This window comes from Agrobacterium sp. B1(2019) (assembly GCF_008274755.1).
Lineage (GTDB): Bacteria > Pseudomonadota > Alphaproteobacteria > Rhizobiales > Rhizobiaceae > Agrobacterium > Agrobacterium salinitolerans.
In genome coordinates, this window is sequence record NZ_VTPB01000007.1 from 1 (window position 1) to 57,390 (window position 57,390).

Annotated in this window: 54 protein-coding genes and 3 pseudogenes (1 of these 57 only partly in view); 24 read left to right on the plus strand and 33 right to left on the minus strand. The window is 60.4% G+C overall.

Annotation, left to right across the window (positions count from 1 at the left end; all coding sequences use genetic code 11):
- Positions 1–13: 13 nt before the first annotated feature.
- Entirely contained in the window at positions 14–397 is a 384-nt protein-coding gene (locus AGR1_RS28605; protein WP_246669774.1) for a hypothetical protein, read from the minus strand.
- A gap of 226 nt (positions 398–623) precedes the next feature.
- On the opposite strand from AGR1_RS28605, the gene AGR1_RS28610 reads away from it, so the two are divergent.
- Positions 624–884, plus strand: a complete 261-nt coding sequence (locus AGR1_RS28610) for a hypothetical protein (protein ID WP_149149118.1) — start codon at positions 624–626, stop codon at positions 882–884.
- A gap of 165 nt (positions 885–1,049) precedes the next feature.
- Here AGR1_RS28610 and AGR1_RS28615 read toward each other — a convergent pair whose 3' ends face one another.
- From AGR1_RS28615 to AGR1_RS29750, 7 genes are all read right to left on the minus strand, one after another.
- On the minus strand, positions 1,050–6,161 hold the full coding sequence (locus tag AGR1_RS28615) for a DEAD/DEAH box helicase family protein (protein WP_149149119.1): 5,112 nt from the start codon (positions 6,159–6,161) through the stop codon (positions 1,050–1,052).
- A gap of 100 nt (positions 6,162–6,261) precedes the next feature.
- Positions 6,262–6,663, minus strand: a complete 402-nt coding sequence (locus AGR1_RS28620; RefSeq protein ID WP_149149120.1) for a DUF3085 domain-containing protein — start codon at positions 6,661–6,663, stop codon at positions 6,262–6,264.
- Positions 6,644–7,285: a DUF1419 domain-containing protein gene (locus AGR1_RS28625; RefSeq protein ID WP_149149121.1), complete on the minus strand. Its 642-nt coding sequence runs from the start codon at positions 7,283–7,285 to the stop codon at positions 6,644–6,646. The genes AGR1_RS28620 and AGR1_RS28625 overlap by 20 nt, the downstream gene beginning before the upstream one ends.
- Positions 7,286–7,427: 142 nt before the next feature.
- Positions 7,428–7,763, minus strand: a complete 336-nt coding sequence (locus AGR1_RS30200; protein WP_348640602.1) for a toprim domain-containing protein — start codon at positions 7,761–7,763, stop codon at positions 7,428–7,430.
- A gap of 114 nt (positions 7,764–7,877) precedes the next feature.
- Positions 7,878–8,021 (minus strand): DUF3991 domain-containing protein, encoded by a 144-nt coding sequence (locus AGR1_RS30205; RefSeq protein WP_348640603.1) that lies wholly within the window; start codon positions 8,019–8,021, stop codon positions 7,878–7,880.
- An 81-nt stretch (positions 8,022–8,102) separates the two neighbouring features.
- Positions 8,103–8,393: a hypothetical protein gene (locus AGR1_RS30210; protein WP_348640604.1), complete on the minus strand. Its 291-nt coding sequence runs from the start codon at positions 8,391–8,393 to the stop codon at positions 8,103–8,105.
- 220 nt (positions 8,394–8,613) lie between these two features.
- Complete coding sequence (locus AGR1_RS29750) at positions 8,614–8,790, minus strand: hypothetical protein (protein ID WP_025419229.1); 177 nt, start codon at positions 8,788–8,790, stop codon at positions 8,614–8,616.
- Between the two features lie 528 nt (positions 8,791–9,318).
- Between AGR1_RS29750 and AGR1_RS28640 the strand changes: the two genes are divergently transcribed.
- Positions 9,319–10,128, plus strand: coding sequence for a DUF3800 domain-containing protein (locus tag AGR1_RS28640; RefSeq protein WP_149149122.1), 810 nt, complete (start codon positions 9,319–9,321; stop codon positions 10,126–10,128).
- Between the two features lie 626 nt (positions 10,129–10,754).
- On the opposite strand, the gene AGR1_RS29755 is transcribed toward AGR1_RS28640, so the two are convergent.
- A complete protein-coding gene (locus tag AGR1_RS29755; RefSeq protein ID WP_187772331.1) occupies positions 10,755–10,922 on the minus strand; it encodes a hypothetical protein in 168 nt (55 codons plus the stop codon).
- Between AGR1_RS29755 and AGR1_RS28645 the strand changes: the two are divergent.
- Positions 10,848–11,084 (plus strand): annotated as a pseudogene (locus AGR1_RS28645) (hypothetical protein); the annotation flags it as partial. The gene AGR1_RS29755 and the pseudogene AGR1_RS28645 overlap by 75 nt on opposite strands.
- A 144-nt stretch (positions 11,085–11,228) precedes the next feature.
- Here the strand turns inward: AGR1_RS28645 and AGR1_RS28650 are convergent.
- The 5 genes from AGR1_RS28650 to AGR1_RS28670 form a co-directional block, all read right to left on the minus strand.
- Positions 11,229–12,302: an ABC transporter ATP-binding protein gene (locus tag AGR1_RS28650; RefSeq protein ID WP_149149123.1), complete on the minus strand. Its 1,074-nt coding sequence runs from the start codon at positions 12,300–12,302 to the stop codon at positions 11,229–11,231.
- 13 nt (positions 12,303–12,315) lie between these two features.
- On the minus strand, positions 12,316–13,161 hold the full coding sequence (locus AGR1_RS28655; RefSeq protein ID WP_149149124.1) for a carbohydrate ABC transporter permease: 846 nt from the start codon (positions 13,159–13,161) through the stop codon (positions 12,316–12,318).
- 6 nt (positions 13,162–13,167) lie between these two features.
- Entirely contained in the window at positions 13,168–14,085 is a 918-nt protein-coding gene (locus tag AGR1_RS28660; protein ID WP_149149125.1) for a sugar ABC transporter permease, read from the minus strand.
- A 70-nt stretch (positions 14,086–14,155) separates the two neighbouring features.
- Positions 14,156–15,391: a sugar ABC transporter substrate-binding protein gene (locus tag AGR1_RS28665; RefSeq protein WP_149149126.1), complete on the minus strand. Its 1,236-nt coding sequence runs from the start codon at positions 15,389–15,391 to the stop codon at positions 14,156–14,158.
- A 113-nt stretch (positions 15,392–15,504) separates the two neighbouring features.
- Positions 15,505–16,149 (minus strand): GntR family transcriptional regulator, encoded by a 645-nt coding sequence (locus tag AGR1_RS28670; protein ID WP_149149127.1) that lies wholly within the window; start codon positions 16,147–16,149, stop codon positions 15,505–15,507.
- 117 nt (positions 16,150–16,266) lie between these two features.
- Here AGR1_RS28670 and AGR1_RS28675 point away from each other — a divergent pair, with 117 nt between their 5' ends.
- The 5 genes and pseudogenes from AGR1_RS28675 (at position 16,267) to AGR1_RS28695 (ending at position 21,057) form a co-directional block, all read left to right on the plus strand.
- Positions 16,267–17,409, plus strand: coding sequence for a mandelate racemase/muconate lactonizing enzyme family protein (locus tag AGR1_RS28675; protein WP_149149128.1), 1,143 nt, complete (start codon positions 16,267–16,269; stop codon positions 17,407–17,409).
- 89 nt (positions 17,410–17,498) lie between these two features.
- Positions 17,499–18,243 (plus strand): annotated as a pseudogene (locus tag AGR1_RS28680) (SDR family oxidoreductase).
- 50 nt (positions 18,244–18,293) lie between these two features.
- A pseudogene (locus tag AGR1_RS28685) lies at positions 18,294–18,941 on the plus strand (amino acid ABC transporter permease); the annotation flags it as partial.
- A gap of 90 nt (positions 18,942–19,031) precedes the next feature.
- Positions 19,032–20,162 (plus strand): sugar phosphate isomerase/epimerase family protein, encoded by a 1,131-nt coding sequence (locus AGR1_RS28690; protein ID WP_149149129.1) that lies wholly within the window; start codon positions 19,032–19,034, stop codon positions 20,160–20,162.
- Between the two features lie 145 nt (positions 20,163–20,307).
- On the plus strand, positions 20,308–21,057 hold the full coding sequence (locus tag AGR1_RS28695; RefSeq protein WP_149149130.1) for a GntR family transcriptional regulator: 750 nt from the start codon (positions 20,308–20,310) through the stop codon (positions 21,055–21,057).
- 454 nt (positions 21,058–21,511) lie between these two features.
- On the opposite strand, the gene AGR1_RS28700 is transcribed toward AGR1_RS28695, so the two are convergent.
- From AGR1_RS28700 to AGR1_RS28745, 10 genes are read right to left on the minus strand one after another with little or no spacing between them, the layout of a single operon-like run.
- Entirely contained in the window at positions 21,512–22,861 is a 1,350-nt protein-coding gene (locus tag AGR1_RS28700; RefSeq protein ID WP_246669777.1) for a mandelate racemase/muconate lactonizing enzyme family protein, read from the minus strand.
- 54 nt (positions 22,862–22,915) lie between these two features.
- A complete protein-coding gene (ugpC, locus tag AGR1_RS28705) occupies positions 22,916–23,992 on the minus strand; it encodes a sn-glycerol-3-phosphate ABC transporter ATP-binding protein UgpC (protein WP_149149132.1) in 1,077 nt (358 codons plus the stop codon).
- A 57-nt stretch (positions 23,993–24,049) separates the two neighbouring features.
- Positions 24,050–25,402: a sugar ABC transporter substrate-binding protein gene (locus AGR1_RS28710; RefSeq protein WP_149149133.1), complete on the minus strand. Its 1,353-nt coding sequence runs from the start codon at positions 25,400–25,402 to the stop codon at positions 24,050–24,052.
- 22 nt (positions 25,403–25,424) lie between these two features.
- Complete coding sequence (locus AGR1_RS28715; RefSeq protein WP_187772320.1) at positions 25,425–26,270, minus strand: carbohydrate ABC transporter permease; 846 nt, start codon at positions 26,268–26,270, stop codon at positions 25,425–25,427.
- Complete coding sequence (locus tag AGR1_RS28720; RefSeq protein ID WP_187772321.1) at positions 26,270–27,217, minus strand: sugar ABC transporter permease; 948 nt, start codon at positions 27,215–27,217, stop codon at positions 26,270–26,272. Before AGR1_RS28720 ends, AGR1_RS28715 begins: the two co-directional genes overlap by 1 nt.
- Before the next feature lie 17 nt (positions 27,218–27,234).
- Positions 27,235–27,843 carry a dihydroxyacetone kinase subunit L gene (locus AGR1_RS28725; RefSeq protein ID WP_149149136.1) on the minus strand — a complete coding sequence of 203 codons (609 nt, stop codon included), beginning with the start codon at positions 27,841–27,843 and terminating at the stop codon, positions 27,235–27,237.
- Entirely contained in the window at positions 27,843–28,838 is a 996-nt protein-coding gene (locus tag AGR1_RS28730; RefSeq protein ID WP_149149137.1) for a dihydroxyacetone kinase subunit DhaK, read from the minus strand. The genes AGR1_RS28725 and AGR1_RS28730 overlap by 1 nt, the downstream gene beginning before the upstream one ends.
- A complete protein-coding gene (locus AGR1_RS28735; RefSeq protein WP_149149138.1) occupies positions 28,835–29,962 on the minus strand; it encodes an amidohydrolase family protein in 1,128 nt (375 codons plus the stop codon). Before AGR1_RS28735 ends, AGR1_RS28730 begins: the two co-directional genes overlap by 4 nt.
- Positions 29,959–31,023 (minus strand): amidohydrolase family protein, encoded by a 1,065-nt coding sequence (locus tag AGR1_RS28740; protein ID WP_149149139.1) that lies wholly within the window; start codon positions 31,021–31,023, stop codon positions 29,959–29,961. The genes AGR1_RS28735 and AGR1_RS28740 overlap by 4 nt, the downstream gene beginning before the upstream one ends.
- Positions 31,024–31,057: 34 nt before the next feature.
- Positions 31,058–31,468: a Rieske (2Fe-2S) protein gene (locus AGR1_RS28745; protein ID WP_149149140.1), complete on the minus strand. Its 411-nt coding sequence runs from the start codon at positions 31,466–31,468 to the stop codon at positions 31,058–31,060.
- Between the two features lie 175 nt (positions 31,469–31,643).
- Here AGR1_RS28745 and AGR1_RS28750 point away from each other — a divergent pair, with 175 nt between their 5' ends.
- From AGR1_RS28750 to AGR1_RS28770, 5 genes are all read left to right on the plus strand, one after another.
- On the plus strand, positions 31,644–32,672 hold the full coding sequence (locus AGR1_RS28750; protein WP_149149141.1) for a LacI family DNA-binding transcriptional regulator: 1,029 nt from the start codon (positions 31,644–31,646) through the stop codon (positions 32,670–32,672).
- A 305-nt stretch (positions 32,673–32,977) separates the two neighbouring features.
- Positions 32,978–34,219, plus strand: coding sequence for an ABC transporter substrate-binding protein (locus AGR1_RS28755; RefSeq protein WP_246669778.1), 1,242 nt, complete (start codon positions 32,978–32,980; stop codon positions 34,217–34,219).
- 122 nt (positions 34,220–34,341) lie between these two features.
- Entirely contained in the window at positions 34,342–35,223 is an 882-nt protein-coding gene (locus tag AGR1_RS28760; RefSeq protein ID WP_149149142.1) for a sugar ABC transporter permease, read from the plus strand.
- Positions 35,224–35,227: 4 nt separating this feature from the next.
- The gene (locus tag AGR1_RS28765) at positions 35,228–36,124 is read left to right on the plus strand and encodes a carbohydrate ABC transporter permease (protein ID WP_149149143.1); all 897 of its coding nucleotides are present in this window, start codon (positions 35,228–35,230) and stop codon (positions 36,122–36,124) included.
- 6 nt (positions 36,125–36,130) lie between these two features.
- Complete coding sequence (locus AGR1_RS28770) at positions 36,131–37,216, plus strand: ATP-binding cassette domain-containing protein (RefSeq protein ID WP_149149144.1); 1,086 nt, start codon at positions 36,131–36,133, stop codon at positions 37,214–37,216.
- A gap of 23 nt (positions 37,217–37,239) precedes the next feature.
- On the opposite strand, the gene AGR1_RS28775 is transcribed toward AGR1_RS28770, so the two are convergent.
- Complete coding sequence (locus AGR1_RS28775; RefSeq protein ID WP_149149145.1) at positions 37,240–38,022, minus strand: SDR family NAD(P)-dependent oxidoreductase; 783 nt, start codon at positions 38,020–38,022, stop codon at positions 37,240–37,242.
- Between the two features lie 138 nt (positions 38,023–38,160).
- On the opposite strand from AGR1_RS28775, the gene gloA reads away from it, so the two are divergent.
- Positions 38,161–38,577, plus strand: a complete 417-nt coding sequence (gene gloA / locus AGR1_RS28780) for a lactoylglutathione lyase (protein ID WP_149149146.1) — start codon at positions 38,161–38,163, stop codon at positions 38,575–38,577.
- Between the two features lie 13 nt (positions 38,578–38,590).
- On the plus strand, positions 38,591–39,571 hold the full coding sequence (locus AGR1_RS28785; RefSeq protein WP_149149147.1) for an aldo/keto reductase: 981 nt from the start codon (positions 38,591–38,593) through the stop codon (positions 39,569–39,571).
- Positions 39,572–39,625: 54 nt separating this feature from the next.
- On the opposite strand, the gene AGR1_RS28790 is transcribed toward AGR1_RS28785, so the two are convergent.
- Positions 39,626–40,549, minus strand: a complete 924-nt coding sequence (locus AGR1_RS28790) for an SMP-30/gluconolactonase/LRE family protein (RefSeq protein WP_246669779.1) — start codon at positions 40,547–40,549, stop codon at positions 39,626–39,628.
- The gene (locus AGR1_RS28795) at positions 40,522–41,262 is read right to left on the minus strand and encodes a ribonuclease activity regulator RraA (RefSeq protein WP_149149148.1); all 741 of its coding nucleotides are present in this window, start codon (positions 41,260–41,262) and stop codon (positions 40,522–40,524) included. Before AGR1_RS28795 ends, AGR1_RS28790 begins: the two co-directional genes overlap by 28 nt.
- A gap of 340 nt (positions 41,263–41,602) precedes the next feature.
- Here AGR1_RS28795 and AGR1_RS28800 point away from each other — a divergent pair, with 340 nt between their 5' ends.
- The 9 genes from AGR1_RS28800 to AGR1_RS28840 all read left to right on the plus strand — a co-directional run bounded on the left by AGR1_RS28800 (position 41,603) and on the right by AGR1_RS28840 (position 51,705).
- Entirely contained in the window at positions 41,603–42,391 is a 789-nt protein-coding gene (locus AGR1_RS28800) for an IclR family transcriptional regulator (protein ID WP_187772322.1), read from the plus strand.
- Positions 42,392–42,426: 35 nt separating this feature from the next.
- Positions 42,427–43,623 (plus strand): mandelate racemase/muconate lactonizing enzyme family protein, encoded by a 1,197-nt coding sequence (locus tag AGR1_RS28805; protein WP_149149150.1) that lies wholly within the window; start codon positions 42,427–42,429, stop codon positions 43,621–43,623.
- A 200-nt stretch (positions 43,624–43,823) separates the two neighbouring features.
- The gene (locus AGR1_RS28810; protein ID WP_149149151.1) at positions 43,824–44,957 is read left to right on the plus strand and encodes a mannonate dehydratase; all 1,134 of its coding nucleotides are present in this window, start codon (positions 43,824–43,826) and stop codon (positions 44,955–44,957) included.
- Between the two features lie 38 nt (positions 44,958–44,995).
- Positions 44,996–46,246: a sugar ABC transporter substrate-binding protein gene (locus tag AGR1_RS28815; RefSeq protein WP_187772323.1), complete on the plus strand. Its 1,251-nt coding sequence runs from the start codon at positions 44,996–44,998 to the stop codon at positions 46,244–46,246.
- 65 nt (positions 46,247–46,311) lie between these two features.
- Positions 46,312–47,172 carry a sugar ABC transporter permease gene (locus tag AGR1_RS28820; protein ID WP_246669780.1) on the plus strand — a complete coding sequence of 287 codons (861 nt, stop codon included), beginning with the start codon at positions 46,312–46,314 and terminating at the stop codon, positions 47,170–47,172.
- A gap of 3 nt (positions 47,173–47,175) precedes the next feature.
- Positions 47,176–48,003 (plus strand): carbohydrate ABC transporter permease, encoded by an 828-nt coding sequence (locus AGR1_RS28825; protein WP_149149153.1) that lies wholly within the window; start codon positions 47,176–47,178, stop codon positions 48,001–48,003.
- Between the two features lie 31 nt (positions 48,004–48,034).
- Entirely contained in the window at positions 48,035–49,117 is a 1,083-nt protein-coding gene (ugpC, locus tag AGR1_RS28830) for a sn-glycerol-3-phosphate ABC transporter ATP-binding protein UgpC (RefSeq protein ID WP_149149154.1), read from the plus strand.
- A 130-nt stretch (positions 49,118–49,247) separates the two neighbouring features.
- Positions 49,248–50,513 (plus strand): glycerate kinase, encoded by a 1,266-nt coding sequence (locus AGR1_RS28835; RefSeq protein ID WP_149149155.1) that lies wholly within the window; start codon positions 49,248–49,250, stop codon positions 50,511–50,513.
- A 286-nt stretch (positions 50,514–50,799) separates the two neighbouring features.
- Entirely contained in the window at positions 50,800–51,705 is a 906-nt protein-coding gene (locus AGR1_RS28840; RefSeq protein WP_149149156.1) for a MurR/RpiR family transcriptional regulator, read from the plus strand.
- A gap of 10 nt (positions 51,706–51,715) precedes the next feature.
- Here AGR1_RS28840 and AGR1_RS28845 read toward each other — a convergent pair whose 3' ends face one another.
- The 6 genes from AGR1_RS28845 to AGR1_RS28870 form a co-directional block, all read right to left on the minus strand.
- Complete coding sequence (locus AGR1_RS28845; protein WP_149149230.1) at positions 51,716–52,429, minus strand: aspartate/glutamate racemase family protein; 714 nt, start codon at positions 52,427–52,429, stop codon at positions 51,716–51,718.
- Positions 52,430–52,445: 16 nt separating this feature from the next.
- The gene (locus AGR1_RS28850; RefSeq protein WP_246669781.1) at positions 52,446–52,691 is read right to left on the minus strand and encodes a hypothetical protein; all 246 of its coding nucleotides are present in this window, start codon (positions 52,689–52,691) and stop codon (positions 52,446–52,448) included.
- A gap of 113 nt (positions 52,692–52,804) precedes the next feature.
- Positions 52,805–53,617: an IS21-like element helper ATPase IstB gene (istB, locus tag AGR1_RS28855; protein ID WP_094513296.1), complete on the minus strand. Its 813-nt coding sequence runs from the start codon at positions 53,615–53,617 to the stop codon at positions 52,805–52,807.
- Entirely contained in the window at positions 53,607–55,133 is a 1,527-nt protein-coding gene (gene istA / locus AGR1_RS28860) for an IS21 family transposase (RefSeq protein ID WP_100649079.1), read from the minus strand. Before istA ends, istB begins: the two co-directional genes overlap by 11 nt.
- 141 nt (positions 55,134–55,274) lie before the next feature.
- Positions 55,275–56,165, minus strand: coding sequence for a DMT family transporter (locus AGR1_RS28865; RefSeq protein ID WP_149149157.1), 891 nt, complete (start codon positions 56,163–56,165; stop codon positions 55,275–55,277).
- A gap of 146 nt (positions 56,166–56,311) precedes the next feature.
- Positions 56,312–57,390: the 3' portion of an NAD-dependent succinate-semialdehyde dehydrogenase gene (locus tag AGR1_RS28870; protein ID WP_149149158.1), read on the minus strand. Its footprint extends 307 nt past the window's final position; 1,079 of the gene's 1,386 nt are visible here — the last part of the coding sequence; its start codon lies beyond the right edge, outside the window; its stop codon occupies positions 56,312–56,314.

Sequence of the window (57,390 nt, forward strand, 5' to 3'; positions counted from 1 at the left end):
CTTCGAGAATGGGCTAGGTTCGGCGCCCAAGAAGGGCCAGACCATCGGCGAGCATGCGCTTCAAGATCAGCTTCCTGCTCTCCGGTGTGGCAGTGGCAATTTCGGCGATAGCTATGGCAGCGGGTGATGGATCGGCGGCCTCGGATTGCGCGACGGGGAGAGACTCTTCGGCTACTGCGGCGACAACGACGTGCGTAATCGTCGTTTCATCCGATTTGACCGAAACGGTGACCTGTCCACCGGAACGGAGGCGGTCGACTCCCGTTTGAGCGGCATCTTGCTCATCTTGAGCTTCGACAAGGGAAGTCTGCGTCACGAGAAAAAATGGCATATGGTTCCACGAAGTATTTTTACCGCAGATCTCATTCGCAAAGGTGGCGCGGTCAAGGTGCAGCACCGCATTTGCGGTTGCCCCGAAACAAAAAAAGGCGCTCGACCCTTGAGGGGAGCGCCTTCTTCTGTATCCCGGGACAACATCAAACGCCGCGGCGATTGCAGCGAGCAGGACATCGTCTCGTCGGGAAGTGATGCTCAGATATTGTTGACCAAAGGCAATTTCAAGTCGCGGTCCAGAACATCAACTGTTAGATCTTTTCGCTCATCAGGAATGCCAGGCAAACATCATGACCACAGATACCGAGACGCGGAGAACCATCGCGCAACGAGTAATTGATCGGGCGGCAGCGCGCGGCACGCCGGTCGACGCTGATCCAGCGTTCCTCGCTGCGGTGGAGGAATGGGTCCGGGGAGATATCGACATGAAGGGCATGCGCGACCGGTACCTTGAAATAATCGCTCTTCAAGCTGCCGACCGGAGGGGCCCACGCACAACTGGCCTCGGCAAAAATCCCTTAGGTTCCTTAGCCGACGCGAACGAAGAATAAAAAAATGGGCCTGCGGAGAACCGCGGCCCATGAAGTGTGGAGATTGAAAACCTCCAGAGGGGAACAGCTGCTGCGACGGAACTGGGAGGTGACCGTCATGTGCATCAGCTGGAGGCGTTATGCCTGGATTTTGACCAACTGGAAAACATTTATTGTGCAATGCAGCTATGCGGCTGCCGCGACGGTCTCGTTGTCCAGGTCTGCCGCCAGCTGAGCCTCGATTGCCCGCAGCTTCAGCCGTTTTTCCTTTAGGTCGTCTGCGAACGCGAAAGCGCCTCCGTCTCGGGAACGGTAGGAAACCAATCGCCGCTCGGCGTCTCCAAGCCGCCGACGATACTGGTGCTGTTCCTCATCGAAGCTGCTGAGAGCGTGCTCAAGCCGTGAGATGGCGCCGAGCGGCGTGATCGTGATGGCCAGATCGATCTCGTAGTCTGCCCCGGTGCGCTGAAGCAGCGTCTCATAACGATGGCCATTACCCTTGCCGAACCGCTCGCCCTCATAGACGAGATCGAAGCCTCCGATGGTTGCCAGATGCACCTCGCCTTCCTGCTGCAACTGCAGAAGCGTGAGGATCTCCTTCATCAGGGCCCGCCCGGCCTCCTTGCGCTCGGTGTATTCCTGCCCAAGCACTACCATCGTGAAGGCATCGCCACCTGTCGGCTTAAGCCGTGCGATGTCCTGGCCGATCTCGCCGATGCGCCGGGCCGAGACCTCGATCTCGCTCTCGGCATCGCGCATCTGCCGGCGGACGGCATATTGGTCGTCCTCGTGGGCAGCGCGCAGGCGTTCGAGCCGGGCGATATCGGCCTCGAGTCCAGCTTTCTGCATCAAGCGCTCGTCGCCAGACGCGATGGCCTTGGCCATGGCGAATTGGTTCGCGGCCCCTTCGCCAACGTCCTCCAGCCGACGGATCGAGGTGTCGCCGGAGAGCGCGGCGGCGATGAAGCGGGCTTTGCGCTCATTGTTCTGCCACATGGAGGCGTCGAGCGAGCCTTCGGTGGCATAGGCGAAAATATCGACTTCGTGGTGCTGGTTGCCCTGGCGAACGATCCGGCCTTCCCGCTGTTCGATCTGCGACGGCAGCCATGGGACATCGAGATGGTGGAGGGCTTTGAGCCGTAGCTGAGCGTTGACGCCGGTCCCCATGGTCTCCGACGATCCGATCAGGAAGCGGACCTTGCCCGCCCTGACATCGCCAAACAACCGCTGCTTGGCCTCGGTCTTTTTATAGTCCTGCATAAACGCGATCTGCGCGGCGGGCACGCCAAGCTGGATCAGTTCGTCTCGGATGAAGCGATAGGCCGAGAAGCCGCGGGATTTCTCGACATTAATCGTGCCGAGATCCGAGAAGATCATCTGGGCGGCGCCTGGCAGATCAAACTCCTTGCCGTCAGGGCGACGATAGATGGCCTCGCCGGTCTCCGTCCATATCCGGTGGGCATTGCGCACGAGGAGATTGAGCTTGTTATCTGCCTCGTTCTCGGCCGCCGGCATCACGAAGCGCAGGTCGATCGCGGCATGGCGACCATCGGTGATGACCGAAAGCAGAATGTCGTCACCTGGCTTTGCCGGCCCTTCACGCTTCTCGATCGCCTTGATCCGGCCATCGAGCATCTGCTGATAAGTCTTGAACAACGCCGTCGGCTTGGCCGTTAGGATCTGTCGGCGCCCGGTCGAGATGTTGGGCACCTTCACATATTGCCGGAGATCGTCCGGCATGACGACATCGGCGAAGGAGCGGAACATGGCGATCAGTTCGGGGACGTTGACGAAGGAGGCAAAGCGGCTGACCGGCTTGTATTTGCCCGAGGGCTGGATCTCGAGTTCGGTCGTCGTATCGCCAAAGCAGGAGGCCCAGGCATCGAACTCATGTAGCCCGCGCTCGGTAAGTGCGGCATGACCGAGCAGGCGCTGGATCGAGAACATCTCGCCGAGCGTATTGGTGATGGGCGTGCCGGAAGCGAGAACCAGCGCGCGACCGGGATTGCGTGTCTCGATATAGCGGGATTTGACATAAAGATCCCAGGCGCGCTGCGAGCCGTTCGGGTCGATACCCTTCAGGGTCGACATATTGGTGGCGAAAGACAGTTTGCGGAATTCCTGCGCCTCGTCGACGATGATCTGGTCGACACCGATCTCGGAGATGGTCAGAAGATCGTCCTTGCGGGTAGCGAGACCTTCGAGCCGTTCCTGCAAACCTTCCTTGAGCCGCTCGAGGCGCTTGCGCGAGACACGGTCCTCGCTGTCGACCTTGGTCAGTAGATCCTCGTAGAGCTGCAGCTCGTCCTGGATCATCTGCTGTTCGAAGGCAGAGGGCACGGCAATGAAGCGAAACGCCGAATGCGTGATGATGATCGCATCCCAGGTGGCGGTCGCCGCCCGCGACATGAACCGGGCGCGCTTGTCCTTGGAGAAGTTCGTCTCGTCGGCGACAAGAATGCGCGCGTTCGGATAAAGCGCCAGGAATTCGCGTGCCGCCTGCGCCAGGCAATGGCCAGGCACGACCAGCATTGCCTTGGCGATCAGCCCGAGCCTGCGCTGTTCCATGATCGCGGCTGCCATGGTCATCGTCTTGCCGGCGCCAACGGCGTGGGCGAGATAGGTTGAGCCATCGGCGATAATCCGCCAGATGCCGCGTTTCTGGTGCCCATAAAGAACAAAGGCGCCTGAGGCGCCTGGAAGTTTGAGATGCGAGCCGTCGAATTTGCGCGGCGCGATGTTGTTGAAGCGGTCGTTGTAATCGCGGGCGAGCCGGTCGGTGCGATCCGGGTCGGTCCAGACCCAGTCCTGAAACGCCTGCTTGATCCGCTGCAGCTTGTCGCGCGCCGCCTCGGTATCGACGACATTGAGCACCCGGCGCTCGCCGTCGACATCCTTGAAGGTGTCGAAGATCTGCGGCACCCGGCTGTTCAGGGCGTCGGCGAGGAGTTCACCGGCATGGCGGCGGCTGGTGCCCCACTCCGACGTGCCGGCCGCGGAAAGCCCAAGCTGTCGCGCCTCCACCGTCCAGGAGCCGAGCTCCGGCATATGGTGAATGCGGATGTCGGCCTCCATCGTCTCCTTGACGAAGGCGACGACATCGGCCGCCGGGATCCAAGGCGCACCAAGACGGGCGGTGATGTCGGAGGGTCGAAGATCGGCCGGCTGCACATCCTGAAGCGCCCGCACGTTGCGCTCATAGGCCGGATCCAGCTCGTCTGCTGCTTGTGCTGCGTCGAGCTTGGTGCGCACCGCGCCGGACAGGTAGGCATCGGCCGTCTGCCAGGATCCATCGGCGGGGTCGCGAAATACTTCATCACCCAGCTCGTCGAGCACAGTCACGGGATCACTATGGAGCAGCTCGGCGATGTGATCGATGTCGACGCAGCCACGCTCATTCAGGACGACAGCGAGCGCGTCTGCAGGCGAAGCGATGGTCGGCGCCGCGGGCGGAGCAATCACACGTTCGGAAAAAATCGGACCTGGCTTGGCCGTGTCGGTCTCCAGATCATAGTCCTCGATCGATGCGACGAGCCAGCAATCGGGATCGTCGCGGAAGGGTGCGAGATTCGGCTGGCGATGAGTCTCCTTGACCTCGCCCGTCTCCACATCCTCCTGGATCGAGACGGTCGTGCGGTTGACCGGCCCGAAGTCGCGCACAAAGCTTGACCAGGCAATGCGTAGGCGGACCTGAAGATCGCGCCATGGCCGGTCGGTTTCCTGGGCCTTCAGCACCTCGCGCACGGCGTCACGGATCGGGATCAGCTTGGTGATGATCCGGATATGCTTCTCAGAAATCCCATCGCCCGAGCGACCCTTGCGCATGGTGACAGGTACGGCCGCCCCATCGAGCATCTGCATCAGCCCCTTCGACCGGTCGAGGAAGAAGCTGCCTTCGCGCATAGCGCTGTCCCTCGGCCGCAGATCGACGATCTCGCCGAGTTCGTCCTCCAGATCGATATCGATCGGCGTTGGCTCGCCGTCGTAGAGATCGACCGGCAGGAGATCGACCGCGGCGGCGAGGGCGGTTTCGAGACCCTCTCCAGCGCGCGGCAAGCAGGTGTAGGTCTCGCCGAACGGTCCAGACGTCAGCGCATGGGTGCCAAGCACAAAGCCGGGGTGCCGGGCAAACCACGTGTTGACGCGGATCGCACTTTCGTCCTCCGTTTCGGGGTGAACCTCGTCAACGTCGAGCCAGGTCTGATCCCCCTGCGGCTCACCGGGCTTGCGCTTGCGGAAGAAGAGGATGTCGACGACGACATCCGTGCCGGCGTCCCGGCGAAAGCTGCCCTCGGGCAGGCGGATCGCCGCGATCAGGTCGGCGGACTTGGCGATATGCCCCCGCGCCGTCGTATCGGCCTTGTCCATCATGCCATGGGAAGTAACGAACGCGGCCAGCGCGCCTGGCTTCAGCAGATCGATCGACCGGGCGATGAAGTAGTCGTGCAGGCGCAGGCCGAGCGACCGATAGTTTCGGTCTGAGCGGACGGTGCGATCGGAGAAGGGCGGATTGCCGACGGCGAGATCGTAGATCGGAGCAAGGTCGGTGCGGGAAAAGTCGCCCTCGATGATCCGGGCCTTCGGCTGCAGCAGCTTGACGATCCGCGCGGTGACGGGATCGAGCTCGACGCCGGTGACGTAGCTGCTGTTTCGATACGCTTCTGGCATCAGCGCGGGGAAGAGGCCCGTGCCGATGCCTGGTTCTAGAACACGGCCGCCACGCCAGCCAAGCCTCCGGATGCCGGCCCAGATCGCCCTGACGATAAACTCCGGCGTGAAATGGGCATACTGGGTGCAGCGGGCGAGCGATGCATAGTCGGCTTCAGAGACGGCAGTCTCAAGCGATGAGCCGAGATCGTCCCAGCCCTGCCGAAAATCGACTTCACCAGATCGGCGGAACATGCCGTTGGCGAGTTCGCCCGCACCGAAGGCGGTAAAGCGGATCAGTTGCGCCTGCTCCTTCGGCGTCGCCGGCCGGTCTTGCTTGGCAATGTTGTCGGCAACGAGGATGGCCGCAACATTGGCGCGGGCACGATCCTTCCAGGACGAAGGTAAGCCGCAGTCGCCGTCGAGGTAGAAGTTTGCCCGGAGCCTCCTCGGGTGTGACGGAGGCCGAGAGGGTACTGCCGCCGCCCTGGGAGGTGCGGATGCCGGCCCTGACGCCGGCGGCGTGGGATCCGGATCGTCATCGTTGGCGGCTTCAGGCGAGAAGCTTCCGAAGGCGGTCACGCCAAGGACCAAGCCGGACGACAGTGCCGTATTGCCAAACATGTCGAGAGAGAAGGGATCGTTGCTCATGATAAATTCTCCTTGTGAAGGCGCGCGTCATCGTCCAGCGAGTGGGACGCGCTGACGAAGAGATGTTGATTGACGTTGGGGATCCGCTCCGACGGAGGCGCTACGACCACTCGATGATGAAGAGTTCCATCGAGTCATCATCGAAGGTGATTCCGAGGTGCCTCGCATTGGGGGTGGCAGCGATCATCGCCTCCAGTTGCTCGGCATCGATGAATTCGACACCGTCATCTCCCCCAAAGGTCTTGCGTTTGACCTCGAACCAGTCGTCGTTCGTGCGAGGATCGCATTCGAGTGCGTAAGCGACGAACGGCTTTTCGCCATCCAGCAATGCGCCGTTCGAGCACAAGTAGACACCGTGGTCGCCGACCAGCCATAGACCTGGCCGTTCGTCGCGCCCGGGATGAAGGCCATGGTGGGGATTGCGAAAGCTGCCATTGGCTTGTGCATCGGCGCGACCGCGGGCGATCACCGCCCGCACGGATTCAATCGGAAACGAAAGCATAGAAAGCGCCTCCTCGCGCTGCGACTGCCGTATCGGGCAGATGGCGCAGTTGGACGGGCAGTTTGGTGGCGATCTCGTCGTCGGTCAGGTCGTCGAGAAGCTTCAACCTGGTAGATCCAGCCCCTGTGTAGAGAGCAATGACGCGCTGACCCGGCAGATACTGCGGGACGGTTTCATCGGAGTAGCCGCGATATGCGTCCGCCGTGGCGCTCCAGATGTGCTCGAGGCGCTCGCCCCGCGTCACCGAGCGTACAGGACGCGTTTCGCGTTCGATGATCGCTAGACGCAAGTGTTCCACCGACCCACGGTCGGAGAGATCACAATATCCATGGAAGTAACGGATGACACCGTCGAACCGCAGCGCGAAGAATACCGATGTGACGGATCCGGTCAGGAATTCGCGCATCGCGAACATCGAGCTACGGATCCAAAGCGGCGGCAGGATCTCGAACATATAGTCGTGTTCACGTTCGGTAATTTCAAACCATTCACCGGCATAGAGCGCGCTTGCTTCACCCTCGAAACGATGAGGACGCTGTGCATGCCGATCGAACATTCGGAACATCTGATGGCGCTGAGTGATGCCCTGGTAGACTTTACGGATTGCGGAAGGGGTGTTCATTGAAAGGCTCCTTTGGCCCTGTCCGGACCGAAGTGCGGTGCTGCCCTGCCGGCTCACCATCCTCTTCAGTCCTTCTTGACCCCTCCCCTCAAGCCGCAGCGTGTTCCGCCCGGGTCAAGGGCCGGCAAAGCCGGGCGCAGCTTCACCCTTGATGCGGGCGGCGCGACTGCGGCAGGCCTCTTCCTCCTGCCCTTGTTTTCCTTTCCCGATTTTCGTCTTCCCGCGCCTTCAGCGCGTCATTCCAGTCCTCGGTCGGTGGCTTCAATCGCAACCAGTCGCAGCCGACCTCATCAGCAATGGCGCGCAGGCGGCCGGCAAAGGTCTCGCCCTGGCCATTGGCGTCGGTGGCCGCGACCAGCACAGCACCCGGACGTGCGGCCAGCTTGCGGACCGCGGCGTCCGTCATCGGTGACCAACCTCCGCCGGTGCTGAGATAGACGCTGCCCTCCCGAAGGCCCTCGAACGCCGCAAGGCTCATGGCGTCGATCGCCGCCTCGGTGACGCAAAGACGCGTCGCGTCGGAGGAACCAAGGCGAAACAGAACCTTCGAACCGCCTGTCGAAAAGCCGCGCCAATCCGGACCGCGCTCCTCTCAGCCAGTAACAACACCATCGTCATTGACATGCGCGGCCCACATGCTGCCATAAGGGCCTTCCCGAAGGGCATCACTTTGGATGGCCTCCCGGATGATCGTTGCCGGCAGGCAGCGCTCGCTGCGCAGATAGCGCCAGGTCATCGATCCCTGCCACGGCCTACGTCGTGTTGCCCAGCGTTCAGAGACGGAACTGTTGTGAGCGGGCTTTCCGGCCGGTCGAGACTAGGCAGGATCCCTGGCGATGATGCCGACAAGAGCGGCCACCCGGTCGAGCGCCTCGACGAAGGTCACGTCGTCCAGATGCTCCGCGAGACCGAAGACATCGCCCTTCGCGTCGGACAGTGGATCGAACCATCCCCGCCCCTCATGGATGACGATGACGATTTCCGCATCGCGCCGGTATTTTTGTGCCTTGCGGGTGCTTTCCTTCATGTCGAAGGTAAAGCCGGCCTGTTCCAGCACTGCTGCGCACGGGACGCGGTCCCGAAGTTCCTCCAGTTTCTGTTTTTCCATTATTTTTCTCGGCGCTTGGCGCCGCCCTTCTCTCCAGATCCATCCTTCCCGCAATTTGCGGGACCGTTTCCAGCGGTCCGCGAAGAGCAAAGGAGGCAAGGGCGCGCCATGGCAACCTGCTGATCTGCAGCTTGGCACCTCCCGTCGGTGCCAAGGCGCGGCGCAGCTTCCCTTGCCGCCTGCCGCGCGCAAGCGGCATCAAGGAGAGGAAAATGCCGGCTCAATGAGCCGGCCAGGGATGGAATTCATGCACGATCTCCAGATCGTCTTCATCGTCGAGTTCGTCGCTCGGCAGAACGCCGAACTCGTCGCCGGACCTGAACAGTGTGACCGGAACCATCAGGGTGCGGGAAAGCTGGAAGGCGTGGTTTTGCGCAAGAGAAAGATCGGTGTTCATCTGAGGCTCCACCTTTGGAGCGGGCCATTCCCGCTCGATGGCTCCCGTCAGTGTCCGGAACCGGTCGCGATCACCGCGAAGGCAAAGCCGAAGCGGCCGTAGCTTGGCTCACGGACCCCGTCAGCGGGTTGATCGACGGAGATCCGGGGCCGGACCAGGAAGCCATCCATCAAGAGCGGGATTGGGACGCCTCCATGGGCCTGCCTCCGACAAACAACGATCGTGCTGATGCGGATCTTGTTGTAGCCCTCGATACCTGACGCTACCTTCTTTTCGCTCCGGTCATCAGGTCACGGTCGATGCCTATGGCTGCTGGAGGCGGTCACAGACGACGTGAAGCCGCGAACGCTGGAGGTTCGCGATTGTGAGCCATGCGGAGCCGCCTCTTGAAAAGCCGACACGCAACCGATATATATTGAGCATAGTCGAGAGCGCTGATCCGTCGGTGCGTTGAACGATTGTTTCACTCGGCTTACCGAATTGGAGCGGACCGCATGCGGTCCGCTTTTTCGTTTCAGGGGGGATTCGTTGCATCTACTATATCTCGACGAGTCTGGTCACTCGCATGATCCAAGCTCCGACTTCTTTGTCCTTGCAGGCTTTAGCATATTCGAGCGCCAAACGCATTGGCTGGAAGCCCAGATAGATCCTGTAGCGGCGCGCTTTAGCTCAACCAATCCTCGAGAAATCGAGTTCCATGGAAACCCAATGCGCTCGGGCAACGGTACCTGGAAAGGTGTGCCTCCCAACGACAGAGTTCAAGCCGTCGTCGATATCTTGTCGCTACTGGCAGACAAGCAATTACAGTTGAAGGTCTACGCCTGCGTCATCGAAAAGAAGCTCTTCTCTCCGAACGATATTCTGGCTCGGAGCTTCGAGGAGGTGGCTTCGTGTTTTGATGGCTATCTGAAGACGCTTTATAAGAAAAAGAACCCCCAGCGCGGCTTGGTTATCCTCGACAAGAGCAACTATGAGGAGAAAATCCAAACCCTCTCTCATGTGTTCAAGCACGTGGGGCATGCCAACGGCCAACTTCGCAACTTTGCTGAAGTCCCGCTTTTTCTGGATTCGAAGGCATCGCGCCTGATTCAGATGGCGGATTTGATCGCCTACTGGATTTTCCGTCACTTTCAGTCAGGCGACCAGCGTGGCTACGACCTCATAAGGCCTTACTTTGCCCGGTATGGCATCGGGCCAGTCTCAGGTCTGCGCTGTCACGTCTCGCCGGAGACAGAGGCGCGCCTCGCATCGCTTCCCGATCCAACTCACCCGTTTCCCAATGCAACGCCGAAAGCTATTGCCGCCGACGTACCCCAAATTTCCCCGCTTGAAGATTGACACGGTGTTAGACAAGCACGCACCCATTCCGACATGCTCGGCTTCAGATGTTAGTGAAAATTCCAGCTCTTGACCTTCAGCGTATCAATATGAAGATCGGGTGTTTATCCCGGACCTGATTGCACAGAGATTTGAAAAAAGCCCATGACTTCGAGCGGCGGCAAACGGTCGTCTTCAGAGCTGCCGGAGCACCTGCCCGCCATTCATTCCGAGAAGCGACACGTCTCTTACCATCGCTCCTCTATTCACTTAGCTCTTGTCGCTTTGCACTTAATCCGGATCTTCCTCACTTTGTGTGGTTAACAGATCGTTAGCGGGCACTTCGCAATTGGCGGGCACGAGAATAAAATCAAAATGGTCGCCCGGTCCAGGAAACAAGATGGAAAGCATCGTAACCAACGGCGACGGTGACTGGGTTGTGTCGGCTTGCGGACCATCCTCGGGCATTTGCCCAGATTGCCGGAGACATAGCAGTAGTCGGCACGGCTGGTCGTACCGCAGTCTCCAGGATCTGCCGATCTAGGCAATGAAGTGACGGTAAGGCTTCGGTTAAACCGCTGGCGTTGCAGTTGTCGGCAGTGCGAGCGGCAAAAATTCTCGGACCCGATCCCGGATATTGCCTCGCCCTACGCCGAGAAGCTGAGCAAGGTGGCGAACGTCTGGGAGACCTGTTTAAGGGCGTCCACTTTCGGCTCTTGATTGACGGTCAGCGCCCCGCGCGTTTTGCCTGCGTTCTTCGCCGCGATATCAACGCTGTCCGTAACGCCATCGACATGCTTTGCAGCAATGGTCAAGCGGCAGGGCAGATCAACCGACCGAAGACGATCAAGCGCGCCATGTATGGCCGAGCGGGTGCAGAGCTTCTCAGAGCGCGGATGATGCCCATCAAATTGGGCTCATCTCCAAACAAAGTGAGGCAGACCCCGGTTAACTGCCAACCGACAGCCGTCCCTTGAAGTTGTTCTTCGATTGGGCTTCAGTTTCTAGGCAATGGCATTCAGAATCATCGGTACGCTCCACAACCCAGGAGCGGGAATTTCTCCGCTGATGGTCAACAGGCCGTTAACCAAGAAAATTTGCGACAGGCCCTCCCCCAACTCTTATAGCCGCATTTGCGTCTTTGGATCGAAAAGATTGATACTCGCCTGATCAACGGCAAAGGTGACCTGCTCTCCCCTTTTGCCGGCGAAACGCGGAGCCACACGGGCAACGATAGTCTGTCTTCCAATCGTTGTCGTCAGCATCGTATCCGGCCCGGTCGGTTCGACGACGTCAATGATGCCTTCAATGGCACCAAGCTCATGTCCTTCCACGACCTTGAGTTCCTCAGGACGCACCCCCAGAATGACGTTACGCTCGGTCAAGCCAGCAAAATCGACACCTACCCCAAGGCTGACGCCGTCGGCCACGAATTGCCAACCAGAGCCGCCGTTCATGAGACGGCCCTCAATAAAGTTCATGGCCGGAGATCCTATGAAACTGGCGACAAACATATTTGCCGGCCGCTCGTAGATCGTGCGTGGATCGGCAAATTGTTGAATATGACCCCCCTTCATGACGGCAACCTTGGTTGCAAGTGTCATCGCCTCGATCTGATCGTGCGTCACATAGACAATACTTGTGCCGAGCCGCTCATGGAGTCTCTTGATTTCGGTTCTCATCTCCACCCTGAGCTTTGCGTCGAGGTTCGACAGGGGTTCGTCGAACAGGAACAGGTCGGGGTCACGGACGATGGCACGTCCCATGGCCACGCGCTGCCGCTGGCCACCGGAAAGATTGGCCGGCTTGCGGTCGAGCAGATGGGTAACCTGCAGCATCTCCGCCGCCCGCGTCACCGCTTCGCGACGCTGGTCTGCCGCAACTCCGCGCATCTCCAAACCGAAGCCAATATTCCGCTCCACCGACATTGTCGGATACAGCGCATAGGACTGGAAAACCATTGCGATGTTGCGGTCCTTCGGCGGCAGAGCGGTCACCGAGCGATCGCCGATTGAAATATCGCCACTGGAGGAATCATCGAGACCAGCGATAATGTTGAGCAATGTCGACTTGCCACAGCCCGAGGGGCCGAGCAGAACCAGGAAGCCGCCATCCTCCAGCTCGATGTCAATGCCATGCAGGACGTCGAGCGCGCCATAGGACTTGCGGACGTTCGTAAGGGAAAGCGTGGCCATGGATTTCTCTCCTTTAACCTTTGACTGCGCCCGCAGTCAGCCCCTGGACCATTGCCCGCTGGACGATCGCAAAGACGAACATAACCGGTAGAATGCTGAGGATGCCGCCAGCCGCCAGGACGCCCCAAGGAAGCTGAAACTCTCCCACCATCAGCTGCAGCCCCACGGGCCAGGTGCGAGAGCCCTGTCCTGTCGTCAGCATGAGGGCGAAAATGAACTCGTTCCATGCCGCGATGGCTATGAAAACCGAACTTGCCACAAGGCCGTTTCTCGTGAGCGGCAGGACAATACGAACCATGGCGCCGAGCCGGGTTGAGCCATCAATGCGGGCAGCGCTTTCCAGCTCCCTGGGCGCGGCATCAAAGAAGCCCTTGAGCATCCAGACGAACAGCGGCAACAGAAAACTGGTATAGGCCAGCGCCAGACCGAACCGGCTGTCGACTAGTCCCACGGTCCGCATCATGACATAAAGAGGGATGATCATCATGACGGCGGGAAACATGCGGATGAGCAGATAGCCAAGCATAAGAGTGTTGCGGCCGCGAAACGTCATCCGCGCGAATGCATACGCAGCCAATGTGCCGGTAGCCACACAGATGGCGACCGTGACGGCGGTGACAATCAGACTGTTGGTGATCAACACCGGAAAGTTCGACTGGGTCCAGATGGCGACATAGTTCTCGAAGGTGACATGCCGAGGAATGTACTGCATCTGCGAGGTGACGATGTCGGCTTCGGGCTTCAGCGACGTCAGGAACATCCATGCCATCGGACCGATGCAAAAGATCCCGAGAATGCAGAGAACGGTATAGGTCAGCACGTCGGCAGCCAGACGCCTGCTGCGATTGGTCTTAAACATGGTGGATCATTCTTTCGTAATGCGCGATAGGCGTATGTAGATCGTGGCGAAGACCATCAGGATCAGAAACATCACCACCGAAAGAGCGCCTGCGTAGCCGAAGTTGAAGTCTCGGTATGCGGTCTGGAAAGCGTAGAGTGACAGGACCTGTGTGGCGTTTCCGGGACCGCCGCCGGTCAATACCAGCAAGAGGTCGGGGGAATTGACAAGGCTGATCACGCGCAGGATTACCGCAGCCGTGATCACCGTCTTGAGCATGGGGACCGTGATCAATCTAAACTTTGTGAGGGAGCCGGCTCCATCGACAGCGGCAGCCTTATACAGATCCTCAGGGATACCTTTCAGGCCCGCGAGGAATAGGAGCGCGAAGAACGGAAAGCCGTGCCATGCCTCCACCAATATGGTGGCAGCAAGAGCGGTGGCCGGGTCCGCGAACCACGCCTTGTAGGAGCTCAGAACGCCAATCCGGACGAGAATGTCATTGATGACGCCGAGGCGCGGATCAAGGAGAAGCGCCCACATGTGCCCCGCAACGACATTTGGCAGAAAATACGGCAGCAGGATCAAAACACCGAAGATCTTGGTGCCCGGCAGGTTCCGGTTTAGAGCGACGGCCGCAATAAAACCCAGCGTGATCTCGATCGCGACGGCTGCCGTCACCCAGATCGCGGTATTCTTCAACGAAATCCAAAAAACCCGATCTGTCATCATTTCGGCATAGTGTTTCATGCCGACCCAGCCGTTGAGGCCCGGTCTGGTGAGGCGCATTTCCCGCGCGCTGATGACAAAGCCGTAGATCGTCGGATAGGCGACCACGAGGAGCAGGAGAAGCAGGCTCGGCAGCAGTAGGAAATAGACCCAAAACCGGGTTTCCGAGAACTCCCCGAGGCGACTGAAAGGCTTGCGGCTTAAGATTGATGACATTGAAACGCGGCGATATCGCCGTCCCGACTTGAGACACGACACTCCAAAGGAGTGTCGTGCCTGAGAGAGATTAGCGAAGAGCGGCTTCGAGGCCCTCGATCATGCGATCCACAGCCTGTCCAGGCGTCAATTGACCGGTCAGAACCGACTGGAATGTCGGGTTCACCACATTTTCCGACCAACCGGCCGCACCGACAAAACTGTTCGGCAGCCGACCGAACTCCAGTGTCTCGGTGGCCGCACTGTATATCGGGTTCGATGTAATGCGCTCGTCCTTCAGCGCTGCCGTCGACGCTGGAAAATAGCCCGTCGCCTCGAGCAGAGCGATGGCCGCGTCCGTTTCACCCCAGAAGCTGATCCACTTCCACGCAGCCTCGACATTGTCGTCCTTGAAGATACCATTGCCAGCATAGGCCACCCGGGCGATATGCGCCTTGGGCCCTGAAGGCATTGGCGCCGTGGAGAACTGTTCCCCAGGCTTCAGTGCTGCAGAGATTTCGATGAGCGAACCGGTATGATGCCAGATCATGGCAGTCTGGCCGGTGCGGAAACCTTCCATGATCTGCCGGTAGCTATCGTTCGGAGCACTGGGCGGAACCACTTTCTCCTTGCGGAACAAGTCGGCGTAGAAGGTTATGGCCTCGACGGCAGCAGGCTTATCGATTGCCGCCTGGCCGTCCTTCACGATTGGCGACCCGAAGGCTTCCATCACATCGAGGACGTACTTGAATGCACCTGCGCCGCCACGCATTCCGAAGGCGTACCGATTCCTGGACGGGTCCGTCAGCTTTCGGCAGGCAACGAGAAACTCCTGAAATGTCGCAGGCGCAGAAAGGCCCGCTTCATCGAAGTAGTCTTTTCGATAGTACATCCAATCAACGAAAGCATAGGCAGGGACGGCATAGATCGCGCCGTCCTGCGACATCCCGGCCCAGCGCCCTTCAGGCAAGTTAGCCTTGCCCTCCCAGTTGCTTACGCGCTCAGTCAGATCGACAAGTGCTCCCATTGCCGTCAAGTCTGCAAAGCGTTCGGCTATGACCATACCTGTGTCTGGCCGCCCTCCAGCAACCACAGCCGACGAAATCTTCGCCATATATTCGGAGTTTGGGATGCTTTCCTGAGTGACTGAGATGTCGGGGTTCGCCGCGGCAAAAAGCTGGATGATCTTGGCCAGTCCTGCCATCTCTGACTGACTGGCAAAATGGTGCCAATAGTTGATCACCGTGGCTGCATTGGCGCTTCGCAAGCCTGCTGCAAGCGTCAATACCGCTGTCGCCGCCAAGAATTCACGTTTACTCAGATGCATTGATAACCTCCCGAGATATCAGATCGTCATTCTGATCGATCAGTGTGAGGTAACATTGTTTTTGGCTTGCGGCAATATCCCACTTCGCCGACCTCCGAATTTATCGAATTTCTTCACACAAGGCCAAGATTGCGCTGCATGGCGGCCTGAAAATGTGCCTGCAGAGCCTTCTCAGCCGCATCCGCGCTCCGCGTGCTGCAAGCTTCGAGAATATCAAGGTGCTCCCGGAGGGTGCGCACCAGAATGGGCGCGGTAGCCTTCCGCTCCAGTCTAAGCAGCCTCAAGTAGTTGTGCATGCGCCGATAAGCGCTATCGATGAGGGGGTTGCGAAGGGACTGTATGATATGACCATGCAGATCCATCTCGAGCGAATCCATCTCCAATAATTGCTCAGGTCCCAGTCCGTCACGCTCGACCCGCCGCAGAAGGCGAGAATGCCTGACTTCCAAGGCATTCATGATCTGCTCATCCCCCTGCTCCGCAAACACGCGCACCGCAGCGCGCTCGACGATCGAGCGGAATTGATAGGTGGATCGCGTCAATTCCAGCCCCGGCCTGACGAACTGAATGCCGGAGCGCGGATGGATCCTCAGGATGCCCTCAGCTTCCAGCACCCGCAACGCGTCCCGAAGCGGCGCCACGGGCACATCGACAATAGCCGAAAGCTCGTTCTGCGAGATGAATGCGCCGACCGGAACCTTCCGCTCAAACAGACTCTCGAGGATTCGTTCGTAGGCGACATCGCTGAGGCGCGGCATGCCGATGTCGGCAGCGTCCGATTTTAGGCTGCGAGGCTCTTGTAGTTTTTTCATGGCTACGATATCTACTCTCTCTGATAGATCAGTTCAACTATGTAAGCGATCAACGAGCTCCATATGCCCATTTGTAATTTTCGTATAACCCGTTTCCAGTTCGCTCGCGACCGCGTAATCGGCGATAGTCAGGTCCGTGCCGATGACGTAAACGTCGCAGCCCTGGAACTGATCTCTGAAGATGGCGAGCTGGGGCTCGGATTCATCCAGACGCTTTTCCACCCCCTGCCCGACCAGGATGAGATCGAAGCCGTCTTTCGCAATGAAGTCTGGCCGACGATCAAAGGGGAAAGGGCGATCGGGCTCGTGCACCGGGTCAACAGGCCGCGCGGCGGCAACCAGCGCGCCTACTCCCTGCCCTTTCACGAGGCGCTGCAGGTGGCGCTTTGGGATCTGGCCGCAAAGCAGGCAGGCTTGCCACTCCACAGTCTGCTTGGGAGCCGGCGCGACCGGGTCCGCGCCTATGCGAGCGGTCTCGACTTCCATTTGAGCGACGACGCGTTTTGCGCCCTGTTCGCGCATGCCGCCAGCATCGGCTATTCCGCCTTCAAGATTAAGGTCGGCCATGCGGACTTTTCCCGTGACCTTCGCCGCCTTGATCTGCTGAAACAGGTCGTGCCGGAAGGGTCGCAGGTGATGATCGACCCTAATGAAGCATGGAATTCCAAGGAAGCGCTTGTCAAACTGACGGCAATCCGGGATGCGGGCCACGATTTGCTGTGGGTGGAGGATCCGATCCTGCGGCATGATTTCGAAGGTCTGCGCACGCTCCGCCACGCCGTAAACTGGACACAGATCAACAGCGGCGAATATCTCGACCTTTCCGGAAAGCGTGTCCTGATGGACAATTTCGGCACTGATATCCTCAATGTGCACGGACAGGTTACGGACGTAATGCATATCGGTTGGCTGGCGGCCGAACTGGGCATTCCGGTCAGTCTGGGGAATACTTTCCTGGAGATTGGCGTGCACATGGCTGTGGCACTGCCTGAAGTGGAATGGCTGGAGTATTCGTTCCAGAATTTCGATCATCTGGTGGAGGCACCGATCGAGATCCGAGACGGTTACGCCTATGCGCCCGACCGGCCCGGACATGGTCTCGTGCTTTCAGAAGAGGCCCGGCATCAGTGGGCGCGGCCAAAGCGCCTTGAGCGATCGCAACTTGGGTCTGCACCGGTGAATAATCGACTGCCTGTCCTGCCCTGAATATCACGCAGAAGGCTAGCTTCGCAGTTTCGTGGCGGCCGTACTGGGCCATTAACGATGCGCCGGAACGCTGCAGCATGGGAGATAACATGACTGGAAGACTGGAAGGGAAGACGGCTGTCGTTACGGCGGCCGGACAGGGGATGGGACGTGCCGCAGCGCTTGCGTTCCTGCGGGAAGGCGCTCGCGTCTGGGCGACCGATTTGGATCCGCTGAAGCTTCAAACGCTTGGCGCCCTTGAAGGCCTCGTCACACGCAGGCTCGATGTGCTGAGCCCCCGCGCAAATCAATAATTTCTCGAAAGAAATTGACGCTCCAGATATCCTCTTCAACTGCGCGGGCTTCGTTCACAACGGCGCCATTCTCGACTGCGACGAGGACGCTTTCGATTTTTCCGTCAGTTTGAATATCCGTGCCATGTACCGGATGATAAGGGCCTTTCTGCCCGGTATGATCGAGCGTGGCGGCGGATCGATCGTCAACATGGCATCTGTCGCCTCGACCGTGATCGCCGCTCCGAACCGGTTCATCTATGGCACGACAAAGGCGGCAGTCATCGGCATGACGAAATCGGTGGCGCTCGACTATGTCAGCAAGGGCATCCGCGCCAACGCAATATGTCCCGGCACGATCGAAAGTCCGTCCTTGCAGGATCGTATGCGTGCGCTTGGCGACTACGATCATGCACGCGCCGGCTTCGTCGCCCGTCAACCCATGGGACGCCTTGGCACGCCCGAGGAGGTCGCGGAACTCGTGGTTTATCTCGCCAGCGATGAATCCGCCTTCATGACCGGTAACGCCATCGTGATCGATGGCGGCTGGGCGAACGCCTGAAGTAAATCCCAAGACAAAATGGACACCTGACATGAAACTTCTGAGATACGGCCATGGTGTTCGGTATCGCCTTCGGCTGCATCGTCGCCATCATGGCAACGAGCCAGAACATCGTGCTGAAGGCAATGGCCGTCGCCTTCGTCTGGTGGTTCCGCGGCGTGCCGCTGATCGTCCAGATCTTCTTCTGGTTCAACATCGCATTGTTCATTCCGCAGGTCGGGATCGGCACCTGGTCCATCTCCATCAACGATCTCGTGACACCGGCGCTTGCAGGTTTTCTTGCTCTGGGCCTGCACGAAGCGGCCAACATGAGCGAGATCATCCGCGGAGGCCTGACCGCGGTGGATCGCGGACAGCGCGAAGCCGCATCCTCCTTGGGCCTCAAACCACTTCAGACCCTGCGAACAGTCGTGCTCCCGCAGGCAATCCGCCTGATCGTGCCGCCGACCGGCAACCAGGCGATCGGCATGCTGAAGGCCAGCGCCATCGTCTCGGTGATTGGCATGCAGGATCTGCTGACCCAGGCACAGAACATCTATGCCCGCAACTTCCTGGTTATCGAACTGCTGTGTGTCGCCTCGCTCTGGTACCTGATCATCACCACCATCGCCTCGATCGGCCAGCACTATCTCGAACGACATCTCGCACCCAAGGGCCGCTCGTCCGGCGCGCAAAGGGCGGCCGGGCGACGTGGCTGACATCCCATCCAATTTCTCAAGCCAAGCAAAGGATCGCCATCGCAGCGCATCCATTCAGGGAAACACGGAAAAACACCCAAGGAGACAACAATGAAACTGGGTATCGACACACAGAAACTTCCCGAGTTCCGCAAGCGCGGACCGCTGGCCAGCCTAGACCATATCAAGGAACTCGGCCTTGCCGGCCTGTTCTTCCCGACGGTGCTGGACATGAGCCCGACTCTCGACACAGGCGAGCTGCGTGACATCCGCACCAGGGCTGACGAACTCGACCTCTATCTCGAGGCTGGCGTCGGCAAGATCAATCCCTATTGCAGCGCAGAGGCCCCGGAATTCCGCGCCATCGGTGATGGCGATGTTATCCTCGGCTTCACCCGCATGATCGAGGCCAGTGCCGCCATCGGCTGCCACGAACTCTGGGTATCGCCCGGGAACTTCAAATCCGAATATCGCGGCCGGCTTGCAAACGATCGGTTCCGCACGGACGTGACCTGGGACGAGCAACTGCTGGCCATCGAAAAAGTCCTGCTGAAGCTGGCACCGGTCGCCCGCGCCCATGGCGTGCATCTTAACATGGAAACCCATGACGAAATCACCTCTTTCGAGATCCTCCGCCTGATCGAGAAGGTTGGCGCGGATTGCATGGGCGTGGTCTTCGATACCGCCAACGGGCTGCAGCGCGCCGAACATCCGGTCTTCGCCGCCAGGCGTGTAGCGCCCTATGTGCGCCAGACCCATATCAAGGATGCCTATGTCGGCTATGCGCCCGGCGGCCTCGATTTCCAGACGCGGCTTGTCGGCGGCGGCGTCGTCGACTTTGAGACGATCATTCCGATCCTGGCAAAGGTGAATCCGGAACTGAACCTTTCGCTCGAGGTTGCGGCCTCCGTCGAAGACAAGCCCCGAAAGGCAAATCCACGCCAGTGCATAGAGATCGAGGATCCAATATGGCGCGCCGGCCACCCCGATCTCGACCCGGAGGAACTGGAAGCCTACCTCACCATGGTCGACATCTATGCCAAGCGTGTCGCTGCAGGCGAAATCCCTGATTGGGAGGCCTATGAAGCAAGCCAATACGGCTATCCGACCTACCAGAACCAGTCATATGGCTACCGCGAGGCCCTCGCATTTATCGAAGGATCGAAGCGCCACATCGAAACCATCCGCAGGGATAACGGGATCGTGCTCTCCACACCGAGTGCGAAACGACAGGCGGCCTGAGCGAGCGAATGCGGCATCGGCGATCCCTCTCATCGATGCCGCATTCAGAAATGCCGGGAAAGCTTGGCTTCCCGGCGCAATGAGCATATACGCAGCGATATTCTTATGAAAAAAATTATATCGCCTGACGTATTTGGAGCAGCAGATGAAAAGGGCACGTCGCCAGATCACCAAGACAGCACCTAAGGCCAGCAACGCTACTGAGGCCGCCGAAAATGCCAATGACGATGTGTCCGAGCGCATCCGCACAACACTGGCCAACGCGATCGGCGAAGGGGCACTGAAACCCGGAACCAAGATCCTCGAGGATGCCATTGCGGATCATTTCGGAGTGAGCCGCACCGTCGTGCGCGGTGCACTCGGCGTGCTTGAAAGCGACCACCTGCTGGAACGCAAGAGAAATCGTGGCACCTTCGTCGCCGAACCCGGCATCGACGAGGCGCGCGCCCTGTTCGAATCGCGCCGAAAGCTCGAACATGCCATCCTCGAACTCGTCATGGAGCGCGCCTCGGCCGAGCAGCTGGATGCCTTGGAGAAGCTGGCCGACGAGGAAGAACAGATCCATCATCACGGCGACGAGAAATCCAAGACCACGCTGTCGGGCAAGTTTCACATCGTGCTTGCCGATCTCGGCGGCAACTCTGTCTTGACGGAAGTCCTGACCAAGATCGTCGCGCGCCTCTCTCTCGTCATGGCTCTGTATGAAGAGGAGAAGCGGGACGATTGCGGCGCTGACCATCACCGAATGATTGTCTCGGCGTTGAAGGCCAAGGACTTGGCCAAAGCACAACATCTGATGGACCACCACCTAGCCGACATCGAGGGTCGTGTCCGCCTGACGGAGGGTCAGGGCGACCGGCACACGTTTATGGCGGTGCTGGAGAATTTCTCCTAGTCAGTCATTGATTTAGGCGGGCGAGACTGGATCAGCGTCGCACGATCGTTTTGCTCTTGAACCGATGTGAACCCGCAACCGTACAATGCCCCCTACCTCCGCAGCCTAGGCTGCTGTAAATGTTGCTGTCGAGGCTTATGCGCATTCTGGAACTAAGCTGTCAAACAAGGCGTCGGAACTGCCACGCCCATACCGGTCGTCAACCGGTCCGGCCGTACCGCGAACATGAGGGTGCTCCTCGGCAGGCTGATGCTGCCTCCGGGATAGACCTTCGCTCGTGGCGAGGACCGAGCCACTAAGCTGCCAGCGGCTTGATGACGCAAACTCCTTCGGCGCTACGGTCAAAGGGTTGGGACTGCCTTCATTCGAATAGTTTGACGCTGTAACCACTCGATGGAGTAGACCCGTCGGCATCCTACGGGTCTAGAACTTTTCTGTTGGGTGCGGAATGCAGTTACTTATTGCGAACGAGCTGCGTCTGATAGCGCGGCGGTTCGACCCGCTCGAAGCCGGCCTTGCGCTTGTTCCATTCTTCCGTCGGGAGAAAGAGGCTGTCGGGATCGCGCAGATTGGCGGTGATCGCCTCCAGATTAAGATCCAGCCCGAGGCCCGGGAGGTCGGGAACCGCCACATAGCCATTGTCGAGATAATTGGGCGCAAGACCGGTGACGAGGTCTTCCCAGAACGGCACGTCGAGGCCGTGATGCTCGACTGCCATCAGGCTGTTGATGGCCGCACCGCAATGGACATTGGCCATGAAGCCGATGGGCGAGCAGCAGGAGTGCAGCGCAGTCGCCAGGCCATGAGCCGCTCCGTAATCTGCGATGCGCTTGGTTTCCAGCATGCCGCCCGAGGTCAGCAAGTCCGGATGCAGGACATCGAAGGCTTGCGTCTCGATCGCCTCGCGGAAACCATCCACGAGATAGAGATCCTCACCGCCGGCAACCGGTGTGAGCAAGGCATCCGCAACCTTCTTGTGCCCCTTAATGTCATGCCAGATCACCGGATCCTCGATCCAGGCGAGGTTGAATGGCTCGAGCGCCTTGCCGATCCGGATCGCCTCATCGGCGGTGATATAGCCCTCGCCGAAATGGTCAACGCAGAGCGAGATGTCCGGGCCAACCTCCGCGCGCACCGCGCGAACGATTTCGACGGCGGTTTCGATGCCCTTTTCGGAGATCTTCGCGCCGCGACCCGATCCGGCCGCCCGGGTGCTGCGCCCGAGATCGTATTCATGCCGGGTTGCCGAGCCAACAAGCGCCCCTTCGGTGGTTTCAAACAGCTTCGGCGGCAGGTCGAACTTGATGAAGGTAAGGCCCATGTCGGCACGGGCGCGCACCGCCTTGGCATAAGCGTCCGGCGTCAGATGTTCCGGCGCGGGCGTATCGCCATAGATGCGCACGCTGTCGCGATATTTGCCGCCGAAGAATTGATGGCAGGGGACACCGTAAATCTTACCGACGAGGTCCCAGAGCGCGATCTCGATGCCAGAAATGCCGCCGCCCTCGCGGCCGTCGCCGCCATAGAGCTTCAAAGCGTTGAAGATCATGTCGACATTGCACGGGTTCTGGCCCAGCAGGAAGCTCTTCAGCCTCAGGGCGCTTTCCGGATGCCCTCCGTCTCTCACCTCTCCCAGGCCGTAAATGCCCTGGTTGGTGTCGATCCGGATGATGGGATAATAGCAGATGCCGGTGACAACGGCGATGCGCATATCGGTGATGCGGATTTCAGACGGCCGCGAATGGGTGCGGACGGCGTTTTCGACCGCCTCGATCGCACTCGCCGGATTGACGGGCTTGTTCAATGTCATTCTCCTGAGTTGTCATGGCCGGCCTTGGGAACCGGCCTGCGGATAGGATCAGAGCGCGTTCAGACGCGCGCCGGACTGCCGGTCGAACACATGGACGAGATCCGCGGGCACCGTCGCCTCGAACGCCTCGCCGGCCGTGACCTGGTTCTCCCCATCGACGACGGCGACGATATCGCGTCCCCCGACGTCGAAGGTCACATGCGTCAGCGCGCCGGTTGGCTCGACGAAGCGGGCGGGACCGGTCAGCCGCGTGCCGCTGCCGCGCGCCGTCAGATGCTCGGGACGGAAGCCGAGGGTCACCGGCCTGCCCTCTTCCAGACGTACGCCATCCACGCGGATGGCCTCGCCGCCGGAGAGCCTTGCCAGCGGCCCGCGGTCGTCTCTGCCACCAACGGCTTCGACGAAGTTCATCGCCGGCGTCCCGATGAAACCGGCCACGAAGAGATTGGCCGGTTTGCGGTAGAGCTCCATCGGATGCCCCTGCTGCTCGATGCGGCCGCCATGCATGACAACGATATGATCGGCCAGCGTCATCGCCTCGATCTGGTCATGGGTGACGTAGACGGAGGTCGTGCGGACCTTCTGGTGCAGCGCCTTGATCTCGGTGCGCATCTGCACGCGCAGCTTGGCATCGAGATTGGACAACGGCTCGTCGAAAAGAAAAACCTGCGGGTTTCGCACCACCGCGCGGCCCATCGCCACGCGCTGCCGCTGGCCGCCCGATAGCTGCGAAGGCCGGCGGTCGAGAAGCGGTATCAGGCCCAGCATGCGCGCCGCCTCGGCAACCCGCGTCTCGATCTCGGCTTGCGACTTCTTCGCGAGCTTCAGGTTGAAGCCCATATTCTCCGCCACCGTCATGTGCGGATAAAGAGCATAATTCTGGAACACCATGGCGATGTTGCGCTCGCGCGGCGTCAGTTCGTTGACGACGCGGTTGCCGATCGAGATTTCGCCACCTGTTGTCTCTTCCAGCCCGGCAATCATCCGAAGCAAAGTCGACTTGCCGCAGCCGGAGGGGCCAACGAGTGCGACGAATGCTCCGTCCTCGATCTTCAGATCAAGGCTGTGAATGACGTCTACCGCGCCAAAACTTTTTCTGACACCAGTCATCTGAACCGAAGCCATGACTTTCTCCTTTTCCTATGGGATCTGCCGGGCGGTAAACCGCCCGGCATGTTCTCCTCAGCCGGCCCGACGCATGGTGCGTTCCCAGCCGGAGGCCACTTCATCCATGGCATCCTTCGGCGAGGCCTGTCCGAGCAGCGTCTTGGAGAGACCCGCGCGAAGCTGGGCCTCGACCGCGCCCCAATAGGCGTCACGAGGATTGGCGACAGCGGTTTTGAGTTGCTGCGCCATGACCTCCGTGAAGCCATAGGTCGAGATGACTTCGGGATCCGTCAGGACGGACAGGCGGGCCGAGGCGTTGCCCTTTTCCATCGAGCGCTTGGCCCATTCACGGCTGGTGATGAACTGGACGAATTCGAAGGCCCAACCGGTATTGGGACCCTTGGCCGGCACGGCAAAGCTCCATCCACCCAGCGACGAGCGGCTGTCGGCGGCACTTTCGGCACCGGGAACCATGGCCCAGCTCCATTTGCCCTTTGTCTTCGACTTGTCGGACCTGTTGATGGGCGTGGCCGATGCATTAAGCGTGATTGCCATCGCATAGCGGTCGTTCTGGCCGTTGGCGATGATCTCGTCCCATTCCCAAGTCAGCGCATCCTGCGGCACGACGCCGTGCTTGTTGAGCAGGCTCGCGTAGAAATCCAGACCGGCAACCGATTTCTCATTGTTGATCCAGATGTCCTTGGTCTTGCTGTCATAGAAGCCGCCGCCGGCCGAGAGCAGATAGGGGCCGAAATGGTCGACGATGGCGCCACCCTGGCGGGCGCAGTAGCCGACGCCGAACCGGTTCGGCTTCCCGGCCTCCGTGAGCTTCTTCGCCGCATCCAGATATTCCGCAAACGTCGTCGGGGGTGCCTTGATGCCGGCCGCCTCGAGCAGTTCGGGCTGGTAGTGGAGAATATAGGTCGTGCTGCGATACGGTACGCCACGCTGGACGCCGTCAATGCTGGCGAGGTCGAGCGAGGCCTGCGAGAACTCGTCCATGCCGAAATCGGCCGCATATTTGCCGCCGGCCTTCTGCATCAGCTCGTTCACATCGGCCATGTAGGGATGCATCCATCCGATCATCGACGCGCCCATCTGCATGACGTCGAAGCTCGTGGTGCTGCCGCTGGTCAATTCGGCGCGGGCGCGGGTGATCAGGGGCTCATTGGGCAACTGGATGTATTCGACATCGATGCCTGATTCCTTGCGGAAGGCGGGAATGGCATCCTCGATGATCGTTCCCTTCCACGGCGCGCTGTCGCCGAGGACGGTCAGCTTGGCAGGCTTGCTCTGGGCAAGCGCCGGCGTGAACAGCGTCGAGCTCATCAGCCCGGCGCCGGCCACCGTGGCGGCCGATCCGATCAACATGGTGCGGCGGTTGATCGAAAGCCCGCCTTGGGTTTTCCCGTTTTTGTCGATAGTCATGGTTTTCCTCCTCCTTTGGTCTTTACTTCACGGTTCCCGAAGACAGTCCCTGCACGAGGTGCTTCTGGACGATCATCGAGAAGATGATGACGGGGATGACGACAAGCACGCCGGAGGCCGTAATCGCGCCCCAGTTGGTGCCGGTCTCACCTCCGGCATAGCTTGCGAGCAGCACCGGCGAGGTGCGCGTCGCGTTGTTGGTCAGGATGGCTGCGAAAATGAAGTCGTTCCACGCGAGTAGCAGCGACAGGATGGCGGCGGTCACGATGCCCGGTCGCGCCAGAGGCAGCACGATCTTGCGAAAGGCCAGCATGCGGGACGCGCCGTCGATATAGGCCGCCTCCTCCAATTCCTTCGGCAGATTGGCGAAATAGTCCTTCATGACCCAGACGATCAGCGGCAGGCTGAAAGTGGTATAGGCGATGATGACGGATGCCAGCGTGTTGGACAGGCCCGCCGCCTTGAAGAGCACGAAGAGCGGCAGGAGGATCGCCACCGGCGGCAGCATGCGCATGATGAGCAGCGTGATCATCGCCACGCTCTGGCCCGGAAAGCGGAACCGCGCGAAAGTGTAGGATGCGGGGATGCCGATCAGCAGCGACAGGGTGACGGAGGCTGTGGTCACCATCAAGGAATTGCCGAACGAGGCGAGGAAATCCGACTGCGTCAGCACCTGCACGTAATTTTCGAAGGTCGGCACCCAGAAGAAGACCGGCGGATTGGTAAAGATCTGCTCTCGTGTCTTCAGCGAGATGCCGACGATCCACAGGAGCGGGAAGACGAAGACGAGGAACAGCGTCACCAGACCGACATAGGTCAGGACATTCCCGATGAGCTTGCGGCGCTTGCCGCGGGCGAAACCGGCCATTACTGGATCTCCTTTCGCTTGGTGGCGAAGATGAAGCAGACGCAAAAGATCAATACGATGAACAGCATGACCCATGATGAGGCCGCAGCGAGCGTGAGGTCGAAGGACAGGAACGAGGCCTCGAACGTATAGACCGACAGAAGCTTGGTGGAATTGGCCGGACCACCGCCGGTCATGACCCAGATGTTCTCGAACGAGCGGAACTCGAAGATGGTCCGGAGCAGAACGGCCACGACGATGTAGGGCATCAACAGAGGCAGCGTGACATGGCGGAAGGTTTGCCAGGGGCTGGCGCCATCGACCGCGGCAGCCTCCACCGGCTCGCTTGGCAGCGATTGAAGGCCGGCCAGAAGCAGGATGGCGACGAATGGCGTGTTCTGCCAGACATTCACGATTCCGACGGCAATCAGGGCAAGATCCGGATCTCCGAGCCAAACGGTATTGGTGCCGAGGATCGCGTTGATCAGGCCATAGCTCGGATCCAGTAGCAGCTTCCATGTCAGGGCAGCGACGATCGGGGTGATCATCATGGGGATGATCAGCGCAGTGCGGAAGACCCGGACGAACGGGACGCGGCTGTTGAGCAGAAGCGCGACAGACAGACCGAACAGAAGTTCAAGCAGGACCGTCGAGATCGTATAGCCGATGGTGAGCATCAGGCTCGACCGGAACAAGGGATCCGTGAACAGGTCCTGGTAATTTGCCAAACCGACGAACTGCCCCGCAAACAGGCCGCTATCGATCTTCCAGCCCTGGAAACTCAACAGCAGCGAGAATGCCAGCGGAATGCCGAATACGAGCAGGCTCGCGACGACTGTCGGCACGATCGTCAGCGGGACGAAGATCCGGTCCTGAAACTTGATCCATGCATTGCGCCGGTCGAACAGGACATCCTCGTCCGCCGTGGCGGCATAGGGTCCTGCGGGTTCCAATTGCTGAACCGCCATTGTCTTCTCCTCCATTCTCACTTTGCCGTGGCAAGCGCCCGCACGAGGCCCGCAAAGGCGAGCATTCCGGGATCGTCGAGCCCCACGCTTTTCTCGGAGAAGAACTTGGCCCTCCCCATTTTGCACGGCCGGTCACGATAGGCTTCGAGCGTGCGCTCGGCCGCATCGACGCCTGCCTTTCCGGCTTGCGCCGCATCCGTTTTTCCCTCGAGCGCTGCAGCCAGGGCATCCATCATGTCCAGCACTGTCTTGTCGCCGAGCTTGGCACCGCCGCGCGCCATCATGCCGTCGCGGGCCGCACCGACCAAAGCCGACAGATCGGCCCAATCCACCGGCCGGTCCTTCGTCTGCTTTGCAAGCAGGAGCATTGCACCGGCAAACAGGGTGCCGAGGCTGGAGCCGGTCGCCGACATGCCGGCGCGGGCCAGCTTGCCAAAGGCCTCGCTCACAGAGGTCGCCGTCTCTGGCGCGGCCGCTGCCATTCCCCCAATGACGCGCACCAGCATCGACCCCGTGTCGCCATCACCAAGCTTGGCGTCGGCGGCGTTGAGTGCCTGCTCCAAATCGACCATGGCATGATTGGCCCGCCGCACGCCTTCGGCGATCTGCGCAACGGTCAGCTCCATCAGCCAACCCTCCAGAACGGGCATTCGGCCGGCGCAAGCAGAAGGCGCTTCAGCTCTTCATCCAGATGAAACAGGCTGACGGAGGCGCCCTGCATCTCCATCGACGTGACGTAATTGCCAATGAGCGGCATGACGACGCGAAGCCCTGCTTCGGCGAGTTTCTTATGCACGCGGCGGTAGAGGATGAACAATTCTTCGATCGGCGTTGCGCCCAGGCCATTCACGAGCACCGAAACCTCCGCGCCGGAGGGTGGAAGATCTGCCAGCAGTCTCTCGACCATCTCGTCCGCCACCGCATCCGACGGGCGAAGCGTGTCGCGCCAGATGCCCGGTTCGCCGTGAATGCCGATCCCCATCTCGATTTCGTTTTCGCCGAGCTCGAAACTTGGCTTGGCGGCGGATGGCAGGCGGCAGGCGGCCAGTCCCACCCCGATCGTGCGCGTCATCGCCACGGCCTTCGCCGCCAGGCGCGTCACCTCTTCGAGATCGGCACCGGCCTCGGCCGCCGCGCCGGCGCATTTATAGGCATAGATCAGGCCGGCTACGCCGCGCCGACGCTCGATCTCGTCCGGTCCGCCGCTGGCGATGTCATCAGTGCCGAGAACGGTCGTGCAGCGAATGCCCTCATCCTCCAGCATCTCGCCGGCCATGTCGAAATTCATGCGGTCGCCGCCGTAATTGCCGTAAAGGCGCAGAACGCCCTGGCCGCCATCGGCAAGACGGATGGCCTCCATGCAGCTGTCGACATTCGGTCCCTCGAAGACATTGCCGATCGAGCAGGTATCGAGCAGTCCCGGGCCGACATAGCCGCAGAAAAGCGGCAGGTGGCCTGAGCCTCCGCCCGAAGCAATTCCGACCTTTCCCTTCCGCGCAGCCTCGGCACGGCGGATCACGCGACCGGCCGATCCATCGCGCATCAGCGACGGGTGGGCCAGGGTCAAGCCGTCCAGCGCCTCGTCGACGTAATGAGCGGGATCGTTCATCAGCTTCTTCATGGCATCGTCTTTCGATCGAGATTGGCGTAGAAATTCATTGCGTTGTCGTGGAAGAGCATGCGCCGCTCCGCCTCGCTCATCGGCATCACGATGGCCCGTTTAGGATCGTCGTAGTCCCAGTGCGGATAGTCGGTGGCGAACATCATCCGGTCGAAGCCGATGAGGTCGAAAAGCAGCCGCAAATCGTCCCGCTGCTCCGGCTCTTCGGCGGGCTGGGTGGTGAACCACACATTCCGCTTCAGATAGTCCGACGGCGGGCTCTTGCAGAGCGGTGTCTCGCTGCGCAGCTTGCGCCAGTGATTGTCCAATCGCCAGCCGAGCGAGGGAACCCAGGCAAATCCCGCCTCGATCATCACCACCCGTACCTTGGGGAAGATTTCGAAGACACCTTCGAGGATCATGCTCGCCACCTGCGCATGTGCGCTGTGGGTAAGAACATGATGATCCTCGATATAGTAATCCGGCCAGCCGCTGGGTGACGGCGCATAGGGAGAAGGACCGCCGACATGAAAACCGATCGGGATATTGGTGCGCTCGGCAGCTTCAAAGATCGGCCAGTAGCGCTTGCGGCCGATCGGCTCCACCGAGCGCGAGCCGAGCTGGATCTGCGCAAAGCTGCGATCTCCCGCACGGCGCTCGATCTCCTTCACCGCCAGTTCGGCATCTTCAGCGCAGATATGGATCGATGCCTTGAGCCGCTTGTCCTTCGAGGTGAACTCGTCGATTTGCCAGTCATTGGTGGCGGTGCACAGGGCTGCCGAAAGATCCGTGTTGCGGGCATTGTTGGCGCCGACGATCGGCTGCAGGATGCCGAACTTGACGCCGTGGGCGTCGAGATGCTGCTCCTGCATGAATTCGAGATCGGAGCCGGGCGGATGGCCAGTCGGTGGCCATGCATCCCGCCTTGCGGTCTCCGGCGTGAAACGGGGATAAGGGCCGCCGCGTCCGGCATAAACGCAATGTGCCAGGGCGCCATAGCTGTCGAGATGGTCGCGCCAGCGCTGCTCCAGGTAAGGATGCAGCGCCTTCTTGTGCTTCAACGCCGGATGGATGTCGCAATCGATGAATTCGAACGCCGGCGCGGCCTGAACCGCACCGTCTGTAGCCTCAACAGCGGCGCTCATTGCAACGTCTCCAGCAAACGTGGATAGGTGGCGAGCGGATTGTCGTGCATCATCTTGGTCCGAACGCGCTCCGGCACACCGGCGGCGATAACCTGATCGCCGTCGAACTGCCAATGCGGATAGTCGGATGCAAACAGCAGCATGTCTTCCGAGCCGATCTGGTTCAGCACGCGCTCGAGGATTGCGGGATCGGACGGTCCGTCTATCGGCTGTGCCGTCAACCTGACATGGCGGCGCACAATATCGATCGGAGATTCGTTAACCCACGGCACTTCGGGACGGACGGCGCGCCAGGTCTTGCGCGCCCGCCACAGAAAGCCCGGCAGCCAGGTCACGCCGCTTTCGATCAGCACGATCTTCAGCCTCGGGAATTTGAGGAAGACGCCCTGCGCAATGAGGCTCAGCAACTGGCTCTCGAAGGCGTGGGTGTTGCTGACATAATCCTGCAGGTAATGGCTCGGCCAGCCATTGGTGGTCGGCGCATAGCGGTACAGGCTGCCGGCATGCAGGCCGATCGGCAGATCGTGGCGCGCTGCCGCTTCGAAGATCGGCCAGTAATGCTGCTTGCCAAGCATGGTGTCGAGCCCGACCGGCATGAGGACCTGCACGAAGCGGCGATCATCCGCCAGCCGCTCGATCTCCTCGACCGCGAGCGCCGGATTCTGCGTCGGCACGACGATGGAGGCTCTCAGCCGCGGATCGCGATCCAGCCATTGCGCCTTCACCCAGTCATTGACGGCGGAGCAGATCGCTTGCCCCATTGTTTCACTGATCGAGAAGGAGCCGCCATAGAGGACATTGCAGATGGCCAGGCTTGAACCGAAACCATCGAGCGCATGCTTCTGCAAGAGATCGAAATTGCTGCCGGCAATCGTGTCGCCGTCGCGCCAGTCCGGACGGCAGGCGAGCGGTGAATTCGGCAGATAGCTGGCCGGCTGGAAATTGTCCTGACCGCGTGCCACGAAGGCTTCCCGCCAATAATCGCTCATATAGGGCAGGAGCGCCTTTATGCTTGGGACGCCTGGATGGATATCGCAATCGATCGCATGTGAAGCTGACAAGACGGACCTCCTCCTTCCGGCTTGCGTCGCGAGCCTAGAGCTCGACGACGATGTATCGTTCTTCGACGGTGACGCCGAAGGTCTCTGCCTTGTATGGCCCGCGCACGGACGATCCGGGCTCGACGCTCAATTCGTAGGGCCTGGTGCGGAATCGCCGCGGATCGCACCATGATTGACCGGTTCGCAGGTCGAATTCCCAGCTGTGCCAAGGGCAGCGGACGAATTCTCCCGGGCGGGAATGACAGAAGGTCCCCGGTTCGCCGGATGTCGTCATTCCGACTGTCGCTCCTGAAGCCAGGCTTCCGCCCTGGTGCGGACAGGCATCGGAAATTCCGAAGAGTTCCCCGTTCACGTTGAAGACCGCTATGGCGCGACCTTCGACATGCACGAGCTTTTGCGATCCCGGAGGGATCTCCGCCAAAGCGGCCACGACATGTTTTGCCAAGTGACTATACCGGACGACATGAGGTCTCCTCCCTCGCCATCCAGCTCCTCCCGTTTGTTAGGGTGGAAGCTAACATCGAAAACAAACAAGCGCAACATTGTTTTGTAAATTGCCGCAACACTTGACGAGAACGTGCTCCTGCGTCACAACGATGCAGGGCAGAAGGTGGGTGCAAATGGCGTCGAAACGCATAACAATTCAAGATCTTGCCGACAGCCTCGGCCTGTCCAAGTTTTCCGTCTCGCGCGCCCTGTCGGGCAAGCCCGGCGTGGGAGAGGCAACCCGCAGCCGGGTTATCCGCGCCGCCCATGCCATGGGTTACCGGCTCGGACAGGAAATCGCTCCGCCGGCCGGAAACATTCTCTTCATGCGCCAGGAGATCGATCCGGTCAGCAGCGAATTATGGCTGAACATCATGCACGGCGCCGAACAGGAGGGGGAGCGGCTCGGTCTCTTCATTCTGCCGAGGCAGGCACGGCATCTCAACGACACCACGCAGCTCGATCCATCGGTCGTCGGCATCATTCTCGCCGTTCCACGCCCATCCGAATGGTCCGCCCTCGCATCGAAAACCGGACTGCCCGTGGTTTGTGCAAGTTATGCCGCGCCCATGGAGCACATAGACCAGGTCGTCGGCGCAGATTGGGAGTCCGGTTTCGGCGTGGCCCAGATGCTGCTGAAGCTCGGCCATCGCCGCATGGCCTTCGTGCATGGCAGCGCCACGCCGATGGGGCGCGTCGAGCGTTTCCGCGGGTTCCGCGACGGCGCCGCCACAATACCGGACAGCGTGGTGGATGACATCGTCTTCGAAGAGAACGAAGGATTCAGGAGCGCCTTTCTCGACTATATCGGCAAGGATCATGAGCCGACGGCGCTCTTCTGCGCCCATGACGGCATTGCCATTGCGGTGGTTTCCGAGTTGCTGCGCCTGGGTATCCGCATCCCGGAGGATATTTCCGTGGTCGGATTCAACGATTTCGCATCCGCCATGCACGTCGCGCCCAGGCTGACGACGGTACGCACGCCCCAGGTGGAGATGGGCGCGGCCATGGTCCGCTGCATCTATGATCGGGCCGTCAGCGTCGAGGCAAGAGGCCGGCCGCCTGTGCGCCTTGCGCTCGTATCAGAAATCATCGAGCGCGAATCGACCGGACCCTGCAGTGCATCGAGCTGGCTGTCCCGCGTCCGCCCTCCGGCAAAATAGGGGCACAAGGCGCAGGCCGGATCGCCGTGCTCTTGACGGCCCGCATTCTCCTCACCAAGCGCCACCTTGCGCCTTGACATTGCCGCTGCGCGATGGAATCTTAAATAGGAACTGATGCGGTTCATATTTGAATTGCATGCACAGCTTTGCTGGAAGCGCCTGTTCCTGTACTCGGCAACCTAACCATGTTTGCCTTCAACCGCATTTTTTTGCGTCTCAGGTTGACGGATGGATTAGGGCAAAACTAAGCTGGGGATGGACGGGGAGGAGGAACCCCGGCCGCATGATTTCGGGAGGAGATCACAATGTCTAAGAAGTACCGCAGCCTATTGAGCGCTACAGGCCTGATGCTTGCGCTGATCCAGCCGGCCATGGCTGCCGAGAAGACCGAGGTACTGCATTGGTGGACCACGGAAGCGCAGTCGAAAGCCGTCAAAGTGTTTGCCGACGCCTTCAATGCCGCAGGCGGCCAATGGGTGGACAATGCCATTGTCAATGGCGATGTCGCAAAGCCGACGGGTATCAACCGCATTGTCGGCGGAAACCCGCCGACGGTGATGATGATGAATGCCGGCAAGCAATTCGGCGAATTGGCCGATGCCGGCCTGCTGCGCAACCTGGACGATGTCGGCAGCGCGGAGAATTGGAAACAAGTGCTGCCTGCCGATGTGCTGGAGGCAGTCAGCCGCGACGGCCACATCTATGCGGTGCCAGTCAATCTCCAGACGCCGAACTGGCTGTGGTACAACAAGGCACTGTTCGAGAAGTTCAAGGTTCAGGAGCCGAAGACCTGGGAAGAGTTCTTCGCGGCAGCCGACACATTCAAGGCAGGCGGCGTGATTGCCCTGGCCTTCGGCGCTCAACCCTGGCAGCAACACCAACTCTTCAACGGCGTGCTGGCGGGGGCTGGTGGACGTGAACTCTACCTCTCGATCTTCCGCGACAAGAAGCCGGAGGCCACCGAGACGCCGGAATTCAAGCGCGTTGCGGAAGTCTATGCCAAGATCCGCAGCTATACCGATCCCGGCACGCCCAACCGCTCCTTCAACGAGGCGGCCTCCATGGTAATTACCGGAAAGGCCGCCATGCACATCATGGGCGATTGGGAAAAGGGTGAATTTTCCGCAGCAGGCTGGGTCGCCGGCAAGGATTACGGCTGTGTGCTGGGCCTTGGCGAGCAGAATTTCCTGATGGACTCGAACGTCTTCATCATGCCGAAAGCGAGCTCGGAAGCCGCGTCTCAGTCGCAGGCGCTGATGGCGAAGATCATGCTCGACAAGGATGTTCAGGTGAACTTCAACAATTTGAAGGGCTCTATGCCTGTCCGCAACGATGTTGACACATCCGGTCTCGACGCCTGCTCTAAGATCGGACTTGAGGTTCTGAAAGATCCGAGCAAACAACTGGCAGGCCCGGACTGGCTGGCCGGTGCGGACATGCTGAACTCACTGGCCGATGTCGTCGTGCAATATTGGGCGACGCCCTCGCAGACCCCGGAAGAGTTTGCGCAGAAATACGCCGCCGTGCTTGAGCAATTCCAGGATTGACCTGGCGAGGCGGCAGTCTCTGCCGCCTCATACCCCCGTTTGGCACCCGCCTCCAAGGCGTTTGGCAGATGCCTCTCACCGCCTTTCACCGCCCGGCACCCAAAGCAGAGCACGGAACCACCATGAAGCAGCGACCTATCCGCTGGAGCGTCTATGTCGGCCTGATGCCCGCCATCCTGATTGTTGTCTTCGCCTATCTCGGCACGATGATCTGGACGGTCGGCATTTCGTTCACGGATTCGCGCATGCTCCCGGCCGCCCGCTTTGCCGGGGTGAACCAGTATATCCGCCTGTTCGCCACGGATCGCTGGCTCACATCCATCCAGAACATGGTGATCTTCGGCGTTCTGATGATCGGCATCTCGCTCGTGCTGGGCTTTCTGCTCGCGGTTGCCATCGACCAGCGGGTCCGGGCAGAAGGCGTGCTGCGCACCGTCATTCTCTATCCCTATGCGATGAGCTTCATCGTCACCGGCCTTGTCTGGCAGTGGATCCTCAACCCGACGCTCGGAATTGAAAAGACCGTTCGGGGCTGGGGCTTCGAGAGCTTCCGCTTCGATTGGATCGTTGGACAGGACACCGCGATCTATTGTGTCGTGCTCGCCGGCGTCTGGCATGCCGCGGGGCTGGTCATGGCCATCATGCTGGCGGGTCTGCGCGGCATCGATCCGGATCTCTGGAAGGCGTCCCGCATCGACGGGATCAAACCCTGGCGCTTCTACCTGCACATCGTCATTCCGGTCCTGCGGCCGAGCTTCATCAGTGCGACGGTCCTCCTATCGCTCGGCGTCGTCAAACTCTACGACCTGGTGCTGGTGCTGACCGGCGGCGGCCCCGGCTTCTCCTCCGACGTCCCGGCGAAATTCGTCATGGATTACCTCTTCCAGCGCCAGAACATCGGCCTTGCCACCGCAGCCGCGACCACGCTTCTCGTCACGGTTCTCTGCGTGCTGACGCCCTGGCTCTACGCAGAATATTTCCGCCGCCAGACGCCGAAGGGATAAGCCGATGACCACGCACCACCCAAGCGAGGGTCCAAGCGGACCTGCCCCCAGGCGTATCGGTCCGGCCCGAATCGGCATCTATGCCTTCCTGCTGATATCAGCCCTCTTCTTCCTTCTGCCGCTTTACGTCATGCTCGTAACCTCGGTGAAGCCGATGGCGGAAATCCGGGAAGGCGGGCTCTTTGCGCTGCCCTCGGCCGTGACATTCGAGCCCTGGATCCGGGCCTGGTCAAGCGCCTGCACCGGCCTTGATTGCCGCGGCATCAGTCCCGGTTTCTGGATCTCGGTGAAGATCCTGATCCCCTCCGTCATCGCATCGATCCTGATCGGCGCGATCACCGGCTATGCCCTTTCCTTCTGGCGGGCCCGCGGCGCCAATCTGTTGTTTGCCGCGCTGCTCCTCGGCGCCTTCCTGCCGTATCAGGTCTTCATCTATCCGCTGGTGCGCATCTATTCCGCTACCGGCCTGTTCAGCACGATCTACGCCCTGGTGCTGACCCATGTGATCTTCGGCCTGCCGGTGATGACGCTGCTCTTCCGAAACTATTACGCAGGGATACCGATCGATCTGTTCAAGGCGGCGCGCGTCGATGGCGGAAAGTTCTTTTCGATCTTCTTCCGCCTCATGCTGCCAATGTCCATTCCGATGCTGGTCGTCGCCGTCATCCTGCAGGTCACCGGCATCTGGAACGATTTCATCATGGGCCTGACCTTTGGCGGCCTCGCAAATCGTCCGATGACCGTGCAGCTGACCAATCTCGTGGCACCGACGGAGGGCGAGATCGCCTATAACGTCAACATGGCGGCGACGATCATGACCGCTGCCGTCCCCCTCATCATCTACTTCATTTCAGGCCGCTGGTTCGTGCGCGGCATCGCCGCCGGCGCGGTCAAAGGGTAAGTCATCATGTCCAGCGTTTCCCTGCGGAACTTGAAAATCTCCTTTGGCGCAGTCAACGTGCTGGAAACCCTCAATCTTGAGGTGGCGGAGGGAGAATTCATCGTGCTGCTCGGCCCTTCGGGCTGCGGCAAATCCACCCTTCTCAACGCCATAGCCGGCCTGCTGGACCTGACCGAGGGACAGGTCTTCATCGGCGGCCGGAACGTCACCTGGGCAGAGCCCAGCGAGCGTGGAATAGGCATGGTCTTCCAGTCCTACGCGCTCTATCCGCGACTGACCGTCGAGGGCAATCTCTCCTTCGGCCTGAAAATGTCCGGCATGCCCAAGGCCGAGATTGCCCGGCGCGTGGCCGATGCAGCCCGCATCCTGCAGATCGAGCCGCTGATGAAGCGCCAGCCGGCGCAATTGTCCGGCGGACAGCGTCAGCGCGTCGCCATTGGCCGGGCTTTGGTTCGCAATGCCAGCGTTTTGCTCTTCGACGAACCGCTTTCCAATCTGGATGCCAAGCTGCGGACCGAATTGCGCGTCGAAATAAAGCGGCTGCACAAGGCGCTCGGCTCCACCATGATCTTCGTGACGCATGATCAGGTCGAGGCACTGACGCTGGCGGACCGCATCGCCGTCATGCACAAGGGCGTCATCCGCCAATTGGCCAGCCCCAAGGAAATCTATCAGAGGCCCGTCGATCGTTTCGTGGCGAGTTTTGTCGGCTCGCCGCAGATGAATTTCCTCTCCGGCCGGATTGTCCGTCGCGATGAGGCGCTGGCCTTCAGACTGGATGGCAGCGGCGAGATCGGCCTCAACGGCTATGACTTCACGCATCCGGTGTCTGACGGCCAGGTTGCGACACTCGGCATCCGGCCGGAACAGGCTCAGCTTCAGCCTTCGCCGCAGCACACGGAAAGCCTGGAACCAACTTTCACCATCGATGAGCCTATGGGACCCGATACGCTGCTCTGGGGCACATTGGGGGGAGAGACGTTTTCGCTGCGAACCACATCCGACCACACGCCGAACCTCGGAACGGCAATGCCGATCTACGTCAACCCGGCGCAGGTTTCGCTTTTCGATGTTGCGGGGGAGCGGCTTTGACCCGCTCCGCCGCTAAGATGCGGCTATCGCAGGAGGCTTTGCCCACCATCGATCCACACGGGCGAGCCGGTAATGTGACGGGCATAGTCCGAGGCCAGGAAAGCGATGATCTCCGCCACGTCCTCGCTGGTACCGGCCTTGCCGCCAGTGATCGGAATGTCACCCTCCGGCCAGATCACCGGAATGCGAGCGGCATCCTGGTTGCGCTTGATGGTGCTGTCGGGAATGTTGGTCTCGATCAGGCCGGGGCAGACGGCGTTGATGCGGATTTTACACTTGCCGAGCTCAAGCGCCAATTGCTGGACCATTGCAAGCTGCGCAGCCTTGGTCGCCGCATAGGCCGTGGCGCCCGCCGTCGTGAAGGTGCGGGTCCCGTTGATCGAGGACACGACCACGATCGACCCGCCCCCCGCAGCCTTGAGGTGGGGAACCGCATAATGAAGCGTGAGATAGGTTCCGCGCAGGTTGATGGCGATCGTCTTGTCCCATTCCTGCGGCTGAAGGTCTTCAATCGGCGCCCACACGCCATTGATGCCGGCATTGGCAACGACAATGTCCAGCCTGCCCCAGGCGGAGGCGATCCGCTCGACGGCGTACTTCATCGCTTCCTCTTGGCTGACATCCCCCGTCAGCGCCAGCGCTTCGCCGCCCGCTTCTTCAATCTCTTCCTTCGTCTTGACGATCTCGCTCTCGGTCCGGCTCAGCACGGCAACCCTGGCGCCACGCTTTCCCAGCATCAGTGCCGCAGCCTTGCCGATTCCCGAGCCAGCGCCCGTCACCAGCGCCGTCTTGCCCGTCAAATCCATCAGTCATCCTCCCTGAAAATGCGAGAAATCGCTGTTATTTTCTACCGCAATTTTGATTGGCGGGACAAAACAATTTTTGTCGCGGGCTTAATAAGTTTCCGTTTTCACGACCCTTCCAACGACATGAGGAGAAATGTCATGACCACTGCAACCACCGCCGCAAGGCCGCCCCGCTTCATGCACACCATGATCCGGGTGGGGGATCTTCAGCGATCGATCGATTTCTACACGAAACATTTCGGCATGGAGGTCATCCGCACAATCGACGTGCCGGAGGGCAAATACACCAATGTCTTCATTGGCTATGGCAGCGAAAAGACCGATCCGATGATCGAGATGACCTATAATTATGGCGTCGAGACCTATGAGAGGGGCAATGGCTTCGGTCATCTGGCCGTTGGCGTGCCCGATATCTACGCCGCTTGCGAGACAATGCGGGCAGAAGGCGTCACCATCGTGCGCGAACCCGGTCCCGTCAAATTCGGCACGACCGTCATAGCCTTCGTGGACGATCCCGATGGCTATCGCATCGAGCTTATCCAAGAAAGCAACTGAGGAGAGATCCATCATGGAATATACACGACTGGGAAAATCGGGGCTTGAAGTCTCTCGCATCTGCCTCGGCTGCATGACCTTCGGCGAACCCGACCGGGGCAATCCGAAATGGACGCTGGTCGAGGAAGACAGCCGCCCGCTGATCAAGAAAGCAATCGAACTCGGCGTCAATTTCTTCGACACGGCGAATATCTATTCCAACGGCTCCAGCGAGGAGATCGTCGGCCGGGCGCTGAAGGATTTCGCCAAGCGAGACGAGATCGTCCTCGCCACGAAGATCAACTCGCCGCTCCGCGAGGGTCCCAATGCCAAGGGTCTCTCTCGCAAGGCGATCATGCAGGAGATCGACCACAGCCTGCGCCGCCTCGGCACCGATTATGTCGACCTCTATCAGATCCATCGCTGGGACCCCATCACGCCCATCGAGGAAACGCTGGAGGCGCTGACGGACCTGATCAAGATCGGCAAAGTCCGCTATATCGGCGCCTCTTCCATGCATGCCTGGAAATTCGCCAAGTCGCTGTATCTGTCGGATCGCAAGAACTGGGCGCGCTTCATCTCGATGCAGAACCACTACAACCTGCTCAATCGCGAGGAAGAGCGCGAAATGGTGCCGCTCTGCGCGGCCGAAGGGGTTGGCCTCATTCCATGGAGCCCGCTTGCACGCGGCCTGCTTGCCCGCGAGGAGGATCATGAATCGCTGCGCAAGGGCACCGACATTCTCCGCCCTGTCCTCTACGGCGATACCGAAGAGGCCGATGGCAAGGTCATCCAGGCGGTTGCCAATGTCGCCAAGCGTCACGGCGTTCCGCGTGCCCGCATTGCCATTGCCTGGCTCCTGTCGAACCCGGCCGTGGCCGCACCGATTGTCGGCGTGAGCCGCGAAAGCCAGATCGTCGATGCGGCGGAAGCCGTGACGATCAAACTGACGCCGGAAGACATCCAGGAACTGACGGAGCACTACGTGCCCCACAAGATCATGGGCTTCGAATAAAAAATGGCGCCGGCCACGCGCGTGGCCGGCGCCTTCCATCATAAGCCGGTTTTCTCAGAGATTCTCGTCGAACAGCGGCTCCGGCAGGCCCGCGACGGGCGCGGACATGGCGAAAAGGCTGCCTGATTCTGGAAACTGCGCCATTTCTTCCGGCGGACGACGGCTGCCGGCCGTGGTGACGTAGAGCGTTCGCAGGTCAGGACCGCCAAAGGCGAGCATGGTCGGGCACTTCACCGGCACCGGATATTCGCCGATCTGTGTTCCATCGGGCAGGAAGCGGCGCACCACCGATGCACCGAAGATCGCCAGCCAGTAGCAGCCTTCGGAATCGACACATGCGCCGTCCGGGCGGGCAGCCGGATCATTGGGGATATCGATCAGCACCCGTTCAGGGCCCACAGTCCCCGACATGCGGTCGAAGGACCGTGCAGTGACCGTCGAGACGGGCGAATCCACATGATACATGGTTGCGCCATCCGGCGAGAAAGCCAGCCCGTTCGAGCACATCAAGCCATCGATCAGCCTCCTCAACCCCTTTGCGTCATAGCGGTAGAGGGCTGATTTGCCCTGGCGGCTCTCATCCACCGTGCCGGCATAGAAGCGGCCATCCGGCCCTACGCGGCCGTCATTGAAGCGGCTCGTCGCCCTGTCCTCGGGATTGTCGGCAAGCTTGGCCAGCGACTTGCCTTCTTCATCCAGCCGCCAGATCCCCGAGCGAAGGCCGGCGATGAAACCGCCGCCCCTAACCAGGCCGATGCAGCCGATCTCCTCCGACTGCATGAACCGGCGCAGCTCGCCCGTGGCAGGGTCGAAGCGGTTGATCGACGGTCCGCGAATATCGACGAAATAGAGCACCTGCTCCGCCGCGCTCCAGACTGGGCTTTCGCCCAGTTGGGAGCGGCTGTCGCAGACCAGCCGGAACGCGGCCTCGCTTAGCGTCGCGGCGTCCATCAGCTGGTTGCCTTGTTGCGCAGCCACTCCTCGTATTCCGGCCGTGCTTCGTCATGGAGAGGATAGTAGCGCTTGAGCTCGCCGCCGGCGAGAAGCTTTTCCTTAGAGAATTCCTCCCACTCATGATGGGTGGAGGCCCGCTTGATCAGCTCCTCGGCATGCGACACCGGCACCACCACTGCGCCGTCATCATCGGCAACGATGATATCCCCCGGCATGACGAACACGCCGCCGCACGAGATGGGCACGTTGACGCCCCAGGGCATCAGGTCCGTCTGCGTGTGGAAATTCGGAGTCAATCCGCGGATCCACATTCCCAGATCGAGATGTTTGGCGTTCGGATAATCGCGCAGGCAGCCATCGATCACCACGCCGGCGCCGCCTTTGCCCTGGAAATAGGTCAGCATCATCTCGCCGAAAATACCGCTCTTCATATCGCCGCGGGCATCCACCACGACCACGTCACCCGGCTGCGTGTGATAGAGCACGTGCCGGTGAAGCTGCTTCTCCGGCTGCGCATATTCGTCCGCATCCTGCAGATCTTCGCGCTTGGGGACGAATTGGAGGGTCAGCGCCGGACCACACATCACCGCCCCTTCCCGCTTGGAAACGGGGCCGCAGATATGGGTGTTGCGGATGCCCATCTTGCTGAGCTGGCTTGAAGAGGTAGCGGCGCCGATCTTCTTGATCGCCTCCACCCATTCGCGCGGCGGGCGTTTGATGTCCTGTGTCTGGATCATGAGTGTCCTGCTTTCATTGTGCCGCACCCTGGAGGAGCGGCGTCAAAAGGTTCAAGTCTTTGAAATTTCTTTCGTCGCTGGCGGTCTACCACCGACTTCGCGCCATTTGCGCCAGGCACGGGCGAGCATGGCTCACCCCGGCCAATTCACTGCGATCCTCCCCTGCGGCCGACTCCCATCAGCTTGACTAGTTCACATTTAAACTGCTACTGTTCATTTCAGAATGAATGTTGACAAAGCCGGTGTCAATGAGGGAATGATGCCGAGCCGGGAAAAATCGGTTATTGCTCCAAATGAGAATTTACTTCATTCGCAACTGACTGATGGGCACGGATATTGGATGAGCGACGAGACCAACCAAGACGACAAGGACAAGAACGGCGTTCCGGTTCTGGAGCGGATGATGGAGATCCTGTCTTCGCTGGAGCTTCAGCCGGCGGGCGAGACGATCCGCGGCCTGTCGGAACAGCTGTCCATGCCGCGCAGTACGGTCTACCGTATCCTCAACACGCTGCATGCGCATAACGTCGTGCAGCGTCGTCTTGACGGCACCTATGTCCTTGGACCGCGCCTGCTCAGCCTTGCTTCCAAGGTGCGGTCGGAAGCGACCTTCGACCTGGTGGCGGTGGCGCAGCCGACGATGAAGAAGCTTGCCGAAGCGACCGGCGAGGCCAACAAACTGTCTGTCCTCGACAATCAGGCGGTGGTGGTGGTGGCAAGTTTTGCGGGACAGGGACAATATGCGCTCAACCCCGCAGTCGGTCAGGCCTTTCCGCTTCATGCCGGCGCCGCCAGCAAAATGCTGCTGGCGCATATGGATCCGGATGCGGTCAACCGGGTCCTAGCAGCACCGCTGGCCAAATACACGCCTCGCACCATTACCGATGCGGCAAAGCTTTTGAGCGAACTCAACCGCATTCGCAAGCAGGGCTGGGCAAGCGACCGCGGCGAGCACGGCGGCAGCGTCTGGGCCGTGGCAGCCCCTGTCACCGCGCCTTCCGGCCGCGTAATCGCGGCGCTGAGCATTCCTTATCTGGCGGCGGACAAGGAAAATGAGGAGCGCGACCGGCTGCGCGACATGGTGATCGATTCCGCCGCCGACATCTCCAGTCGCATTCCGGATATTTGATCGAGCCGCCGCATCGGCGGCCGCGGGAGGAAGAATTGAAGATCATCAATGTGAAATGTGCGCTTCTGGGGCGCCACCCTGTCGTGCGCCTTGTGACGGATGAGGGACTTTCCGGCTACGGCCAGGTGGAGTTCTGGAAACCCTATGCGAAGAATCACATCCTGCTGCTGCGCGAGATGATCCTGGGAATGGATCCGACGGATGTGGAGCGCGTCATGCTGCGCATCCGCCACCGCGGCGCGTTCAAACCCTGGGGCAGCGCCATCAGCGCGATCGAAATGGCCTGCTGGGACCTTGCCGGAAAGGCGGCTGGTGTGCCGGTCTACAAATTGCTGGGCGGCAAGGTGCGCGACAAAGTGCGTGTCTATAACGGCGGCGTTCGTTTCCCGATGACCCGCTGGGGGCCGGATGATTACGCTGCCGACTGCAGGAAGATGATGGACCGGCCGGAGGGCTTCACCATCATCAAGCAGCCGATCGCCTTTCACAGCCCGATGGCGCGTCAGATCCCGGATTTCCATTATGGCGAAGTGACGACCAAGCCCATGCCGGGATTGCGGGACACCGGTTATCTGACGGAAAAGGGGTTCAACCATGTCGTCGCCTGTGTCGAGGCGATGAAGGAGGTGACAGGTGACACGGTGGGCCTGGCGCTCGACTGCGGACCGGGCTGGACTTTGCCGGACGCGAAAAAATTCGCCAAGGCGATGGAGCCGCTCAACCTCATGTGGATCGAGGATATTCTGACCGGCGATCAAACCCCTTATGTGGGTGCGCCGGCCTATCGCGATCTGACCATGAGCACGACGACGCCGATCCATACCGGTGAGCAGATCTATCTGCGCCAGAATTTCCGCGAGCTCATCGAAACGCGCGCCGTCAATATTCTCGGTCCCGACCCCTGCGATGTGGGTGGGATTGCCGAGCTGAAACGCGTTGCGGAATACGCCGATATTCACGGTCTGCTGTTTGCGCCTCACGGCACGGCGAATGGTCTTCTCGGGTTGGCGGCGCTGGTTCAGGTTTCCGCCACCCTGCCCCAGAACTACATCGCCTTCGAGATTCCCATCGGCGAGCCGGACTGGTGGTACGACATCGTCGAGGGCCTGCCCAACCCCATCGTCAAGGATGGCTTTGTCGACGTCTGGGACCGGCCGGGCATGGGTGTGGATTTCATCGTCGACAAGGCGATCGACTATCTCGCAGAAGACGATCGCGGCTTCTTCGACTGATCTCAGCCAGTGCTGGACGTCAAAATCAACGTCGCGCCTATTGGGCGCGGCGCGATCCCGCCTGTCCTTGCGCTCCAAAAGGCGACGGCCCTTTTTTCCCGCATATGATGCTTGACAGCGACCCTGGCACAGCTCATTCTAATACGAACACATGACGTTCATATTTGAACTGTTTGCGACGGGATGCAAAGGAGGAGTGCATGCCCATCCGGGTCGGAATGACGCTGTCGGGCGAGCGCCTGAACCGCGACAATGCCATGTTTGCGCAGCAGCTCGGGATCGAGGATGTCGTCGTCCATCTCGGCCGCTACCGGCCGGCCGAAGACCCGCAGCCCTATCTGACCGGCGGCCAGCCGGGGCCGATCCTCGGCGATTGCACGGACGAAACGCTCTGGACCTACGACTATATGAAGAGCGTCGTCAGCATGCTGGGCGACTATGGCCTGCGCGTCGCAGCCATGGAAAACTTCGCGCCGAACTTCTGGTCGGATATCCTGCTCGACGGTCCGCGCAAGACCGCTCAGATGGACGCGCTGAAGCGGCTCGTCGAGGATGCCGGCCGCGCCGGCATCAAGGTGATCGGCTACAATTTCTCGCTTGCCGGCGTCTGGGGCTGGCGACGCCTGCCGGTCGGCCGCGGCGGCGCCGTGACCTCCGTCTTCGATGCCAGCAGCTTCGACGCGCAGGCGCCGATCCCCGACGGCATGGTGTGGAACATGCGCTATCGGCCCGGCGTCGAAGGTGCTGCACCGATCACGGTTTCGGAAGCGGAACTATGGCAGCGGCTCGAGTGGTTCCTGAAGGAGCTCGTACCGGTCGCCGAAGCGGCAGGCGTACGGCTGGCGGCGCATCCGGATGATCCGCCGGTGGAGACCCTGCGCGGCACTGCGCGCCTCGTCAACCAGCCTTCGAAATACGACCGGCTCACATCCATTATCGACAGCCCGTCCAATGCGCTGGAATTCTGCATCGGTTCGCTGCAGGAAATGACGACCGGCAATGTCTATGACACGACGCGGCGCTTCGCCCGCGCCGGACGTATCGCCTATGTGCACTTCCGCAATGTGCGCGGCAAGGTCCCTCATTACGAGGAGACCTTCGTCGACAATGGCGATGTGGATATGGCCGAAATCGTCCGGATCCTGCGGGAGGAGGAGTTCGACGGGATCATGGTTCCCGACCATGTCCCAGAGGTCCACAGCAAAGCGCCCTGGCATGCCGGCATGGCCTACACGATCGGCTACATGCGGGCGCTTATCAACCATGCACAGCTTCTGGGTCTCTCAACGGGTGCCCGGTCCAATCCGAATGCTGCCGTTGGGGAGACGGTCTGAGCTTTCGGCTTCAACAGGTTCTAGGGAGGAGAATGACCATGAAACGCATGACGAAGACACTGGCGGCTGGGATTGCCCTGCTGCTGTCACAGGCAAGCCTTGCATCCGCCGCCGACCTCGTATGGTGGACGATGAACTGGAATGAGCAGAAGGCCAAGGATTATGCCGCGGAGTTCATGAAGGAGAATCCGGACGTCACGATCCGCGTCGAAGCCAATGTCGCCGGCGGTCTGCAAAGCCGGATTCTGGTCGCGCTGCAATCCGGCAGCACGCCCGACCTCATCGATGTGCAGAACGGCGCGAACATCCCGCTGGCACAGACTGGCAAGCTCGAACCGCTGAAGGACAAGCTTACCGCGGCAGGCGTGGACTTCCAGGACATATTGCCGGCGAGCCTCGATACAGCGACCTATCAGGGGCAGCTCTACGGCCTGCCCTTCCAGGCGGAAGCGCATGCCTTGATCTACAACAAGGGTGCCTTCAAGGAAGCCGGCCTCGACCCCGAGACGCCGCCAAAGACCTGGACCGAATTCGTCGAGACGGCGAAGACCCTGACCCGCAAGAACAGCAAGGGCCAGCAGGTATTCGGATATGGTGTCTCCGGCGGCGGCGCCGATCAGCCCGGCAATGCGCTGTTCCGCTCGCTGCCCTTCATGTGGATGAATGGCGGCGGCATTCTCGGGCCGGACAACAAGGAGGTCATCATCAACTCGTCGGCATCGGTGGAAGGGGTGAAGCTCTATGTCGATCTCTTCACCACCCACAAGGTATCGCCACCTTCGACGCTGGAAAACGATTCCAACGCCCTGCGCCGGCTGTTCCAGGTAGGCAATGTGGCGATGATTCCCGGCGCCACATCCGATATCGAGCGCATCCGCGCCGCGGCGCCGGATATCGAGATCGGCGTCGGCCCGCTGCCGCATCCGGAAGGCAAGGAGACGGCAGCCATTCTAGGCGGCTGGAATTTCATCATTCCCGCTGCCGCGCCGAACAAGGAGGCCGCGATTAAGCTTGCCGCCTTCATGGCCAAGCCCGAGCGTCAGGCCGCTTACACGACGACCTTTCCCGCCGCGATGTCTGGCCTTAACGACAAGCGCTTTGCGGACCCGATCATGGATGCGCACAAGGAAATGCTGAAGCATGCCCGCCCGCAGCCGGCCATTCCACAATGGGGCCAGATCGGCCAAGTCTATTACAACCATCTGCAGGAAGCCCTGCTCCAGAGCGGCACGGTGCAGGAATCCATGGATGCGGCGGCCGAAGAGATCAAATTGCTGCTGACGCAGTGATCCTCCCGGGACGGTGAGTGGCGCGCCCGGCCGCTGGGGCCGGGCGCATAACATCGGACATTCTCATGACACTGCGAAACATCAATCCCGGCATCTGGTTCATCCTGCCGACCATGCTGCTGTTGGCCGCGCTGATCGTCTATCCGATGGTCTCCACAGCGCAGCTCAGCGTCACGGATGCCAATGGTGCCTTTGCCGGCATGCGCAACTTCAACATTGCCATCAGCGCGCCCTCGACAAGGCTGATCCTCTTCAACACGGCCTATTATGTGATCGGCTCGGTGGTCTTCCAGCTGCTTCTCGGCATTCTGGCCGGGATCCTGCTGAACCAGACCTTTGCCGGCCGCTCGCTGGTGCGTTCGCTGATGCTGATCCCGTGGGTGGTGCCGGGCATTGTCGCCGCCATGACCTGGGCCTGGATGTTCCACACCGATTACGGGATCATCAATTACATGCTGATGCAGGTCGGGATCATCGCAGAACCGATCGGCTGGCTGACCAATCCCAATACCGTCATGCCGGCGCTGATTGCAGTCAATGCCTGGAAGATGTTTCCCTTCGTCGCGGTCATGGTGCTGGCGGGCCTGCAATCCGTGCCCGAGGAGCTTTATGAAGCGGTGCGGGTCGACGGTGCCAGCTTCTGGCACGAGATCTGGCACATCATGCTGCCGCAGCTGCGCCCGGTGCTCGTCTCCATCACCTTGCTGCTCACGATCTGGGCGCTGGACGGCATCACGATCATCTATTCCATCACCGGCGGCGGGCCGGCCAACCGTTCGATGATCTTTCCCATCCAGATCTATGTGCAGGCCTTCGAGTATTTCGAGTTCAACCGCGCTGCCGCGCTGTCGGTCGTCTACTTCCTGTTCATCTGCGTCATCATCGTACTCTACATGCGCGTCTTCGCGGCGCAGGAAAAGGACTGACCCATGCGCGACAGACGCCGTACCGCTCTCATCGCCCTGCCCGTCCTGATCCTGGTCGTGATCGCCGTCTTCCCCTTTCTCTGGATGGCCGTCTCCGCGTTCAAACCGCTGTCGCAGCTCTACACCATACCGCCGCAGTGGCTGCCATCGCCGCCGACACTCGACAACTTCCGCAATGTCCTGTTCGAATCGAACATCCCCCGTTATTTCGTCAACAGCCTGATCATCTCGGTGGGCTCCACCTTCCTGGCGCTGGTTTTTGCGATCTTCGCGGCCTACGGCTTTGCCCGGTTCGACTTTCGCGGCCGTTCCGCAGCTTTGGCCTTTGTCCTGATCGGACAGCTTCTGCCGACAGCCACCGTGATCGTGCCGCTTTATATCGTTCTCAACTATCTGGGCCTGATCAACACCTATCTCGGCCTGATCCTTGTCTACCTCATACTCACGCTGCCGCTCAGCGTCTGGATGCTGACGGGCTATTTCCGCAGCATCCCGAAGGAATTGGAGGACGCGGCGATCATCGATGGCGCAAGCCAGCTCGGCGTGCTTTTCCGCATCTCGCTGCCGCTCGTCACGCCCGGCATTATTGCCGTTACACTCTACTCCTTCGTCGCCACCTGGAACGAATTCGTCTTCGCGCTGTCCTTCGCCACCGAGAAGGAGATGAAGACGCTGCCGATCGGGCTTGCGGAGTTCTCGACCGAATTCGACACCGACTGGGGTGCGGTCATGGCGGCCTCCTTCGTCATGACCCTGCCCATCGCGCTCATCTTTCTGGTGATGCAGCGCATGTTCGTCGGCGGTCTCATGTCCGGCGCCACGAAGGGCTGACGGACGCTTATCATACTGGGAGGAATGGCCTTTGGCTCAAGTTGCATTGAACAAACTGGTAAAGCGATACGGGTCCTATCGGGCGCTGCATGAACTGGACATGACGGTGGATGACGGAGAATTCGTCGTTCTCGTCGGCCCGTCCGGCTGCGGCAAATCCACCTTGCTGCGGATGATCGCCGGTCTTGAGGAAATTTCCGGCGGCACGATCAGCATTGGCGGCCGGGTGGTCAATACGATCCGGCCGAAGGAGCGCGACATCGCCATGGTGTTCCAATCCTATGCCCTCTATCCGCATATGACGGTCCGCAAGAATATGAGTTTCGCCCTGAAGCTTGCCGGAAAGCCGCAGGCCGAAATCGATACCGCGGTGGAACATGCCGCCGCCATTCTCGGGCTCGAGCCGCTGCTGGATCGCAAGCCGAAACAGCTGTCCGGCGGCCAGCGCCAGCGTGTGGCCATGGGTCGGGCGATCGTCCGCAATCCGCAAGTATTCCTGTTTGACGAACCTCTGTCCAATCTTGACGCCAAGCTGCGCGTGCAGATGCGCGCGGAGATCAAGGAACTGCACCAGCGGCTCGGCGCGACCACGGTCTATGTGACCCATGACCAGATCGAGGCGATGACCATGGCCGACAAGATCGTCGTCATGCGCGATGGCCATATCGAACAGGTGGGCCACCCGCTCGATCTTTATGACCGGCCGGCCAACCGCTTCGTAGCCGGCTTCATCGGCTCGCCGGCCATGAACTTCGTCGCAGGCCAGTTGGAGCGGCCGGAAGGCCAGGCCTTCATCGCGTCGGACGGAACGCGGATTCCGCTTCCTCTCCGTCCTGACCTCCCCAAGGATGTGGACGTCGTCCTGGCGATCCGGCCGGAAGAACTGGCCATCGTGCCCCAGGACAGCGCCATGGCCTTTCCCGCGACGGTCTCGGTTGTCGAGGCAACCGGTCCGGAAACCGTTGTCATCGCTTCGGCTTGCGGCACACGCCTCTCCGTTGTCGTCAAGGAAAGGTCTCGGCTGAGGCCCGGAGAGACGATCTGGCTTCGCCCGCAACAAGACAAGGTCCAGTTCTTCGAAGCGACCGAAAGCGGCCGAAGGCTTTCCGTCTGACCTTGGCCCAAGGCTTGCCTTTGCCAGACTTCGCCATCGCCAGATCGAGAAAACCGGGCGTCGATGCAAAGCCAAGGCAGGTCCAGACGCCGCAGATCACTGCTTTGACGACCCAACGAGACTATTCGCAATGCATTGGAATGATGAGACTGTCCGCCGCCTCTTGCGCCAGATGTTCGATGCCGCAATCCAGAGTTCGGCACCCTCCGCGGCAGTGCTGCGCAATCTGCCGGAAAAGCCGATCGGCAGATGCGTGGTGATCGGAGCGGGAAAAGCCTCTGCTGCCATGGCTGCGGCGCTGGACGCCGCATGGCCCGATGTCGATGTCTCCGGCGTTGTGGTCACCCGCTACGGACATGGCGTGGCGGCCGGCCGCATCGAGATCATCGAGGCGGCTCACCCGGTGCCGGATGACAGGAGCCTTGAGGCAGGACTTCGCATTCTGCAGGCGGTTCAGGGCTTGACGGAAGATGATCTGGTCATTGCGATGATCTCCGGTGGCGGCTCTTCTCTCATGGTGCTTCCTGCCGGCGCGATGACCCTCGCCGAGAAGCAGGACATCAATGAACAACTCTTAAAGAGCGGCGCGACCATCCGCGACATGAATGCGGTCCGCAAGCATTTATCGCGGCTGAAAGGCGGTCAGCTTGCATTGGCCGCACGGCCCGCCCGGCTCGTCTCACTCGTTATCTCTGACGTACCGGGCGACGACCCTTCTGATATCGCATCCGGTCCGACGGTTGCCGATCACTCGACGATCGAGATGGTTCGGCAGATCGTCGCGCGGCGGCATATCCGCTTGCCGAAATCCGCCGAGGCCGTGCTTGACGAGGGCGAGGAAACGCCGAAAGTGGACGACATCGCCACCGAGGTACGGATCGTCGCGGCGCCGTCCCTGGCACTGGCTGCGGCGGCCCGCATCGCCCGCGCCGCCGGGGTGAACACGCTGATCCTCGGGGATGCACTGGAGGGCGAAGCGCGCGAGATGGGTATCGTCATGAGCGGCATTGCCCGCTCCGCAAGAAAACATGGCCTTCCCGTCAATGGTCCAGCCGTTCTCCTGTCAGGCGGCGAAACCACCGTCACGCTTGGTCGCCGCGCCGGTCGCGGCGGGCGCAATACGGAATTTCTCCTCAGCCTTGCCTTAGCTCTGAAGGGCCATGACGGAATCTGGGGCTTTTCGGGCGATACAGACGGGATTGACGGCACCGAGGATGCCGCCGGCGCCTTCATCACACCCGACACATTGCAGCGATCCTGGGATCTCGGTCTCGATCCACAGGCCTGTCTGGCAGCGCACGACAGCTACAGTTTCTTCGACCGGCTGGACGACCTCGTCCGCACAGGACCGACACTGACCAATGTCAACGACTTCCGGGCGATCTTCGTATCGTAAGAGCCTCAAGCGGTCATCCAGCTAACCATGCTCAGGCGTCCGGAAGCTGGCTGCACTCAGGCACATTCGGCAGAATGGTTGCTGGCTCACCCGACGACTCAGAGCGTAAAAGCCTCATGCCTTTTGAACGGATTGGGAACCGGCGACCCATTTATCAACAGGTACTAAACCTCTAATTCGGAGAGTCTTCTGCATCCGATGCGATAATGGAATATCAATCGTAACCATCGACCTTCGCTACCGGTACATATAACGTAGCGCTTGCACCCGTCTGCAAGGAGTTTTCGTGAAATCCCCCGGCAAGTCATCCCCGAAACAGCAGCCGAGCCGTTCCCTGGAAGCACGGATCTACGCAGTCTACTCGTCCTTTTCGCCGGCTGAAAAGCGTCTTGCGGACGTTCTTCTGCAATACCAGATGGAACTGCCGAGCTACACTGCCGGAGAGCTTGCCTCCAAGGCGGGCGTCTCCAAGGCGACGGCGGCGCGGCTGATCCGCACGCTAGGCTACCAGACCTATCCTGATGCAAAACGGCAGATACGGGCAGATCATCTTTGGGGCTCGCCGCGGGCCGGCCTTGCCGATCCCGACCGGGCACCCTCGGAAAAGGTGTCGATCGCCACGACGGTGCAGATGGATATCGATAATATCCGCACCACAGCCGAAGGCCTTTCCCAGAAGACCCTGGAAGATGTCAGCAACGCCATCGTCAAGGCACGGCGGGTGTGGATCATGGGACTGCGAAGTGGCTATGGGCTCGCCCACCAGGCAGCCCATTACCTGACGCTTATGAAGAACGACGTGCAGGTCCTGCCTGCCGGCGGTGCCAGCTACTCTCACGAGATCGCCTCCATCGCGCGCGGCGATGTCATGCTCATCATCGCATTTCGCCGTCGTCCGCGCCTGTTGCCTACGATCATCAAGGAGGCGCGCGCAGCCGGTGCTGTCACGGTGCTGATTACTGACCTGAGTGCTGCGGCCAGCGCCAAAGCGGCCGAGCATGTGCTGCGTTGCCGCTGTCAGTCGCCCTCGCCGTTCAACTCCTTCGTGGCGGCGCTATCGATCATCAACTACCTCTCCTGGAGCGTTGCGACCGCCATGGGCGAGGAAAGCCTGAAGCGCTACGAAAAGATCGACCGGCTGGTCAAGCTGCTGGACGACGTCTCGACCCCGCAGACCAGTACCGGCCGCTGAGCCTCTGCCCTCAGTCACTGCCGAGCACGTGCATCCGGGTTGGCGGCGCCCAGATACCGGATTTCGATGTCGACAGACCGCAGCGGACCAGCATTTCCGCCAGCCCAACGGCCGCGCTGACGCCATCGACCACAGGAATGGCGTGTTCGCGCTGCAGCCCCTGGGCGAAATCCGCCATGCCGGCGCAGCCGAGCGAAATGCCTTCGACACCCATGTCCTTCGCCTTCACGATCATGGCCGAGATCAATTCCACCGCGCCGCTGGCGGGATTTTCAAGCTCCAGCACCGGAATGTCGGTGGCAAAAACCTTCCGGCAGCGGCGGCCAAAACCGTAGCGGTTGATATTGTCCTCGATGACCGGCGCTGAGCGCGACAGAGTGGTGACAACGGCAAAGCTGTGGGCGACAAGGCTTACCGCATGGAACGATGCCTCCCCGATGCCGATTACCGGTTTCCTGGCCAGGGCGCGGGCCGCATCCAGTCCCGTATCGTCGAAACAGGCGATGATATGAGCATCAACTCCATCCGCTTCGGCCCTGACGATCTCCTTCAGCAGGCTCGGCACAGACAGCGCACCGTCGAATGGCCCCTCGATTGCCGCTGGTCCGGTTGCAGGCTGCCGGCCGATGATTTCGGTTGCGGGGCTCGCGACGCGGCGAGCTGCCTCCGCAATCCGTTCCGTCATGGAGGCGGTTGTGTTGGGATTGATGACGGCGATGCGCATCGTCATGTCCTTTCGGTCAGCGTGTCGCGAAGGCGGCGGTCGGCCGGCTGTCGATCAGAGCGTCATAGGCAATCGGCGCTGTGGTGAGGTGCCCGTCATGTATGCCGGTCTGCCAGCGGGAGTAAGCTTCTGGATCGATACGCGGCGTCGTCCACATGCCGTTGGCGCGATAGATATTCGTCAGCCGCACTAGTAACTCCGGCTTGAACTTCGGAAACGTGCTTGCGAGGAAATCGCGGTAGCGCTCTGCATCATTGGCCATGATCCAGTCCATGCCGCGCCCGAGCGCGCGGGCAAACCGGCTCTGCGTATCGACCTGCTGTTGATTGCCACTGAGAACTGACCCGGCGTTTCCACCGAGAATTGACCCGCCTGTTAGGTATGTTTCGGGTCTGCGGTCGTGGTCAAGTTCCTCGTTTTCTCCTTTGTCGTTTTAGTGTCGTGCGCAGAGCTGTTCTTGAAGCGGAAGCTGTCGTTTCCGGTTTCAAGGATGTGGCAATGATGGGTAAGCCGATCGAGCAATGCCGTGGTCATCTTGGCATCACCGAAGACGCTGGCCCATTCGCTGAAGCTGAGGTTCGTCGTGATGATGACGCTGGTTCGCTCGTAGAGTTTGCTGAGCAGGTGGAAGAGCATCGCACCGCCTGACGCGCTGAACGGCAGGTATCCAAGCTCATCAAGGATCACGAGATCAGAGTGGACAAGGCGATTGGCGATCTGCCCAGACCGTCCTTGCGCCTTTTCCTGTTCCAGCGCGTTGACCAGCTCGACCGTTGAGAAGAACCGGACCCGTTTGTGGTGATGCTCGATGGCCTGAACACCTATCGCGGTAGCAATGTGTGTCTTGCCCGTGCCGGGGCCACCGACCAGAACGATGTTGTTTGCGTCGTCCAGGAAGTCGCAGCGATGAAGCTGCTGCACGAGCGCCTCGTTGATCTCGCTGCTGGCGAAGTCGAAGCCATTCAGATCACGATAGGCAGGGAAGCGTGCCGTCTTGAGCTGGTAGGCAGTCGAGCGAACTTCACGTTCCGCGGTCTCTGCTTTCAAAAGCTGCGACAGGATCGGAATGGCAGCCTCGAACGCCGGCGATCCTTGCTCGGTTAGTTCGCCGACGGCTTGTGCCATTCCGTGCATCTTCAGTTGCCGCAGCATGATGACGATCGCACCGCTTGCTGGATTATGACGCATGGCGGGCCTCCGTCTTTCTCAGGGCATCGTATCGTTCAACATTGGCCTTGGGCTCGTTGACGAGCGTCAGGGCTTGTGGCGCATCGATGGTCGGCGGCGTGAAGGATTTGCCGTCGACAAGGCGATGCAGCAGGTTCAGAACATGCGTCTTGGTCGGAACACCGGACTTCAACGCCATGTCGACCGCCGACAGGACGGCCTGTTCATCGTGTTGAAGGACGAGCGCCAGGATATCGACCATCTCCCGGTCGCCGCCCGGCTTCTTGAGCAAGTATTGCTGCAAGGCCCGGAATGCATCGGGAAGTTCGACGAATGGTGCACCGTTGCGAAGCGCACCTGGCTTGCGCTGCACTACCGCCAAGTAGTGCCGCCAGTCGTAGATCGTCTGTCCTGGCCTGTCGTGGGAGCGATCAATGACGCGACGATGCTCGCAAATGATCTGTCCTTCTGCGGCGGCCACAACACGGTCTGGGTAAACCCTTAGGCTCACCGGCCGATTGGCGAAGGACGCCGGGACGCTATAGCGATTGCGCTCCAGATGCACGAGGCAGGTCGGAGAGACACGCTTGGTGTATTCGACAAACCCATCGAACGGCCGGGTAATGGGCATGAGCGCGGGAGCTTCTTCCGCCCAAATGTCGGCAATGGTGCCACGCATCTGACCGTGCGGGGTCTGTGCCCAGAACTCCTTGCAGCGTTGCTCGAGCCAGTCGTTCAGGGCTTCCAGCGATGGAAAGCGCGGAACGGGCTGAAAGAACCGATGACGCGCATCCTGAACATTCTTCTCGACTTGTCCCTTCTCCCAGCCTGAAGCCGGATTGCAAAACTCAGGCTCAAACAGGTAGTGGCTAGCCATCGCCTGGAAGCGCACGTTGACGTCACGCTCTTTCCCGCGGCCAACCTTGTCGATCGCGGTGCGCATGTTGTCGTAAATGCCGCGTCCCGGGATGCCGCCGAATACGCGAAATGCATGATTGTGGGCATCAAACAGCATCTCGTGCGTCTGTAGTAGATAGGCCCGAACGATGAAGGCTCGGCTGTAGCTCAGCTTCGTGTGCGCCACCTGCAGCTTAGTGCGTTCATTGCCGATGATCGCCCAGTCCTCCGACCAGTCGAACTGGAAGGCTTCTCCGGGATCGAACGCCAGAGGTACATATGTCCCGCGGCCCGTCGTCTGCAACTCTCTCTGGCGATCATCACGCCATTCCCGGGCAAATGCCGCAACCCGATTGTAGGAGCCCTCGTAGCCAAGGCTCATCAGGTCAGCATGCAATTGCTTCATCGTCCGCTTCTGTTTGCGGTTCTTCTTGGATTCCGTCTTCAGCCAGGCAGACAACCGATCAGCAAAAGGATCGAGCTTGCTCGGCCGCTCCGGGACCTTGAACTTCGGCTCCACACCGTCCAGGCGCAGGTATTTGCGAATGGTATTCCGGGATAAGCCGGTCCTGCGGCAAATCTCCCGGATCGATAAATGGTCTCGAAAATGCCAGCGTCGGATCACGCTCAATAACGCCATGTCGATCACTCCATAGCCCTCGCTGAAAACATGCAAGGGAAGGTTGGAACATGGGTCAATTCTCAATGGAAATATCAGGCCACGCTGGGTCAGTTCTCAGTGGCAATCAACACTTCATGGTTCATGTGCATACACTATCCCTTACTGTCCAGGTTTCGGGGAAGATCGCAGCGCCAGCACCACACCGCTCAACGTCAACACCAATGCCACTACCTGCCGCAGCCCGAAAGACTCCCCGAGCAGAGCAGCGGCCATCAATACGCCCAGGACTGGCACCGCAAGCAGACCGGACGAAGCAACGGAAGGTGGAAGGTGGCGAAGTGCCCCGAACCACGTGACATAACAAAGAGCCATGGAAACAAGGGCCATGTAAACCATGATGCTCACGCCCGTTGACGAGAGTGCTTCGAACTTGGGTTGCTCGAACAACAGCCCCAGAATGGCCAAAGGGAGGCACCCGAGGCCCACCTGCCATGCCGTACGGGCGACAAAGGGCATAGCGATAGGCGTGCGGTTGACGACAGTGCCCAGGGCGAAAAGTAGCGCTGCGCCCAATGATAGCGCATAGCCGATCAATTGCTCCACGCGGAAGGCGCCGGCTTGGCCACCAAGAAGTAACGCGACACCAGTCACTCCCAGAGCCAAGGACAGTACGGTCTTGCCTGATGGCTTGGTCCCCAGAAGAGGCCAGGCAATTAGTGTCGCCCAGATGGGCATCGTGTAGATAAGCAGCAGGTTCTGACCAACAGGCAGCCAAAGCAGCGCTAGTGTCGTGAAGCCCATCCAAGAGAAGACATTAGTGAATGCCTCTCCCAGCATACGACCGATCAATCGCCGCGGCAGGACGAGCGACTCTCCTACGCAAAGGGCGACTAACCCGAGTGTAGCCGCCCCTACCAGCCCCGCTAATCCGCGGGAGAAAAGCGGCGGCCATTCAAGAAGGAGGAACTTCATCAGCGTGAAGTTGAGAGCCCAGCCGGACGCGGTAACGGCCAGGCAGATGAAGCCAATGATTTGTCGGTGCGCAGACATTGCGAACGCTACCTTTCTTCGTTCGGCAGGCTATCGATCTCGAGCAGATTGTCGTTGCCAATGCTCGCCGCCTTGGACTGGCGCGAGCGCGGCCCCGTTTCCGGGGCCGGCTTCGGTGATTGTCGTCACGAGCGCGATAGCGGTGATCACGCGACTTCCTGGGAAGGTCCAACGAGCACAAGTTTCTGGTTGACGAGTTCCTTGATGCCGCTCTCGGCCATTTCGCGACCGTAACCGGACCGCTTCACCCCGCCGAACGGGAGTTCAGGGCCGCTGGCCGTCATTGCATTGATCCAGACCATGCCCGTCTCGATCCGCGAAGCGAGGGCCTTGGCGCGGGCAATATCGGACGAGAAGATTGTGCCACCCAGGCCATAGGGCGAGTCATTTGCGAGCGCGACAAGGGCGTCATCGTCGCGAACGATATGGATTTGAGCAACCGGCCCGAAGAATTCTTCAAAGTAAGCCGGGTTGTCTCGCGCGATATTGGTCAGGATTGTTGGCTCAAAGTAGGCACCCTGCGCTGACAAGGGGTTGCCGCCATATCGAAGCTGCGCTCCCGCCGCCACCGCCTTCCGAACCTGTTCGGCAAGACTGTCGCGCGCCGCTACCGACGAGAGCGGTCCAAGGTCCACGGTCTCATCCATGGGGTCACCGATGCGCATGACGCTGAACTTCTGCTCAAGCTTTTCTATGAAGCGCTCGGCCACTTTCTCGTGCACAATGAAGCGCTTCGCGGCGATGCAAACCTGTCCTGCGACTGCGAGACGGGATGCCGCACCGACGTCGACTGCCCGATCCAGATCGGCGTCATCAAGCACAGCGAATACGTCTGAGCCGCCAAGCTCCAAAACCGACTTCTTGAGGTTGCGTCCGGCCTCGGCGGCGACGATGCTGCCGGCCCGTTCAGAACCCGTCAGTGTCACGCCCTGGACCCGGTCGTCCTGCAGCAAAGCGGCGATCTGATCACTACTGGCGAATAGTGTGGTCCACGCTCCTTTCGGCGCCCCGGCCTCCAGGATCAACTCCTCGATGAGCTTGGCGGATTTCGGGACAATGCTTGCCGGCTTCACCAGTACCGGATTGCCGGCCGCAATAGCGGGGGCGGCCACGCGAATGAGTTGGTAGTATGGGAAATTCCAAGGTTCGATCGCCACGATGACGCCGATGGGGTGGTACTCGAGCCATGCATCCCCCTTGTCGGTTTCGATCTTCTCCGGCGCTA

Coding starts and splice junctions, on each gene's coding strand:
- AGR1_RS28610 (WP_149149118.1), top strand. CDS start 624: ATGACCACAGATACCGAGACGCGGAGAACCATCGCGCAACGAGTAATT.
- AGR1_RS28615 (WP_149149119.1), bottom strand. CDS start 6,161: ATGAGCAACGATCCCTTCTCTCTCGACATGTTTGGCAATACGGCACTG.
- AGR1_RS28620 (WP_149149120.1), bottom strand. CDS start 6,663: ATGCTTTCGTTTCCGATTGAATCCGTGCGGGCGGTGATCGCCCGCGGT.
- AGR1_RS28625 (WP_149149121.1), bottom strand. CDS start 7,285: ATGAACACCCCTTCCGCAATCCGTAAAGTCTACCAGGGCATCACTCAG.
- AGR1_RS30200 (WP_348640602.1), bottom strand. CDS start 7,763: ATGAGCCTTGCGGCGTTCGAGGGCCTTCGGGAGGGCAGCGTCTATCTC.
- AGR1_RS30205 (WP_348640603.1), bottom strand. CDS start 8,021: ATGACCTGGCGCTATCTGCGCAGCGAGCGCTGCCTGCCGGCAACGATC.
- AGR1_RS30210 (WP_348640604.1), bottom strand. CDS start 8,393: ATGGAAAAACAGAAACTGGAGGAACTTCGGGACCGCGTCCCGTGCGCA.
- AGR1_RS29750 (WP_025419229.1), bottom strand. CDS start 8,790: ATGAACACCGATCTTTCTCTTGCGCAAAACCACGCCTTCCAGCTTTCC.
- AGR1_RS28650 (WP_149149123.1), bottom strand. CDS start 12,302: ATGGCCACGCTTTCCCTTACGAACGTCCGCAAGTCCTATGGCGCGCTC.
- AGR1_RS28655 (WP_149149124.1), bottom strand. CDS start 13,161: ATGTTTAAGACCAATCGCAGCAGGCGTCTGGCTGCCGACGTGCTGACC.
- AGR1_RS28660 (WP_149149125.1), bottom strand. CDS start 14,085: ATGTCATCAATCTTAAGCCGCAAGCCTTTCAGTCGCCTCGGGGAGTTC.
- AGR1_RS28665 (WP_149149126.1), bottom strand. CDS start 15,391: ATGCATCTGAGTAAACGTGAATTCTTGGCGGCGACAGCGGTATTGACG.
- AGR1_RS28670 (WP_149149127.1), bottom strand. CDS start 16,149: ATGCCGCGCCTCAGCGATGTCGCCTACGAACGAATCCTCGAGAGTCTG.
- AGR1_RS28675 (WP_149149128.1), top strand. CDS start 16,267: ATGCCCATTTGTAATTTTCGTATAACCCGTTTCCAGTTCGCTCGCGAC.
- AGR1_RS28690 (WP_149149129.1), top strand. CDS start 19,032: ATGAAACTGGGTATCGACACACAGAAACTTCCCGAGTTCCGCAAGCGC.
- AGR1_RS28695 (WP_149149130.1), top strand. CDS start 20,308: ATGAAAAGGGCACGTCGCCAGATCACCAAGACAGCACCTAAGGCCAGC.
- ugpC (WP_149149132.1), bottom strand. CDS start 23,992: ATGGCTTCGGTTCAGATGACTGGTGTCAGAAAAAGTTTTGGCGCGGTA.
- AGR1_RS28710 (WP_149149133.1), bottom strand. CDS start 25,402: ATGACTATCGACAAAAACGGGAAAACCCAAGGCGGGCTTTCGATCAAC.
- AGR1_RS28715 (WP_187772320.1), bottom strand. CDS start 26,270: ATGGCCGGTTTCGCCCGCGGCAAGCGCCGCAAGCTCATCGGGAATGTC.
- AGR1_RS28720 (WP_187772321.1), bottom strand. CDS start 27,217: ATGGCGGTTCAGCAATTGGAACCCGCAGGACCCTATGCCGCCACGGCG.
- AGR1_RS28725 (WP_149149136.1), bottom strand. CDS start 27,843: ATGGAGCTGACCGTTGCGCAGATCGCCGAAGGCGTGCGGCGGGCCAAT.
- AGR1_RS28730 (WP_149149137.1), bottom strand. CDS start 28,838: ATGAAGAAGCTGATGAACGATCCCGCTCATTACGTCGACGAGGCGCTG.
- AGR1_RS28735 (WP_149149138.1), bottom strand. CDS start 29,962: ATGAGCGCCGCTGTTGAGGCTACAGACGGTGCGGTTCAGGCCGCGCCG.
- AGR1_RS28750 (WP_149149141.1), top strand. CDS start 31,644: ATGGCGTCGAAACGCATAACAATTCAAGATCTTGCCGACAGCCTCGGC.
- AGR1_RS28755 (WP_246669778.1), top strand. CDS start 32,978: ATGTCTAAGAAGTACCGCAGCCTATTGAGCGCTACAGGCCTGATGCTT.
- AGR1_RS28760 (WP_149149142.1), top strand. CDS start 34,342: ATGAAGCAGCGACCTATCCGCTGGAGCGTCTATGTCGGCCTGATGCCC.
- AGR1_RS28765 (WP_149149143.1), top strand. CDS start 35,228: ATGACCACGCACCACCCAAGCGAGGGTCCAAGCGGACCTGCCCCCAGG.
- AGR1_RS28770 (WP_149149144.1), top strand. CDS start 36,131: ATGTCCAGCGTTTCCCTGCGGAACTTGAAAATCTCCTTTGGCGCAGTC.
- AGR1_RS28775 (WP_149149145.1), bottom strand. CDS start 38,022: ATGGATTTGACGGGCAAGACGGCGCTGGTGACGGGCGCTGGCTCGGGA.
- gloA (WP_149149146.1), top strand. CDS start 38,161: ATGACCACTGCAACCACCGCCGCAAGGCCGCCCCGCTTCATGCACACC.
- AGR1_RS28785 (WP_149149147.1), top strand. CDS start 38,591: ATGGAATATACACGACTGGGAAAATCGGGGCTTGAAGTCTCTCGCATC.
- AGR1_RS28795 (WP_149149148.1), bottom strand. CDS start 41,262: ATGATCCAGACACAGGACATCAAACGCCCGCCGCGCGAATGGGTGGAG.
- AGR1_RS28800 (WP_187772322.1), top strand. CDS start 41,603: ATGAGCGACGAGACCAACCAAGACGACAAGGACAAGAACGGCGTTCCG.
- AGR1_RS28810 (WP_149149151.1), top strand. CDS start 43,824: ATGCCCATCCGGGTCGGAATGACGCTGTCGGGCGAGCGCCTGAACCGC.
- AGR1_RS28815 (WP_187772323.1), top strand. CDS start 44,996: ATGAAACGCATGACGAAGACACTGGCGGCTGGGATTGCCCTGCTGCTG.
- AGR1_RS28820 (WP_246669780.1), top strand. CDS start 46,312: ATGACACTGCGAAACATCAATCCCGGCATCTGGTTCATCCTGCCGACC.
- AGR1_RS28825 (WP_149149153.1), top strand. CDS start 47,176: ATGCGCGACAGACGCCGTACCGCTCTCATCGCCCTGCCCGTCCTGATC.
- AGR1_RS28835 (WP_149149155.1), top strand. CDS start 49,248: ATGCATTGGAATGATGAGACTGTCCGCCGCCTCTTGCGCCAGATGTTC.
- AGR1_RS28845 (WP_149149230.1), bottom strand. CDS start 52,429: ATGCGCATCGCCGTCATCAATCCCAACACAACCGCCTCCATGACGGAA.
- AGR1_RS28850 (WP_246669781.1), bottom strand. CDS start 52,691: ATGGCCAATGATGCAGAGCGCTACCGCGATTTCCTCGCAAGCACGTTT.
- istB (WP_094513296.1), bottom strand. CDS start 53,617: ATGCGTCATAATCCAGCAAGCGGTGCGATCGTCATCATGCTGCGGCAA.
- istA (WP_100649079.1), bottom strand. CDS start 55,133: ATGGCGTTATTGAGCGTGATCCGACGCTGGCATTTTCGAGACCATTTA.
- AGR1_RS28865 (WP_149149157.1), bottom strand. CDS start 56,165: ATGTCTGCGCACCGACAAATCATTGGCTTCATCTGCCTGGCCGTTACC.